This is a genomic window from Sphaerisporangium aureirubrum (assembly GCF_042658925.1).
In the GTDB taxonomy this organism is placed as follows: Bacteria; Actinomycetota; Actinomycetes; order Streptosporangiales; family Streptosporangiaceae; genus Sphaerisporangium; species Sphaerisporangium aureirubrum.
This window is the reverse complement of record NZ_JBHSRF010000002.1, coordinates 1-57,671: the sequence shown is the minus strand read 5'-3', so window position 1 is coordinate 57,671 and position 57,671 is coordinate 1. Positions and strand designations below refer to the sequence as shown.

48 protein-coding genes and 1 pseudogene (1 of these 49 running past the window's edge) are annotated in these 57,671 nt (G+C 72.1%); 32 read left to right on the top strand and 17 right to left on the bottom strand.

Features of this window, described 5'->3' with window-relative positions; translation table 11 throughout:
* The 7 genes from ACFP1K_RS01750 to ACFP1K_RS01720 form a co-directional block, all read right to left on the bottom strand.
* Positions 1 to 2,879, bottom strand: partial view of an RHS repeat-associated core domain-containing protein gene (locus ACFP1K_RS01750; protein ID WP_380746344.1) — the 5' portion only. It extends 6,283 nt beyond the left edge of the window; only the first 2,879 of its 9,162 coding nucleotides appear in the window; it begins with the start codon at positions 2,877 to 2,879; the stop codon falls past the left edge of the window.
* 58 nt (positions 2,880 to 2,937) lie between these two features.
* A complete protein-coding gene (locus tag ACFP1K_RS01745) occupies positions 2,938 to 5,556 on the bottom strand; it encodes a hypothetical protein (RefSeq protein WP_380746342.1) in 2,619 nt (872 codons plus the stop codon).
* A gap of 217 nt (positions 5,557 to 5,773) precedes the next feature.
* Positions 5,774 to 6,805: an ABC transporter ATP-binding protein gene (locus ACFP1K_RS01740; protein WP_380746722.1), complete on the bottom strand. Its 1,032-nt coding sequence runs from the start codon at positions 6,803 to 6,805 to the stop codon at positions 5,774 to 5,776.
* Positions 6,802 to 7,563 (bottom strand): ABC transporter permease, encoded by a 762-nt coding sequence (locus ACFP1K_RS01735; RefSeq protein WP_380746720.1) that lies wholly within the window; start codon positions 7,561 to 7,563, stop codon positions 6,802 to 6,804. The genes ACFP1K_RS01740 and ACFP1K_RS01735 overlap by 4 nt, the downstream gene beginning before the upstream one ends.
* A 101-nt stretch (positions 7,564 to 7,664) precedes the next feature.
* A complete protein-coding gene (modA, locus tag ACFP1K_RS01730) occupies positions 7,665 to 8,474 on the bottom strand; it encodes a molybdate ABC transporter substrate-binding protein (RefSeq protein ID WP_380746340.1) in 810 nt (269 codons plus the stop codon).
* A 10-nt stretch (positions 8,475 to 8,484) separates the two neighbouring features.
* Entirely contained in the window at positions 8,485 to 8,895 is a 411-nt protein-coding gene (locus ACFP1K_RS01725; RefSeq protein WP_380746338.1) for a TOBE domain-containing protein, read from the bottom strand.
* Positions 8,873 to 9,835, bottom strand: coding sequence for a DMT family transporter (locus ACFP1K_RS01720; RefSeq protein ID WP_380746336.1), 963 nt, complete (start codon positions 9,833 to 9,835; stop codon positions 8,873 to 8,875). The genes ACFP1K_RS01725 and ACFP1K_RS01720 overlap by 23 nt, the downstream gene beginning before the upstream one ends.
* Before the next feature lie 39 nt (positions 9,836 to 9,874).
* On the opposite strand from ACFP1K_RS01720, the gene ACFP1K_RS01715 reads away from it, so the two are divergent.
* The gene (locus ACFP1K_RS01715; protein WP_380746334.1) at positions 9,875 to 10,417 is read left to right on the top strand and encodes a MarR family winged helix-turn-helix transcriptional regulator; all 543 of its coding nucleotides are present in this window, start codon (positions 9,875 to 9,877) and stop codon (positions 10,415 to 10,417) included.
* Positions 10,418 to 10,458: 41 nt separating this feature from the next.
* On the opposite strand, the gene ACFP1K_RS01710 is transcribed toward ACFP1K_RS01715, so the two are convergent.
* The gene (locus ACFP1K_RS01710) at positions 10,459 to 10,791 is read right to left on the bottom strand and encodes a putative quinol monooxygenase (protein WP_380746718.1); all 333 of its coding nucleotides are present in this window, start codon (positions 10,789 to 10,791) and stop codon (positions 10,459 to 10,461) included.
* Between the two features lie 86 nt (positions 10,792 to 10,877).
* Positions 10,878 to 11,273: a VOC family protein gene (locus ACFP1K_RS01705; protein ID WP_380746332.1), complete on the bottom strand. Its 396-nt coding sequence runs from the start codon at positions 11,271 to 11,273 to the stop codon at positions 10,878 to 10,880.
* A gap of 92 nt (positions 11,274 to 11,365) precedes the next feature.
* Here ACFP1K_RS01705 and ACFP1K_RS01700 point away from each other — a divergent pair, with 92 nt between their 5' ends.
* Positions 11,366 to 11,869: a flavoprotein gene (locus ACFP1K_RS01700; protein WP_380746330.1), complete on the top strand. Its 504-nt coding sequence runs from the start codon at positions 11,366 to 11,368 to the stop codon at positions 11,867 to 11,869.
* A 66-nt stretch (positions 11,870 to 11,935) separates the two neighbouring features.
* The gene (locus tag ACFP1K_RS01695) at positions 11,936 to 12,427 is read left to right on the top strand and encodes an RbsD/FucU family protein (protein ID WP_380746328.1); all 492 of its coding nucleotides are present in this window, start codon (positions 11,936 to 11,938) and stop codon (positions 12,425 to 12,427) included.
* Positions 12,428 to 12,430: 3 nt separating this feature from the next.
* Here the strand turns inward: ACFP1K_RS01695 and ACFP1K_RS01690 are convergent, their stop codons facing one another.
* On the bottom strand, positions 12,431 to 12,817 hold the full coding sequence (locus tag ACFP1K_RS01690) for a hypothetical protein (protein ID WP_380746326.1): 387 nt from the start codon (positions 12,815 to 12,817) through the stop codon (positions 12,431 to 12,433).
* A gap of 205 nt (positions 12,818 to 13,022) precedes the next feature.
* Here ACFP1K_RS01690 and ACFP1K_RS01685 point away from each other — a divergent pair, with 205 nt between their 5' ends.
* On the top strand, positions 13,023 to 13,802 hold the full coding sequence (locus ACFP1K_RS01685; RefSeq protein ID WP_380746324.1) for an aminotransferase class IV family protein: 780 nt from the start codon (positions 13,023 to 13,025) through the stop codon (positions 13,800 to 13,802).
* Between the two features lie 23 nt (positions 13,803 to 13,825).
* Positions 13,826 to 14,785 (top strand): SUMF1/EgtB/PvdO family nonheme iron enzyme, encoded by a 960-nt coding sequence (locus tag ACFP1K_RS01680; protein ID WP_380746322.1) that lies wholly within the window; start codon positions 13,826 to 13,828, stop codon positions 14,783 to 14,785.
* Here ACFP1K_RS01680 and ACFP1K_RS01675 read toward each other — a convergent pair.
* Together ACFP1K_RS01675 and ACFP1K_RS01670 are read right to left on the bottom strand one after the other, a co-directional pair.
* Positions 14,782 to 15,231, bottom strand: coding sequence for a lamin tail domain-containing protein (locus tag ACFP1K_RS01675; protein ID WP_380746320.1), 450 nt, complete (start codon positions 15,229 to 15,231; stop codon positions 14,782 to 14,784). The two genes, ACFP1K_RS01680 and ACFP1K_RS01675, sit on opposite strands and share 4 nt — an antisense overlap.
* A 274-nt stretch (positions 15,232 to 15,505) precedes the next feature.
* The gene (locus tag ACFP1K_RS01670) at positions 15,506 to 16,129 is read right to left on the bottom strand and encodes a hypothetical protein (RefSeq protein ID WP_380746318.1); all 624 of its coding nucleotides are present in this window, start codon (positions 16,127 to 16,129) and stop codon (positions 15,506 to 15,508) included.
* A 204-nt stretch (positions 16,130 to 16,333) separates the two neighbouring features.
* Between ACFP1K_RS01670 and ACFP1K_RS01665 the strand changes: the two genes are divergently transcribed.
* Complete coding sequence (locus ACFP1K_RS01665; protein WP_380746316.1) at positions 16,334 to 17,224, top strand: pirin family protein; 891 nt, start codon at positions 16,334 to 16,336, stop codon at positions 17,222 to 17,224.
* 49 nt (positions 17,225 to 17,273) lie between these two features.
* Here the strand turns inward: ACFP1K_RS01665 and ACFP1K_RS01660 are convergent, their stop codons facing one another.
* Together ACFP1K_RS01660 and ACFP1K_RS01655 are read right to left on the bottom strand one after the other, a co-directional pair.
* The gene (locus ACFP1K_RS01660) at positions 17,274 to 17,924 is read right to left on the bottom strand and encodes a DsbA family oxidoreductase (RefSeq protein ID WP_380746315.1); all 651 of its coding nucleotides are present in this window, start codon (positions 17,922 to 17,924) and stop codon (positions 17,274 to 17,276) included.
* Between the two features lie 53 nt (positions 17,925 to 17,977).
* The gene (locus ACFP1K_RS01655) at positions 17,978 to 18,766 is read right to left on the bottom strand and encodes a hypothetical protein (protein WP_380746313.1); all 789 of its coding nucleotides are present in this window, start codon (positions 18,764 to 18,766) and stop codon (positions 17,978 to 17,980) included.
* Positions 18,767 to 18,927: 161 nt separating this feature from the next.
* Here ACFP1K_RS01655 and ACFP1K_RS01650 point away from each other — a divergent pair, with 161 nt between their 5' ends.
* The 3 genes from ACFP1K_RS01650 (at position 18,928) to ACFP1K_RS01640 (ending at position 22,557) form a co-directional block, all read left to right on the top strand.
* Positions 18,928 to 19,827: a hypothetical protein gene (locus tag ACFP1K_RS01650; protein ID WP_380746311.1), complete on the top strand. Its 900-nt coding sequence runs from the start codon at positions 18,928 to 18,930 to the stop codon at positions 19,825 to 19,827.
* Positions 19,828 to 19,880: 53 nt separating this feature from the next.
* A complete protein-coding gene (locus ACFP1K_RS01645; protein ID WP_380746309.1) occupies positions 19,881 to 20,870 on the top strand; it encodes a S66 peptidase family protein in 990 nt (329 codons plus the stop codon).
* 259 nt (positions 20,871 to 21,129) lie between these two features.
* The gene (locus ACFP1K_RS01640; RefSeq protein ID WP_380746307.1) at positions 21,130 to 22,557 is read left to right on the top strand and encodes an RICIN domain-containing protein; all 1,428 of its coding nucleotides are present in this window, start codon (positions 21,130 to 21,132) and stop codon (positions 22,555 to 22,557) included.
* 28 nt (positions 22,558 to 22,585) lie between these two features.
* Here the strand turns inward: ACFP1K_RS01640 and ACFP1K_RS01635 are convergent, their stop codons facing one another.
* On the bottom strand, positions 22,586 to 23,050 hold the full coding sequence (locus ACFP1K_RS01635) for a GNAT family N-acetyltransferase (protein WP_380746305.1): 465 nt from the start codon (positions 23,048 to 23,050) through the stop codon (positions 22,586 to 22,588).
* 107 nt (positions 23,051 to 23,157) lie between these two features.
* On the opposite strand from ACFP1K_RS01635, the gene ACFP1K_RS01630 reads away from it, so the two are divergent.
* A complete protein-coding gene (locus tag ACFP1K_RS01630) occupies positions 23,158 to 25,200 on the top strand; it encodes a WD40 repeat domain-containing protein (RefSeq protein ID WP_380746303.1) in 2,043 nt (680 codons plus the stop codon).
* A gap of 130 nt (positions 25,201 to 25,330) precedes the next feature.
* Positions 25,331 to 25,687 carry an SRPBCC family protein gene (locus tag ACFP1K_RS01625; protein ID WP_380746301.1) on the top strand — a complete coding sequence of 119 codons (357 nt, stop codon included), beginning with the start codon at positions 25,331 to 25,333 and terminating at the stop codon, positions 25,685 to 25,687.
* 3 nt (positions 25,688 to 25,690) lie between these two features.
* Here the strand turns inward: ACFP1K_RS01625 and ACFP1K_RS01620 are convergent, their stop codons facing one another.
* Positions 25,691 to 26,752, bottom strand: coding sequence for a GNAT family N-acetyltransferase (locus tag ACFP1K_RS01620; protein ID WP_380746299.1), 1,062 nt, complete (start codon positions 26,750 to 26,752; stop codon positions 25,691 to 25,693).
* Between the two features lie 289 nt (positions 26,753 to 27,041).
* On the opposite strand from ACFP1K_RS01620, the gene ACFP1K_RS01615 reads away from it, so the two are divergent.
* The 16 genes from ACFP1K_RS01615 to ACFP1K_RS01540 all read left to right on the top strand — a co-directional run bounded on the left by ACFP1K_RS01615 (position 27,042) and on the right by ACFP1K_RS01540 (position 51,494).
* Complete coding sequence (locus tag ACFP1K_RS01615) at positions 27,042 to 27,818, top strand: vWA domain-containing protein (protein ID WP_380746297.1); 777 nt, start codon at positions 27,042 to 27,044, stop codon at positions 27,816 to 27,818.
* An 11-nt stretch (positions 27,819 to 27,829) separates the two neighbouring features.
* A complete protein-coding gene (locus ACFP1K_RS01610; RefSeq protein ID WP_380746295.1) occupies positions 27,830 to 30,109 on the top strand; it encodes a protein phosphatase 2C domain-containing protein in 2,280 nt (759 codons plus the stop codon).
* Positions 30,106 to 31,290 (top strand): hypothetical protein, encoded by a 1,185-nt coding sequence (locus ACFP1K_RS01605; protein WP_380746293.1) that lies wholly within the window; start codon positions 30,106 to 30,108, stop codon positions 31,288 to 31,290. Before ACFP1K_RS01610 ends, ACFP1K_RS01605 begins: the two co-directional genes overlap by 4 nt.
* Complete coding sequence (locus ACFP1K_RS01600) at positions 31,287 to 32,471, top strand: serine/threonine-protein kinase (RefSeq protein WP_380746291.1); 1,185 nt, start codon at positions 31,287 to 31,289, stop codon at positions 32,469 to 32,471. The genes ACFP1K_RS01605 and ACFP1K_RS01600 overlap by 4 nt, the downstream gene beginning before the upstream one ends.
* A 33-nt stretch (positions 32,472 to 32,504) precedes the next feature.
* On the top strand, positions 32,505 to 33,926 hold the full coding sequence (locus tag ACFP1K_RS01595) for a CBM96 family carbohydrate-binding protein (protein WP_380746289.1): 1,422 nt from the start codon (positions 32,505 to 32,507) through the stop codon (positions 33,924 to 33,926).
* A gap of 19 nt (positions 33,927 to 33,945) precedes the next feature.
* A complete protein-coding gene (locus ACFP1K_RS01590; RefSeq protein WP_380746287.1) occupies positions 33,946 to 34,959 on the top strand; it encodes a TolB family protein in 1,014 nt (337 codons plus the stop codon).
* 162 nt (positions 34,960 to 35,121) lie between these two features.
* Complete coding sequence (locus ACFP1K_RS01585) at positions 35,122 to 36,375, top strand: extracellular catalytic domain type 1 short-chain-length polyhydroxyalkanoate depolymerase (RefSeq protein WP_380746285.1); 1,254 nt, start codon at positions 35,122 to 35,124, stop codon at positions 36,373 to 36,375.
* 79 nt (positions 36,376 to 36,454) lie between these two features.
* Positions 36,455 to 36,661 (top strand): acyl-CoA carboxylase subunit epsilon, encoded by a 207-nt coding sequence (locus ACFP1K_RS01580; protein ID WP_380746283.1) that lies wholly within the window; start codon positions 36,455 to 36,457, stop codon positions 36,659 to 36,661.
* A gap of 1,516 nt (positions 36,662 to 38,177) precedes the next feature.
* Entirely contained in the window at positions 38,178 to 39,164 is a 987-nt protein-coding gene (locus ACFP1K_RS01575) for a DUF1702 family protein (RefSeq protein ID WP_380746281.1), read from the top strand.
* Between the two features lie 207 nt (positions 39,165 to 39,371).
* Positions 39,372 to 40,349, top strand: a complete 978-nt coding sequence (locus tag ACFP1K_RS01570) for a DUF1702 family protein (protein WP_380746279.1) — start codon at positions 39,372 to 39,374, stop codon at positions 40,347 to 40,349.
* Positions 40,346 to 42,292: an FG-GAP repeat domain-containing protein gene (locus ACFP1K_RS01565; protein WP_380746277.1), complete on the top strand. Its 1,947-nt coding sequence runs from the start codon at positions 40,346 to 40,348 to the stop codon at positions 42,290 to 42,292. Before ACFP1K_RS01570 ends, ACFP1K_RS01565 begins: the two co-directional genes overlap by 4 nt.
* A gap of 5 nt (positions 42,293 to 42,297) precedes the next feature.
* On the top strand, positions 42,298 to 43,281 hold the full coding sequence (locus tag ACFP1K_RS01560; RefSeq protein WP_380746716.1) for an enediyne biosynthesis protein: 984 nt from the start codon (positions 42,298 to 42,300) through the stop codon (positions 43,279 to 43,281).
* Entirely contained in the window at positions 43,278 to 49,052 is a 5,775-nt protein-coding gene (locus ACFP1K_RS01555) for a type I polyketide synthase (protein WP_380746275.1), read from the top strand. The genes ACFP1K_RS01560 and ACFP1K_RS01555 overlap by 4 nt, the downstream gene beginning before the upstream one ends.
* Positions 49,053 to 49,055: 3 nt before the next feature.
* Entirely contained in the window at positions 49,056 to 49,496 is a 441-nt protein-coding gene (locus tag ACFP1K_RS01550) for an acyl-CoA thioesterase (RefSeq protein WP_380746273.1), read from the top strand.
* 31 nt (positions 49,497 to 49,527) lie between these two features.
* Complete coding sequence (locus tag ACFP1K_RS01545; RefSeq protein WP_380746271.1) at positions 49,528 to 50,067, top strand: flavin reductase family protein; 540 nt, start codon at positions 49,528 to 49,530, stop codon at positions 50,065 to 50,067.
* Positions 50,064 to 51,494, top strand: a complete 1,431-nt coding sequence (locus ACFP1K_RS01540; protein ID WP_380746269.1) for a cytochrome P450 — start codon at positions 50,064 to 50,066, stop codon at positions 51,492 to 51,494. Before ACFP1K_RS01545 ends, ACFP1K_RS01540 begins: the two co-directional genes overlap by 4 nt.
* 82 nt (positions 51,495 to 51,576) lie before the next feature.
* On the opposite strand, the gene ACFP1K_RS01535 is transcribed toward ACFP1K_RS01540, so the two are convergent.
* On the bottom strand, positions 51,577 to 52,344 hold the full coding sequence (locus ACFP1K_RS01535; protein WP_380746267.1) for a helix-turn-helix transcriptional regulator: 768 nt from the start codon (positions 52,342 to 52,344) through the stop codon (positions 51,577 to 51,579).
* Positions 52,345 to 52,716: 372 nt separating this feature from the next.
* Here ACFP1K_RS01535 and ACFP1K_RS01530 point away from each other — a divergent pair, with 372 nt between their 5' ends.
* The 5 genes and pseudogenes from ACFP1K_RS01530 to ACFP1K_RS01510 all read left to right on the top strand — a co-directional run.
* Positions 52,717 to 53,277, top strand: a complete 561-nt coding sequence (locus tag ACFP1K_RS01530) for a DUF5987 family protein (protein ID WP_380746265.1) — start codon at positions 52,717 to 52,719, stop codon at positions 53,275 to 53,277.
* A complete protein-coding gene (locus tag ACFP1K_RS01525; protein WP_380746263.1) occupies positions 53,274 to 54,929 on the top strand; it encodes a GMC family oxidoreductase N-terminal domain-containing protein in 1,656 nt (551 codons plus the stop codon). Before ACFP1K_RS01530 ends, ACFP1K_RS01525 begins: the two co-directional genes overlap by 4 nt.
* A gap of 9 nt (positions 54,930 to 54,938) precedes the next feature.
* Positions 54,939 to 56,006 carry a carboxymuconolactone decarboxylase family protein gene (locus tag ACFP1K_RS01520; RefSeq protein ID WP_380746261.1) on the top strand — a complete coding sequence of 356 codons (1,068 nt, stop codon included), beginning with the start codon at positions 54,939 to 54,941 and terminating at the stop codon, positions 56,004 to 56,006.
* A 223-nt stretch (positions 56,007 to 56,229) separates the two neighbouring features.
* Positions 56,230 to 57,036, top strand: coding sequence for a TIGR03084 family metal-binding protein (locus tag ACFP1K_RS01515; RefSeq protein ID WP_380746259.1), 807 nt, complete (start codon positions 56,230 to 56,232; stop codon positions 57,034 to 57,036).
* A 232-nt stretch (positions 57,037 to 57,268) separates the two neighbouring features.
* A pseudogene (locus ACFP1K_RS01510) lies at positions 57,269 to 57,671 on the top strand (3-deoxy-7-phosphoheptulonate synthase); the annotation flags it as partial.

Here is a 57,671-nt window from a genome sequence, read left to right as displayed (position 1 = left end):
TACTCGTAGGTGGTGCACTGCCCGGCCGGCGCGCACGCCTTGGTCAGCAGGTCGCCGTCGTAGGCGTAGGTCCACGTCGGCACCCTGCCCGCGATGGGGCCGGTGCCGACGCCGGTGACGTGGGCGCCGGACCAGGTGAAGGTCAGCGACCGCTCGCCGGGCCGGCTGGTGGCCGTGGCGAGTCTGCCGTCCGCCGCGTTGTAGGTGAGCACGACGGCGTGCCCGTTCGCATCGGTGATCTTGGCCAGGCGGCTGCCGGCGAACTCGTAGGTGGTGCCGGACTTGTCGGTCAGCTTCCCGCCGGCGGAGTCGAACCTGAACGTGGCGTACCTGCCGGGTGGCGGCGCGAACGTGCCGTCGGGGTTCTTCCCGTAGCGCACCTGCCGCCCGTCGGGGTAGCCGATCACCACGTTGCCCGAGCCGTCCTGGTCCTGGGTCAGGCGCATGTCGTAGACCGTCGACCATCCGGCGCCGAAGGCGCCGTCGCGCCGCGGGTCCAGGCTGTTGTACGTGCGGTCCACGTTCAGGGCGGGGCCGGCCGTAAACACCGCGGCGTCCAGGACGTGGGTGCCGACGTTGCCGCTCTGCGGGTCGAACTCGGGGCCGGTGTCCGCGCCGGCCAGGCGTGAGGTGATCTCCGGCTGCGGGACCGACGTCAGCAGGGTCAGGCGGGGGGAGGGCACCTCGCTGCCGGTGTCCTTGACGAAGACCCGCCACACGTAGGTCCTGCCCCACGACAGCCTGCCCGCGGGCACGGCCCAGGCGCGCGTGGCCACGTACCCGGAGTCGAAGCAGCCGGTGGTGCCGCCGGCCGGTGTGCTCTCGCAGACCTCGAACTTGTACGACAGCGCCGACCCCGCCGGGGGGTCCAGGTCGACGGCGGTGGCCCACAGCTGCGGGGTCAGCGCCGGGGCCTGATGGCCGTTGGGCGGATACAGCTCCTGCAGCACGGGCGGGATGTCGATCACTTTCAGGATGAGCCGTGCGGGTGGCACGTTCTCGTCGACGAACACCGGCCCGCCCCTGCGCGCCATGGTGAAGTCGATGGAGTAGGTGCCGGGCCGCAACGCCTTGATCGTCGCCTCCAGCGCGACCTTGGCGCCGCGGGCCACGTTCTGCGTGAGGTTCGCCGAACGCTGCTGGGTGACGAGCTTGCCCTTGCCGGTGTAGACCCGGTAGGCGAGGTAGTAGTCGCCGGGCGTCCAGGTCTGCGCGCCCGTGTTGGTCACCGTGATCTTGATCTTGCCGCTCTGCGCCTGCGTGACCGGCGGCTCGGGCACCGGCCTGGTGATGGCGTAGGAGGCGTTGTACGGGCTGTGCGTCACGATCAGGCGCGGCGGGTTGGCGGTGTCGTGGCCGGTGAACTTCTTGTACCCCTGGCCGTCGGCGGAGGCGTCCCGGACCGACAGGCCGTAGTTGGGCCGGCGGCCGTCCGCCCAGCGCTGGACCAGATCCCTGCCGCCCTTGCCGAGATTGAAGGTGACGGCCTTGGTGGGGCAGTTCGATCTGGTCGCGCCGAAGGCGATGTACCCGTGGGAGAAGGACGAGCGCGCCAGCGCCGGGCCGACGCCGGGCCCCGGATACGACAGCCCGCCGCGCCCGGCCCACTCCTCGGTGACCGGGTGCACGGTCACCGGGCGGGCCCGGCAGGTCGCGGAGTCGTAGTTGACCATCCACAGGTAGGCGGCGAACACCTGGTGGTTCCTGAGCCGGTCGTCGAGCTGCGGGAAGGCCAGGTAGGCGGCCGACCTGCGGCCGACAGTCAGCTCCTGCCCGCCGCCGGTGGAGCCGCCGTCCCCCGCCGACAGGCTGGTGCCCGCCGCGGATATCTCCACGCTCGGGTCCACCATCACGGGGAACACCCGGCCCGGCGCGGCCAGCCAGGCCGGGTCCGCGCTCACCCGCAGCACCGGCCGGCCGCCTTCGGCGCGCAGGCTGTAGGACACCTTGGCGGAGGTCGCGGGCCTGGCCGCCGAGTCGGCCATCGAACCGGCCGGCACCGCCGCCCGCCTGCGGCCCGCCTCGTCGGTGAACACCACCTGGCCGTCCACCGTCGCCGCGGTCAGACCTTTCAGCGCCAGCGGGAAGTCGAAGGAGGCCGGTGCGGACGGCGAGTGGAGCACGACGGTCTCCTTGACCCCGCCCGGCACCACGTCGACGCGCACGTCCGCGTCCCGCCACACCCGCGGGTAGGTGACGCCGCGCGCGCCCGCCTCGCCCGGCGCGGCCTCGCCGTCCCGTACGCCATAGGCCACCTCGTGGCCCGCGTCCAGTGCCAGGCGCACCATGCCCGCCGCCCCGGCCCGCGGCGCCAGGCGGACGTCCACCGCGTCGGCGGTGTTGCGCCATCCGCCGCCGTCCCGCCCGCGCACGGGCGCGAGGCGCGTGTCGATGGGCACCCAGCTCCCGTCGACGCGCCTGTAGTTGATGGGGCTCGCGGAGAACTCACTGGTCAGCGTGCCGTCGGCGTTGGCGGACGTCCGCGAGTACGCGTCCCGCTCCCCGGGCGGCTCCCGGCCGGCCGCGGCGCCGAATCCCGGCGTCGCGTTCCGCGCGGGCGGCGCCGGGACCACCGTCGCGGTGTTCGACGGCACCCGGGCCGTCCCGCCCGGCGCGGTCAGCGGGTAGCGCGCCCGCAGGGTGACCGGTTCCCGCGTGTTGCGTGTGGTCCCCTGTAGATGGGGCAGGCCCGCGGCCGACCCCCAGGCCTGCACGGGGGTCGCGATCGCCGCCGGCGGCGCGGTGCCCGTGACGATCCCGTCCACGCCGGTCACCAGCAGCAGCGCGGCGAGTAGGAACAGGACCGGCCGCGGAAACGCGGCGATCGAGCGGCCGGGCACCGGACGCCCGGAAAGCATTGATTCCTGCAGCGTGACCATGACCTCTCCAGCCTCCGGGGAGGCCGGGCGATCCCCGCCCGGCCCGTCTGACCTGCTGCTACCTGGGCGGCCTGGGGAGCGTGCCGCGGACGAACGTCACCGCGTCCCGGCCGTCTCCCGCGGACCGGGCGGCCGACGACGCCGCGACCTGGTAGACGCGGGTCCGGTTGTCGGCGTCGCGGAACAGGAACGCCCACGTCGGCCCGCCGGCGTTGGTGAAGGCGAAGGCGGTGGGGTCGGTGGCGCTCACGTCCGGATCGAAGGTCACCCGCACCCAGTCGCGCCAGGCGCCCGAACCCTGCACGGTCTCGCCGGTGCTGTAGATGGCGCCGTCCGCGCCGCGCGCGAGTATCTCGGTCTTGCCGCTGACCGGGCTGATCAGTGCCGAGGGCGCACCCGCGGCGGCCAGGCCGGGCACCCGCTCCCAGGCGTCGGGGAAGTCGCCCGCGGCGTCCTGCCGCTTGGTGAGGACCGTCCCGTCGCCGCCGCGGGCGAACAGCCGGATCCTGCTGCCCGGGTACACCACCGCCGACGGCGTCCCGGAGAACCCGGGCTCGCTCAGGCTCGTGCAGCCGGTGACGGCGCCGTTCGCGTACAGCATGGTCCGCAGGGTCCCGGCGGCGTCGGTGACGAACACCCTGATGCCGCCGCCCACCGTGACCACCGCGGGGGTGGCGCCGGCGAACCCGGCGACGCCGAGGCTGATCCACGAGGTGTACGGCCCGGCCGCCGACGTCTGGGGCAGCGCCCACAGCACCCCGCCGGTGTCCACCGCGAACGCGACCGGCCTGCCGTCCTCCAGCCGCCCGATCGCCGCGTGCGAGGTCATCGGGATCTCCACCGGCAGCCACGCCCCCCAGGCGGGCGGGTTCTTCGTGGCCTGCGTGACCGTCCAGACCGGGCCGGTGGCGTTGTGACCGGCGATCTGCAGCCGCCCGTCGGCCTGCTCGCCGAGCGCGGGCGGCCCGGTGTAGGCCTGCGTGCCGGAGATCACCGTCCACTGGACCGAGCCGAAGCTGTCGGGGTCGGTCTGATGGCCGTGCAGCAGCCTGCCGATGTTGTCGGTGTAGGCGTACTCCAGCGTGCCTGCCTGCGCCCCCGGCACCGGGGAGGCCTGCAGGGCGGCCGTGGGGGAGTACGACTCGACCGGTACGGCCGCCGAGGCCGCCGGGACCAGGCGCGACAGCGCCACGGCGGTGCCGGAGGCGGGCTGGCCGTTCGGTGACTCCCCGGCGGCGCCGATGACGGCCTCGGCCCTGCCGTCGCCGTTGAGGTCGCCGAGCGCGGCGGCCGAGCCGAAGTTGTCACCGGCCTCGTTGACGTCGCCCGCGTCGATCTGGGTGATGCGGCGGCCGGTGGCGATGCTGACCGTGGAGCCCGGGGGCCGCGGCCCGCCGCGGAACAGGTAGGCGACGCCGGCACCCGCCGCGCCGTACGCCTTGCCGGGGGCCCCGATCACCAGGTCGGCGTGGCCGTCGTGGTCCGCGTCGCCGGTCGCCAGGGTGCTGCCGAACTTGTCACCCGCGGCGAGCTGCTCGGCGGCCCCGCTCTCCTGGACCCAGAAGGCGGTGCCCAGCTTCGCCGACGCGCCGGGGAAGATGCCGACCGACCCGCTCCTCGGCTCCGAGCCCGGCGCCTCGCCTGGCGTGCCGGCGGCGATGTCGGCGTACCCGTCGTGGTCGAAGTCGCCGAGGGCGAGCGCCGCGCCGAAGTTGTCGTCGGCCTCGTTGCCGCCGCCGTTGCCCTCCTGGGTCACCCCGAAGCCGGCGGCCTTGCCCGAGGCGGCGCCGGGGATGACGTAGACGACGCCGCTGCCCGCCGGGTCCGACCCCGGAGCCTCCGCCGGCGCGCCCACCACGAGGTCGGCATGCGAACTGCCGGTGACGTTGCCGAGCGCGAGCGCCGCGCCGAAGCGGTCGCCGGCCTCGGTGGCGCCGCCCGCGTCCTCCTGCTTGGTGTTCCAGCCGGTGACGACGCCGCCGGAGGACCCCTTGTAGACGTAGACCGCGCCGCCCCGCGTCGTCTCCCCGGGCGGCATCTCGCCCGGCACCCCGATCGCCAGGTCGGCGTAGCCGTCGCCGTTCATGTCACCGGCCGCCAGCGCCGTGCCGAAGGCGTCGCCCGCCTCGTCCCCGCCGCCGCCGGTCGACTGCGTGTACCACTTGCCGCCGGAGAGCCCGCCCGAGCCACCGGTGAAGACGGCGATCGAACCGGCGCCGGCCGCCGACCCGACCACCTCACCCGGCGAGCCGACAGCGAGGTCGGCGTACCCGTCCTTGTTGAAGTCACCCGCCGCCAGCGCGGCGCCGAACCGGTCCCCGGCCTCGACGCCCGCCCCGGCGCCGGCCTGGGTCAGCCGGGCGCCCGGCATGACCAGCCCGTTCGCCGACCCCCTGAACACGGTCACGCTGCCGCCCGCCGCCCCTCCCGTGGTGTCCCCGGGCGCACCCACGGCGACGTCGGCGAACCCGTCCTTGTTGAAGTCGCCGCTCACGGAGGCCGCACCGAACCTGGCCCCGGAGACGGGACCCGCGGGGGTGACCACCCGCCGTGCGTACAGATCGGCGGCGGCACAGGGCGTCGCCGCGCGCGCGGCGGCGGGCACCAGCCCCGTGACCGTCCCCGACGCGACCATCGTGAGGACGCACAACCAACCGGCAGCGCGACAACGGGTCATGAATCCGACCTCCGCCTCGAACGGGACAGGAACCCGAATCGGCACCTGATTCCGGCGAAGGTAGCGAGATCGCGTCGGTCAAGGCGTCAGCCCTACGGTGGAAACCCGCTCCACCGATCCGGGTAGCCGCCGGCCGCCGTGTCAACCAGCGCGGTACACGACCACGCGACGGAGACGGCCGGGTGTGCCTCGGCACCGGTGTGAGCTCACCGGGGGTTCACGCCGGGTACGCGTGGGTCTCGGTGGCCTTGACCGACGCCCACACGTGCTGGCCGGGGGTCAGGTCGAGGTCGGCGACCGCGGCGGGGGTGATGTCGGCGAAGGCGGTGAGCGGGCCGTCGAGGTGGACGCGGACGTTGTCGCCGTGGCGCTCGATGCCCTCGATGCCTGCCTGCCAGACGTTGCGCGGGCTGCCGTCGGGGCGGGAGCGGTAGAGCGCGACGGCCGCAGGTGGGAAGGCCACGAACACCGGGCCCGTCAGGTGTTCCGACGTGTTGAACAGGAGCTTGCCGACCTTGACCTGGGCGCCGTCGGCCTGGCCGCGGTACAGGTTGAGGCCGACCAGGCGGGCGACGTAGTCGGTGCGCGGGCGGCGGGCCACCTCGCCCGGGGTGCCCTCCTGCACGACGGTGCCGTTCTCGATGACGATCAGCCGGTCGGCCAGCACCATCGCGTCCAGCGGGTCGTGGGTGACCAGGACGGTGGCGCCGTCGAAGTCACCGAGGTGGCGGCGCAGCTGGGAGCGGATCTCCAGCCGGGTGTGCGCGTCGAGGGCGGCCAGCGGCTCGTCCATCAGCAGCAGGCGCGGCCGGACGGCCAGCGCCCTGGCCAGCGCGACCCGTTGCGCCTGGCCGCCGGACAACCGCCGGGGCTTGGCGGCGGCGTGACCGGCCAGGCCGACGCGCTCCAGCAGGGCGGCGGCGGCGCGGCGGGCCTCGGCCTTGGAGACGCCCTGGCAGCGCGGCCCGAAGGCGATGTTGTCCAGCGCGGACAGGTGCGGGAAGAGCAGGTAGTCCTGGAACACCATGCCGATCGGGCGCCGCTCGGCGGCCAGGGTGTGCATCGGCAGGCCGTCCAGGGTGATCTGCCCGCCGGTCATGGCCGTCAGCCCGGCCAGGGCCCGCAGCGCGGTGGTCTTGCCCGCGCCGTTCGGGCCGAGCAGCGCGACCACCTCGCCGGGGGCCACCTCCAGGGTGAGGTCCAGCTCGAAGCCGGGCCGGGTGACCAGCAGGCGGGCCCGCAGCGTCATGGCGCGCTCACCCACCGATCCCGCAGGCTGGCCAGGATGACCACCGAGACGGCCAGCAGGACCAGGCTGAGCACGATGGCGGCCTCCGGTTCGGTCTCCAGCGCCAGGTAGACCGCCAGCGGCATCGTCCGCGTGGTGCCCGGGAAGTTGCCCGCGAACGTGATGGTGGCGCCGAACTCGCCCAGCGCCCGCGCCCAGCACAGCACCGCGCCGGCCACCACACCCGGCATGATCAGCGGCAGGGTGACGCGGCGGAAGACGGTCAGGCGCGAGGCGCCGAGCGTCGCGGCGGCCTCCTCGAAGCGCTGGTCGGCGCCGCGCAGCGCGCCCTCGACGCTGATGACCAGGAACGGCATCGCCACGAACGCCTCGGCGACGATCACACCGGCCGTGGTGAAGGGCAGGGTGATCCCGAAGGTCGTGTCCAGCCACTGGCCGGCCAGCCCGCGCCGTCCGAGCACCAGCAGCAGCGCCACACCGCCGACCACCGGGGGGAGCACCAGCGGGACGGTCACCAGGGCCCGCACCACCCGCCGCCCCGGGAAGTCCACCCGCGCGAGCAGCCAGGCGAGCGGCACCCCGAGCACCAGGCACACCGCGGTGGCGACGGTCGCGCACATCAGTGACAGCCGCAGCGCCTCCAGCACGTGCTGCTCGGTCAGCCGCTCCAGCAGCGTCGCCCACGGGGCGCGGACCAGCAGCCCGGCCAGGGGCAGCACAAGGAACGCCAGCCCGAGCAGCGCGGGCAGCACCAGCATCCAGGGCAGGCGGCCGGAGACCTGCCCGGACGACGCCGGACGGCCGGTGAACCCGCTGTGCGGGTCCACCGGTCCGGCGCGCTCGGAAGTGGCCATACGGGTCAGGGCGCCTCGAAGCCGGCCTGGGTCAGCACGTCCTTGCCCTGCTGCGACAGCACCAGGTCCACGAACTGCTTGGCCAGGTCACCGGCCGGGGCCTGGGACAGGGTGGCGATCGGGTAGTCGTTGATCGCCTTGTCGGCCTCGGGGAACTCGATGCCCTTGACCTTGCCCGCCGAGGCGATCACGTCGGTCCTGTAGACCAGGGCCGCGTCCACCTCCCCGAGCTCGACCTTGGTGAGGGTCGCCTTGACGTCTTGCTCCAGCGTGACCGCGGTGACCTTCAGCCCGGCGGCGTCCAGCGCCTTGATCGCGGCGGCCCCGCACGGCACCTGCTCGGCGCACAGCGCCACCTTGACCTTGGGGTCGGCCAGGTCGGAAAGGTCCTCCACCTTGGCGGGATTGTCGGCGGGCACGGCGATCTGCAGCTTGTTGCGCACGAACGTGGCCGGGGCGCCCGCCAGCGAGGCGTCGGTCACCGTCTTCATCGTGGCCGGGCTGGCGGCGGCGAACACGTCGGCCGGCGCGCCCTGGGTGATCTGCTGGGCGAGCGTGGCGCTGGAGCCGAAGTTGAACCTCACCGTGGTGCCCGGGTGCGCGGCCTCGAAGGTCTTGCCGAGCTCGGTGAACGTGCCGGTCAGCGACGCGGCGGCGAAGACCGTCAGTTCCTTGGCCACGGCGCTCGCGGACGCCGGGGCGGACTCCGGAGGGGAGGCGGAGGCGACCGGGTCGCCGGAGCCGCACCCCGACAGCCCGAGGACGAGCGCGACGGGCAGGGCGACGGCCCACCGGGACAAACGGCTGAACACCAAGGGAGGCTCCTCACTGGCTACTGGCCACGCGTTCGTGGCCGGGGATCTCCACGACGACGTTGGTGGACTTGATCACGGCGACCGCCACCACCCCCGCCGCCAGGCCGAGTTCGTCGGCGGCCTGACGGCTCATCAGCGAAACCACCCGGAACGGCCCGGCGGCGATCTCGACCTGCGCCATCACCGCGTCCCGGATCACCTCGGTCACGATCCCGCGGAAGCGATTGCGCGCCGAGGAACGGCCGCCGTCGACCGTCTCGACCTGAGCCCGGGCGAAGGCGGCCAGCTCGGCACCGTCGACCTGCCGGTGCCCGTGCTCGTCCCGTTCGGCGGCCAGCCGCCCGGCGTCCACCCAACGGCGGACGGTGTCGGAGCTGACCCCGAGCAACGCGGCGGCCTCACTGATCCGGAACGTCGTCACAAGCCATCACCCTATCTTTCGCATATTCCAGCCTGAATACCCGACTATCCCGGCAAGAGCGGAGTATCAGCCGCATATGCCCTTGCATCCACAAGCTTGCGCGTGGCTGTCCGAGGAGGATTCCCAGGAAGACCAGTGTCAGGCCTGCGATCTGCTGGGGGGCCAAGGGCTCGTGGGCGAGGGTGGTGCCGAGGAGGACACCGGTTATCGGGTTGAGCAGGCCGATCAAGCCCACGGTGCCGGTGGGGAGGTGTTTGAGGCCGGTGAACCAGGCGGCGAAGGCCAGGGCGGTCGCGATGATCGTGATGTAGGTGAAGCCGAGCAGGGCGGGGAGGGACAGGGCGGGGGGTGGGCCCTCCAGTGCCACCGCCAGGGGGATCAGGGTGGCTCCGCCGGCGATCAGTTGCCAGGAGGTCAGGGAGAAGAGGTCGATGTCCGTGCCCCATTTCTTGGCCAGTACGTAGCCGAGGGAGGACATGGCCATGGCGGCGACGGAGGCGAGCACGCCGGTGGGGTTCACGGCGCTCGTGCCGTCCAGGAGCAGGAGGCAGACGCCGGCGATGCCGATGACGGCTCCGGCCATGTGGGCGGTCTGCGGGCGGGTGGACAGGGCCGCCCAGGCCAGGAGCATCATGACGATCGGGGAGGTGGCCATGATCGTGGACGCGATGCTCGTGGGGAGTGTCTGGGCCGCCAGGTAGACCAGGGCGAAGAACGCGCCCATGTTGAGGGTGCCGAGGACCAGGGATTTCCACCACCAGGAGCCGTGGGGGCGCTTTCTGCTGACCAGGAGGAGCAGGAGGCCCGCGGGCAGGGCGCGGATCGCGGCGCCGTACAGGGGATGGTCGGGGGGCAGGTACCGATGGGTGATGAAGTAGGTGGTGCCCCAGGCCACGGGGGCGACCGCGGTGACGGCGGCCCAGCGGAAACTAGCTTCCATGGAAGATATAATACCTTCCGTGGAAGCTATAATGGCGGGGTGAGTGAGCATCTCGACCGGGTGGCCCGGATTCAGCAGGCGTGGGCCCGTGAGCGGCCCGACGTGGATGTCGCGCCGCAAGGGGTGATCGGCCGGCTTCACCGCGTCGCCGATCACCTGACCGAGCAGCTCTGTGTGGTGTATCGGCGCTACGGCCTGGGGGAGGGCGAGTTCGATGTGCTCGCCACGCTGCGCAGGGCCGGGGAGCCGTTCGAGCGGGCGCCGGGGGAGCTCGCCGCGCACACCATGGTCACCACGGGAGCCATGACCAAGCGCGTCGACCGGCTGGAGCGTGCGGGGCTGGTCACGCGCCGGCCCGGTGCGAGCGACGGGCGGGCGCGTGTCGTCGCGCTCACCGACGCCGGGAGGGAGCTGATCGACGAGGCGTTCACCGAGCACATGCGCAACGAACGACGGCTCCTCGACCTCCTGACACCGGACGAGGCCGCGCGGCTGGAATCGCTTCTCGCCACCTGGCTCGCCTGCTTCGAGGCGCCGCACCAGGGGGAGGACCGGGCGGCGCGGCCGTCCGGCGAGCGGTGATCACCTGAGGGACCGGCGCCAGGCCACCGCGGGGGCCGGCTTTATTCGGGTACGGCCATCTCGCCGAGGAGGGACCAGTCGTCCTGCGGGAGCGTCGCGTTCACGATGCGGGGCGTCTCGGCGAGGTGGGGCGGGATGGTCTGCTGGGCCTTCCTGAAGTGGTCCGACTGGACGTGGGCCGCGCCCGCGTCGCCGTCGCGGAAGGCCTCCACCAGGACGTACTCGGCCGGGTCGTCGATGCTGCGGGACCAGTCGAACCACAGGCAGCCGGGTTCGGCGCGGGTCGCCCGGGTGAACTCGGCGGTGATCTCGGGCCACTGGTCGGCGGACTGCGGGAGGACGCGGAACTTCGCGGTAATGAAGATCACTGGCATCTCTTTCAAGGGCGGGAACGATCAGAGGCTTCATACGATGCCATGGCCGGTTCGCGCCCGGTGACGTCCGCCTGCCGGAACGGCGGTCAGGCGAGGTTCAGCTGCCAGGAGACGCCGAAGCGGTCGTTGGTCCAGCCGAAGCGCTTGCTGAAGCCGTAGGAGCCCAGGGGCATCAGCGGGCGGCCGCCCTCGGAGAGGGCCGCGTACAGGCGGTCGATCTCTTCCTCGGTGTCGCATTCGACGAACAGGGAGATCGACGGGGTAAAGGTGAAGGCGTGCGAGACGTCGCTGTCGATGGCCATGTAGCGCTGACCCGCCAGGGTGAAGACGGCGTGCTGGACGGTTCCCTCCGCGCCGGGGTCGTCGGGGCCGTGGCGGACGAGGCTGACGATCTCGGCGTCGTCGAACAGGGAGGTGTAGAACGTCAGCGCCTCCTCGGCGGCGCCTTCGAACATCAGGAATGTGGTGATCTTTTGGGACATGGGTGGACTCCCGTCCGGGGATCGGTGCCGCATATTATGGCCCGCGCATTCGAACAGGTTGCGAACACGGCAAATCTATCGGAGACCAGCGCGTGAGCAAGGTTCTGTACGTCATCGTCTGCGCGGCCGGGGCCGCGGCGGAGGTCGGCGAGCTCGTCGCGCCGGCCCAGGAGGCGGGGTGGGTCGTCCAGATCGTCGCCACGCCGTCCGCGCTCGGCTTCATCGACGTCCCCGCCCTGGAGGAGCTGACGGGGCGGCCCGTCCGCAGCCGTTACCGCAGGCCGACGGAGCCGAAACCGCCCAGGCCGGACGCCATCATCGTGGCCCCCGCCACCTTCAACACCATCAACAAGTTCGCCCAGGGCATCGCCGACACCTACGCACTCGGGCTGCTCGCCGAGGCCCCGGGGCTCGGCATACCCGTCGTCGTGCTGCCCTTCGTGAACAGCGCCCTCGCCGGCCGGATCCCCTTCCGCCGCAGCGTCGACGTGCTGCGTGCCGAGGGTGTCCACGTCCTGCTCGAACCCCACGCCCCGGGCTCCGGACCCGGCGGCCACCCCTGGCGTCTCGCCCTGGCCACCCTCGGCGCGCCCTAGGCCTGAGCGGGGCCCGGCGGTATTCTCCCGGCGGTCACGAAGATCCATGAAGCGAAGGAAACCGTCATGCTCAAAGGTGTCGACCCCGTTCTGACGCCCGAAATGCTGTACGCGTTGAGCTCGATGGGCCACGGGGACGAGGTCGTCGTGGCCGACGCCCACTTCCCGGCCGAGAAGATCGCGCGGCGGACCACGCACGGCAAGCTGCTCCGCGCCGAGGGCGGCGGCAGCCCCCGGGTGGTCCGGGCGATCCTGTCCGTGCTGGAGCTCGACGCCTACATCGAGCACCCGGCCGAGCGGATGATGGTCGACGGCGAACCCGACACCCTGCCGCAGGTGCAGCGCGAGGCCGCGGACGAGCTGAGCCGGGCCACCGGCAGGACCTTCACCCCGGTCGCGCGGGGCGAGTTCTACGAGCGCGCGAAGGACGCCTTCTGCGTCGTCGTCACCGCCGAGACGCGCGGCTGGGGCTGCTTCATCCTCACGAAGGGCGTGCTCGTCACCCCGGACGAGCCGGCGTCCGCGGGAGGTTCGACCGTCGGCGAGTGGACGCCGTAGGGATCAGGCGCCCGGCTGGCCGTCGGACGGCACCGGGAGCCGCTCGTCCCCGGGTGGCACGACACTCGCCAGGATGTGCGCCGCGACGGCTTCCGCGTCCTTGACCTGGGCCGGGAGAGCGGGGACGGCGCTCGGGCGGGTGACGGTGAAGCCGAGTTTCCCGCTCTTCCTGACGAATACGGATACTGTGGCGAGCAGGCCGACCTTGCCGTGAACCTCCATATAGGGAGGCAGGTGTACGCGGGGGCCGAACTTCCGCGGCAGGACCAGCCGGACGCGTTCCACGATGAGGCAGCGGAGCCTGGCGCCGGTCAGGGTGCGCTGGAGGACGGTCAGGGCTTCCAGATGGGCTCGGGCACGGCGGTCGCCGATGTCCTCGAACGAGATCATGGCATGGCCTCCCGGCCCCCGCGGGCGAGCGATCGCGAGGGTTTCGCGGGGTAAACCCTTTCGGGGGAAATGTGCTGGAGTCCGCGCATGTACCAAGGATTTCCAACCCGGTGGGACCTTTACATGTCCTGACCCTGTCCCAGCGCTGAATTATCACTGAACCGCGGTGCGTCCCACGCTCCGGCCATGTGCGAGACTTACAGGTATGGCGGAACTCAACGGCTCGCCGGTCGCCCCTGAGGCTTTGCAGGCGCTAGGGCTGCTCAACTACGGTCACTTCACCTCGATTAGGGTCGACGACCAAGCCGTACGCGGACTATCTCATCATTTAGACAGGCTCGTCCATGACTGCCGGATATTGTTTGACGTAGAGCTGGACAGGGACATGGTCCGGCATTTCATCCGAAATGCCGTCAAAGGCGAGCAAGGGTCCTTCGTCGTGCGGGTGACCCTGTTCGACCCCTCGATGGAACTGGGCCAGCCGAGCGCGTCCCGCACCCCGAGCGTGCTGGTGACGATCAGGCCGGCCGGGCGCCTGCCCGCCACCCCGATGCGGGTGCGGACGGCGAGTTACAGTCGTGACCTGCCCGAGGTCAAGCACGTCGGCCTGTTCGGCGCGGTGCTGGACCGCAGGAACGCGCAGCTCAGCGGTTTCGACGACGCGCTGTTCGTGGACGACGCCTGCTTCGTCTCCGAGGGGACGACGTGGAATGTCGGGTTCTTCGACGGGGAGCGGGTCGTATGGCCGAGCGCGCCGGTATTGGCGGGCGTGACCATGAGGCTGCTCAAACAGGTTCACGAGCAGACAGTCACGATACCGGTCAACATGAAGGATGTTCCATATATGCAGGCCGCTTTCGCCACCAATACCACCATAGGCGTGCGGCCCATCACGGCCATCAATGACCTGGAGCTTCCCGACGATCACCCGATCTTCTGCACCCTGCAGAAGGAATACGAGGAGATTCCCGCCGAGCGACTCTAGCCTGATCGAGGAATTCGAACGCAATGTCTCCCACCATCCAGATCTGGTCCGGGCGGGAAGTCCGCGCGCTTCGCGAGGCGAAGCGGATGAGCATCAGGGCGTTCGCCGCGCACCTCGGCGTGAGCGAACGCATGGTGTCGAAGTGGGAGGCCGCCGGGTCCGGCATCCATCCCCGCCCGGTGAACCAGGCGGCGCTGGACTCATCCCTGGCCACGTCGAGTTCCGACGAGCACGTGAGGTTCGCCGGGCTGGTCGCCCCGGCGGCGCCGGACGGGGACGCCCACGCGGCGCCCGGCGGCCCGCAGCCCCTGGCCGGCGGGCATCACCAGGTGCGGCATCCGATCGACGGCAAGCTGATGACGCTCGTTGACGCCGGGGTCTTCCTGTGCGGCCCCCACGACGACCCGGTCTATCTCCCCGGCTTCTACATCGACATCTTCCCGACGACCAACGCCGACTACGCCAGATTCGTCGCCGCCACCGGGCACCGACGGCCGGGCCACTGGAACCAGGACTCCGGCCCGCCCGGCCAGCTGTCCGACCACCCGGTCGTCTTCGTCACCTGGCACGACGCGGCGGCCTACGCCGAGTGGGCCGCCAAGGCGTTACCCACAGACCGGCAGTGGGAGAAGGCCGCGCGGGGCGTGCGCGGCGACGTCTACCCCTGGGGCAACCAGCTGACCCCCGCCAAGTGCAACGTCCGCGAGAGCGGCCCCGGGACCACGACCCCGGTCGACCGCTACCACAGCGGCGTGAGCCCCTACGGCGTCTACGACATGTGCGGGAACACCTGGGAGTGGCTGGGCACCCTGTCCCAGCCCTCCCGTCACGAGCTCAAGGGCAGCGCCTTCACCAGTCCGTTCATCCGCGCCACCCCGTCCACCTTCAACGACGCCTCCGTCGCCATGCTCGACGACGACACCGGCTTCCGCTGCGTCACACCGGCCGAGACCCTGCGCGCCCTGCTGAAGATGACCGGCTAGCAGTCGACGTAGCCGGACCGCGTGGCCCGGTACGCGCACGAGTCGACCGGCCTGCCGTCCGCCCGGCGCAGGTAGGCGGTGTCGGCGTCGTTGTTCCAGACGTACGCCCGGCGGCCCCAGAAGAGAGTGGAGGTGCCGCTGTCGCCCTGGCCGGTGCGGACGGTGATGGTCTTCCCCGGCTTGATGGCCAGCACGCCGAAGAGGTACTTGTAGCCGGTCTTGTCGTGCAGAACCCACTCCTCCAGGTTGATCGCCTTACGCGTGGTGTTCTTGATCCGCACGTACTCCGCGTTGAGACTCGCGTTCCCGCGCCGGTCGACACCGGGAGAGTCGTACCAGACCCGGGTGATCTGTACGGCGGGCGCAGCGGCGGCCTGCGCGGACGGAGCGACGGCGACCAGGCTGCCGGCCAGGACGACGACGGCACCAAGAGAGCGAACACGCACGGATGACTCCTTATGCGGCAATGGGACGCCATAAGGGACGGGGCGCACGGCCGGCCGGTTGTCGCCACCGTCGATCTGGAACTCCAGGAAGACGGCCATCTGTGGGGGGACACAATGGTTCATTCGCGACGAGAGGAGGACCGTCGGCCGTGAGGGGCGGATGAGTTTCCATGTGCGCGACGGCCTGCCGTCGGATGCCGAAGAGATCCTCCGGGTCAAGAACGACGGGTTCGCCGAGCCGGAGGTCCACTACCGGATCGTGTTGTGAGCGAGCTCACAGGACGTGGCCGCCGCGGGCGGCGAGGGCGTATTCGCGGAGTGGGGGGGTGAGGCGGCGGTGGGTGCGGAGGAAGTCGTCGATGGTGGTCTCTACCTGGTCGGGGTAGTTGTGGTGCCAGTGGCCGAGGCCGTGGAGGCCGCTTTCGACGCAGGCGATGTTCTTGCCGGCCAGGTTGTCGCGCATGACGGCGAGCAGGGCGGAGTCGATGCGGCGGTGGTAGGGCTCCTCCGGCCTTCCCCAGCTCGGGAAGTTGTCCCACCACATGTAGCAGATGCTGTTGAGTGGCTCCTCCGGTGGTGTCTCCACCCCGTTGCTCATGATCCGCCGGCAGTGCGGGGCGAAAAGGTTCTCGTACATCGCGCGGATCGCTTCGACGCACCCGAGCCGCAGGGCCACGTCGACCTGCTCGTCGTAGAGGGTGTAGAGGAGATCGCAGCGGGGGCTGCTCAGAAACCACAGGCCGTCGTTTATCTGCTGGGTCGAGTAATTCTCGACGAGCCGTCCGGCGGTGGTGAAGAAGTCGGTGAGCCCGCGGATGATCTCGTGCGGGGGGTCGTCGTGATCGATGTCGTCCTGAACGATGAGCAGGCGGTGCGCCCACTGGTCTGAATCCACCATCACCTCGTGTGGGTCTGATCTTCATGGTGTGGGACGTTCCAACGGGGTGACGGGTTGCCGGTTCTGTCCGCATCCGGCCAGGAAGTGACAGCTGGAATACCCGGAATGTCCGGCCGGTTTGTGCGAAAGCCGGACCGACTACCTCGGGACGGTACGAGTACGGCGGATCGCATCCGGTCCGTGTCCCTCAGCGAAGGATCAGCCGTGACCACTCAGGCGACGAGCGTCACCCGCACCGTCGATCGTGTCGAAGCGAAGACCGCGCTTGGGCCTGACGCCCAGGTGGACGACAAGGCGATCATCATCGCGCCGAACAACCCCGCCCGGACGGACCCCTTCCTGGTGCTGGCGGAGGACTGGTTCTCCTCGCCCGGGTTCGAGTGGCACCCGCACCGGGGCATGGAGACCGTGACCACAGTGGTGGACGGCGTGCTGGAGCACGGCGACAACGCGGGGCACGTGGGGGCGCTGGAGAGCGGCGACGTGCAGTGGATGACGGCCGGCCGGGGGATCATCCACCGCGAGCTGGCGTACCGGAACGAGCACGCGCACACGTTGCAGCTGTGGCTGAACCTGCCCGCGCGGTCGAAGATGGTCGACACGCGGTACCAGGACCTGCTCGGCAAGGCGCGGCCGGTGGTCACGACGACGCCGGGGGTCCGGGTGGACGTGGTCTCGGGGGCCGCGGCGGGGGTGCAGGGGCCCGCGCTCAACCACTGGCCGATCACGGCGGTGATCGTGACGCTTGAGCCCGGGACGTCCCTGGAGCATGTGATCCCGGCGGCGCACCGGGCGTTCGCGTACGTGCTGCAGGGGGAGGCCGCGATCGCGGGCCGGCGTGCCGTGGCGGGGGAGATCGCCTGGTCGGACCCGGTGTCCCGGGACGGCGGGGACAGCGTCCTGCGGATCGATGCGCGGGACCGGGAGCGGGTCACCAAGCTGATGGTCTACAGCGGGCAGCCCATCAGGGAGCCGATCGCCATGGGCGGGCCGTTCGTGATGAACAGCAGGGTGGAGATCACCAAGGCGTTCGAGGACTTCCACGGCGGCAAGTTCGGCGACGTCCCGCGCTTCGCGCGCCTCAAGTACCGCTAGACGGGACGGCGGCCCGCCACCTGGAGGACGGGGTGGCGGGCCGTGAGCGTCAGCGGCCCGCTCTGGCCGCGTGCTCGTGGGCCGTGCGCAGGGCGGACGTGAAGGTGGAGACGGGCTGGGCGCCGGAGACGCCGTAGGTGCGGTCCAGGACGAAGAACGGGACGCCGGTGGCGCCGAAGGCGTGGGCCTGGGCGATGTCGGCGGCGACGTCCTCGGCGTGGTCGTCGCCGGCCAGGACGCGGCGGGCCTCGCCGGCGGGGACGCCCACCTCGGCGGCCAGGCGCACCAGGGTGTCGTGGTCGTCGAGGATCTCGCCCTCGACCAGGTTGGCGCGCATGAAGCGCTCGTGCGTCTCGGCGCCGAGGCCGAGGGTCTTGGCCAGGTGGGTGAGCCGGTGCGCGTCGAAGCTGTTGGCCACGAACGCCCGGTCGAAGTCGTACTCCAGGCCCTCCCGCGCCGCGAGCCCCTTCACGTGGTCGGTCATCTCACGGACCTGCGCGGGGGAGCGGCCGGTCTTCTTGGCGAGGCTCTCGTACACCGGCTCCCGCACGCCCTTGGGCTGGCCGGGGTCGAGCTGGAAGCTGCGCCACTCGACCACCACCCCGGCGGCGTGCTCGAACCCGGCCAGCGCCTGCTCAAGCCGCCGCTTGCCGATGTAGCACCACGGGCACATGATGTCGGACCACACTTCTACCCGCATCGACCTCTCCTCGCTCACAACCAGCAGCTCTCGCCCCCCCGCTCGTGTCCGGGTCAGATGTCGGCGACCTCCAGCGTCCACTCGCAGGGCGAGACGACGCTCAGGTGGAAGGTACCGGCCCGGTACTGCGGCGCGGTGTCCCGGCCGTTCGGGCCGGCGGCGGTGACCGGGATGTCCACGGGACCGTCGCGCCCCATGAGGGAGACGATGATGTTGCCGTGGCCGCCGGGGAACTCCGCGCAGTCGTAGGTGTAACGAATCTCCCATGTCGCGTCCACGGTGAACTGCCGGGTGTTCTTCGCGCCCGTGCCCGCCTCGGTGGCCAGCACGGTGCCGCCACCGGCCTGCGTGCGCCGCGTCGGCTGGGTGACGGGACCACCGGGCGGCTGGGTGACCGGGCCGTCCGACGGCTGGGTGACGGGACCGCCGGGAGGTTGCGTGACCGGGCCGTTCGACGGCTGGGTGACCGGGCCGCCGGAAGGCTGGGTGACCGCGCCGCCGGGCGGCTGGGTGGTGGCCGCCGGTGCGGGGGTGAACGGCTGGATGGGGGACGCGGGCTGTTCGGCGATGGTGGGCAGCGGTGCCGGGGCCGGTTGGCGGGGGGCCGGGTCGAGCAGGGGGGTGCCGACGGTGATCAGGGCCGCGGTGCAGCTGGCCAGTACGACCAGTGGCAGGCCGGCCGCGAACAGCCAGAACAGCGGGCTCCGGCCGTGCGGCGGAGGTGGGGGAGGGGGCGGCGGGGGGTCGTACCCCGGTGGCGGGTGGCCGTACCCAGGAGGCGGGTAGCCGTAGCCAGGAGGCGGCCCGTAGTACGGGGACGGTGGGCCCTGCTGGTACGCCATGGCGAGCACTCCGGCGGGAGGGAAGGGGACGGGACGAACCGGAGGACGCGTGCGCCCGGCCCGGGGGTTACCAGGTGAGTCAGATCGTTATGGCCCCCAAACCATCCCGAATCCGTCGCAAACACAACCATAGCCGCGGATGGGCATTAAGCTCATGCGCCGTGATTCAGCAATATTCGGTAGAACAAAACTCTATTAATACGGCACCCGAAACCGAGGCCGAGCCCGAAAAGGAAAGCGGCAGCGTCGTAGAGCTGCTCGAACGCATCGGCTCGGTCGTGCTGCCGGTCGGCGTCGCGCTGTACGCCGTCCTCTACATAGGCGTGGAAGAGATCTACGGCGTCTTCGGCGTCAGCCCGCAGCAGGCGGGCATCGACCAGGCCGTCCTGTTCGGACGGTTGTCAGGCGCCCTGGTGCTCCTGCTCATGGTCGGCATCCCGGCCCTCGGCCTCATCGTCGGGCTGCTGTGGCTGCTCAACAAGATCACCGCCGGTGCGGTCGCGTGGGTGGCGCGGGCCGTGCGCCGGCGCCCGTGGGTGGCCGCGCTGGTGGCGGCGTTGTGGTCCGGCGCCACGTACTGGGGATTCGTCAGCGTCTTCGCCGAGCTCGACCTCGTCGTCATGGTGATCATCGCCGTCGGGCTGGGCGTGCTGACCTTCCTGATCCCGTTCCGGCTGCTGCGCCGCAAGCCGGTCGGCCGGGCCGGGATGAAGCTGCTGGTGGGCGCTTTGACCGGTCTCGGGCTGGGCTTCCTGCTCATCATCCAGCTGCTGACCTCGGCGGTGGACGCCCACCAGACCGGGCGGTCGAACCTGCTGCTGGACGCGGTGGGCTTCCAGAACCAGTGGACCGTCCTCAACAACCCCGAGGACGGCAAGCCTCTCTACGACGGACGCCGGATGATGCTGCTCGGTGAGAGCGAGGGCACCTACGTCCTGTACGACTGCGACAAGGGCGAGACCATCCGCCGGCCGATCGAGGCCACCGGACTCGGCGCGCTGGAGCTCGACCCCGAGCAGCCGGAGGGCTACGCCTGCGGCTCCCTCGCCGAGGAGGAGTAGCCGCGCGGGAAAACGGGAGGTCATGGCCCGGCCGGGCCCGTTACGCTCGGCCGATGGACACGATCTACCCACCCAAGCTGAGATCAGGTGACATCGTCCGGGTGGTGGCCCCGGCCGGCTCCCGGGCGATGATCATGGAGCACGACCACAGCGCGATCATCGATCGCAGGTTCGCCGAGCTCGGCCTGACGCTGACCTACGGCCGCCACGTCGACGAGCGGGACGCCTTCGACTCCTCCAGCGTGGCCTCCCGGGTGGCCGACCTGCACGACGCGTTCGCGGACCCGTCGGTGTCGGCGATCCTGACGGTGATCGGCGGCTACAACTGCAACGAGCTGCTGCCGCACCTGGACTGGGACCTGATCCGCGCCAACCCCAAGATCCTCTGCGGCTACTCCGACATCACGGCGCTGCAGAACGCCGTCCTCGCCCGGACCGGCCTGGTCACCTACTCGGGGCCGCACTGGTCGACGTTCGGGATGCGCGACCACTTCGACCAGATCCTGCACTGGTTCACCGCGGTCCTGACCGGCACCGATCCGGTGGAGCTGACCCCGGCGGAGACCTGGACCGACGACCTGTGGTTCCTGGACCAGGACAAACGCGACCCGATCCCGGGTGAGGGATGGTGGCCGATCCGGCCGGGCGCCGCCGAGGGGCGGATCGTCGGCGGCAACCTCTGCACTCTCAACCTGTTGCAGGGCACGCCGTACATGCCGTCCCTGGACGGGGCGCTGCTGATCCTCGAGGACGACTTCGAGTCGCACCCGGCGACCTTCGCCAGGGACCTGACCTCGCTGCTCCAGCTGCCGGACGCCGCGGGGGTCCGGGGGCTGGCGATCGGGCGGTTCCAGCGGGCCAGCGGCATGACCCGCGCCCTGCTGACCCAGATCGCCGAGAACCAGCCGACGCTGGCCGGGCTGCCGGTGCTCGCCAACGTCGACGTCGGCCACACCTCCCCGCAGGCGACGTTCCCGATCGGCGGCGAGGCCGCGCTCACTGTCGACGGCGCCCGATCGAGCCTGGTGCTGCTGCGGCACTGAACACCGCGAAAGGTTCAAAATCGCGCGTGAGAGAACGGCCCCGCCGGGCGGCCCGTATCCCCAGGCAGGGCTCACCGCGCGCCGGACCGGGAAGTGCGGGCCGCCGGGCCCCGGCGTGATCTTTCCTTGACGGTCCGCCGGGAGCCGATCTAGCGTCCGCCGCGAACCGCGAGCGCACGGGCCGCCCAGCGACGCCGCACCGGACGCGACGCCCCGAGCCGCGGGAACAGCGGTCCAGCGTACGTGAAGGAGCGAGCCGATGGCCCGGCGCATTCTCCTGGTATTCGGCGCGATCGTCCTGGCGCTCGGCCTGACGCCCGTGGGCCCGGCCGGCGCGGCCGCGGTCACCGTCCCCGTGGGAGTCACGTTCACCGACACGACGGGCGCCGCGCTGCACGCCCACGGCGGGGGCATGCTCAAGGTCGGCTCCTACTACTACTGGTTCGGCGAGAACCGCAACGCCGACTCGACGTTCCGCTACGTGTCGGTCTACCGCTCCACCGACCTGCGTACCTGGGAGTTCCGCAGGAACGTGCTCACCCAGAACAGCCACTCCGAGCTGCGGACGGCCAACATCGAACGGCCCAAGGTGATCTACAACGCGAGCACGGGCCAGTACGTGATGTGGATGCACAAGGAGAACGGCCGGGACTACGGCGAGGCCAGGGCGGCGGTGGCGGTCTCCTCGACGGTGGACGGCGACTACACCTACCTGCGCAGCTTCCGGCCGCTCAACCACATGTCCCGCGACATCACGACGTTCGTGGACAGCAACGGCACCGCGTACATGATCTCCGCGGCGAACGAGAACGCCGACCTGCACGTCTACCGGCTCACCGCGAACTACACCGACATCGCCGCGCTGGTGCACACGCTGTGGCGGGGCTCGTACCGCGAGGCGCCCGCGATGTTCAAACGCGGCTCGGTGTACTTCCTGCTCACCTCGGGCGCGACCGGCTGGGCCCCCAACCAGCAGAAGTACGCCACCGCGTCCAGCGTCGAGGGCACCTGGAGCGCACTGCAGAACATCGGCGACGGGACGGCGTACAGCTCGCAGACCGCGTACGTCCTCACGATCCAGGGCAGCGCCACCACGTCGTACCTCTACCTCGGCGACCGCTGGGCCGGCGCCTGGGGCGGTCCCGTCAACGACTCGCGGTACGTCTGGCTGCCGCTGCAGTTCCCGTCCGCCACGACGATGAGCATGGCCAACGCCACCTCGGTGACCGTCGACACGGAAACCGGCTCGCTCTCCGCGACCGGCCTGTCGTTCGAGCGCCTGAACGTCCGGCACTCCGGCAAGTGCGTGGACGTCCGCGACGGCTCCACCGCCGACAACGGCGTGATCATCCAGTGGACCTGCAACGGTGGCACCAACCAGCAGTGGAACATCCGCGACGCCGGCGGCGGCTACGTGCAGATCGTGGCGAGGCACTCGGGCAAGTGCCTGGACGTGACCAGCGCCGGCACCGCCGACGGCGCCGGGGTGATTCAGTACACCTGCGGCACCGGCACCAACCAGCAGTGGCGCGTGCAGACGACGAGCGACGGCTACGTCACCTTCGCCGCCCGCCACTCGGGCAAGTGCCTGGACCTTCCCGGCAGCGGCACCGCCGACAACATCCAGTTCAAGCAGTATCCCTGCACCAACGCCACCAACCAGCAATTCCGCCGCACCGCGCTCTGACCGCGGCACGTCGCGTGCGCCGGGCGGGTCACCCCTGCTCGGCGCCGAGGACGAGGAGGAGATGTTCCTCGCCGTCGTGGTGCACGGGGCCCACGGGCCGGAAGCCGCTCTTGAGCAGGAGGCGCACCGAGGCGGTGTTGGTGCTCGCCGGGTCGGCGTACAGGGGCCGGGTCCTCTCCTTGGCGAGGAACAGGGCGAGGGCCCGGGTGCCGATGCCCTGCGCCCAGTAGCGGCGGTCGAGCCAGTAGCCGATGTAGCGCTTGTCCTCCTCCCACCAGGCGACCAGGTGGCCGGCGGGGAGGTCGTCGACGGTGATGGCCTGGACGTGACCGGTGGGGTTGGCGAGGATGCGCGTGGTCCAGTGAGTCATGAAACGGGTGCGTTCGCGCGAGGGGAACCTGGCGCGGCGGGACGCCTCGGGGTCCTGTTCCTGCTCGTAGAACACCTCCAGGTCTGATTCCCTGACGTCTCTCAGCTGCACCTCGTGGCTCATGGGGAGAGTCTGCCGGGCGGGACCGACAAATCCGGGGCAGCGGACGCGGGGCGCGGTGCGCGAGGATGGCGCCTGTTCGCGGCTGTTCACGGACGGATGGGATCTCGGTGCGGGTCGGCGGGGTACGCAGGGCGGCGCTGGTCACGGTGTGCCTGGTGGCGGCGGGCGGCGTGCTGCGCGGGTCGGTGGGACCGCCGGTGTGGCCGGCGGAGTCGGCGGTCTGCGCGGAACGGCCTGCGACACCGGTTCCCCGGGCGTTCGGCGGGCCGGTGGTCCTCGGGGAGGACGGGCACACGAACGTCAGGGCCGTGGCGTTCGGGCGGCTCGGCGGGCGGCCGGTCGCCGTCAGCGCCGGGCAGGAGGGGACGCTGCGGACGTGGGCGCTGCCGGGCCTGACACCGGTCGGGGAGCCCGTGGAGGCCGGTGGGCCGGTCCGGCGCATCGCCTCCGGGTCGGTGGCCCCGGGGGTGCGGCTGGCGGTGACCGGCGGGCCGGACGACCGTACGCCTGCCGGAGGCGGGCCGGGCGACGGTGCGGCGGACGGGGACGGCGCGGGAAACGGGGCGGGGAACGGGGCGGGGGACGGCGGGGTGTTCGCGATGGCGGGTGGGATGGAGGCCTGGGCCGAGCCGGAGAACGCGCGGGACGCGCGGCTGGACGGGCGGGACGTGCGGGTGGTCGCGGGGGACGAGCTGCGGGTGGTGGACGCGGCGTCGGGGCGGGACGTCAGGCCGCCGGTGCCCCTCGGGGAGGACAACGGGGTCAACGCGCTGGAACTGATCACCCTCAATGGGCGGCTCACGGCCGTGGTCAACGCCGACGGCGGGGACGAGAACGAGCCGGGGCCGGATCCGCTGCGCTTCTGGGACCTGGAGAGCGGCAGGGAGGCCGGCCGGATCGACGGGGATTTCGCCATCGTGCGCCAGGCGCGCGCCGGCGGTAGGACGGTCCTGCTGACGGTGAATCGCGGCACGGACTACTACGACCTCGCCGACCCCCCGCCGCTCGGCTCCGTCTCGGTCTGGGATCCCCTCACGCGAAAGCAGATCGCGCTGATGCCGGGCAACCCCCCGGCGCCGGGCGCGCAGGGCGGTGAGGACGTGGGGTTCTTCCGCGAGGCCGTCACCGCCGTCTCCCTGGCCGTGGGCGAGGTGGACGGCCGGTCGGTGGCGCTGACCGGCGGCGGCGACAACACCGTCCGGCTCTGGGACGTCGCCACGGCCACACAGCTCGCGGCCACCGTCCCGCCGGGGCACACCGACGAGATCTCCGGTGTCGCGGTCACCGAGCGGGCGGGCAGGCCCGTGGTGGTCACCGGCGGGTGGGACGGCCGGGTCATCCTCTGGGACCCCGTCACCCGGCGCCGGATCGGCGACCCGCCGCCCGCCCGGGACGGCCCCGTGTGGACCGTCACGACCGGTCGCGTGGGCGGCAGGCCGGCCGTGGGGACCGCCGGGGCGCGCGTCGTGAGCGTCCAGGACCTGGCCACCGGCACCACCGTCCGGCAGATCGCCGCGGGGGACGGCGGCTCGCGGACCGCCATGCTGGGCGACCGCCTGGTGCTGCTCGACGTCGCCGCCGGGCGGGCCCGGCTGTGGGACCCCGCCACCGGCGAGCGGATCGGCGTGGACGTGCCGGTCGGCGATCGGGTGCCCGCCGGGCTGCTGACCCCGGCCGAGCTGGACGGCAGGCCGGTCGTCGTCGTCAACCTCAGGCGGCGGGCCGAGATCTGGGACGTGCGCGCCGGCCGCCTGCTCGGCACGGTGAGCGGTGTGAGCGCCAGTGAGGGTGTGGCCGCGGTGGGCCGGATGCGCTGCACCACCGCGGCGATCACGGCCCGCGGCCGGACCGTGTACGTCTGGGACCTGCGGACCGGGAAACGGCTCACCCGCCCCCTGCGCGGGCACACCGGCACCGTCGTCGGGATCCTCTTCGGCAGGCTCGGCGACCTGCCCGTCGCGGTGACCGCCGCCGTCGGCGGCGACATCCGGGTGTGGAACCTGCTGGACGGGAAACAGATCGGGGACCCGCTGCCGGCCGGGAACCGCCTTCCCCGTGTCGCGCTCGGCCCCGCGCTCGGCCACACCGTCCTCGTCGCCGGGGGACGGGACGAGCGGGTCCGCATGTGGGACCTGAGCGTGCCGGGGTGACGCACTCCGCCGCGGGTGGACGGCGGCGCCGTCCGCGGTGTGCACTTGTGTCAGGGCCTTTAAGGGCGTGCCTGACCCGCGCCGGGCGTGAGCTGTCCCTGCCTGCCGGAACGCGGGAACGTGGTGCATCGTGATCGAGCTGGGGGCGCGGGAGCGCAAGCAGGCTCCGCCGCCGCGAGTGGTGTGGGAGTGCCTGACCGAGCCCAGGCGGCCGGGGGTACGGTCGTGGCTGGAACTGCGGGAAGGGGAGATCGAGCCGCGGATCATCGAGGCGGTGTGCCCCACGCTGGTGGTGTGGTCGTCGCTGTGGCCGGCCAGGCCGAGGGACGTGATCCGGTTCGATCTCAGGGACGCCGGGGACGGCTGCGCCCTGCGCTGGACCCTGCTGTCCCCCGACGAGGCGCCCGGTGACGCGCTGCTCGGGCACCTGCGTCACCGCCTCAACTACCTGATCAACGCCAGGCTGCGGTACTCGTTCGGGCAGTGACCCTCACGGCATCCAGTCGTAGACCACGTCGGGCTCGCCCGGGTCGTCCTCGTACCCGGAGACGGCGAAGCCGTGACGCTCGTACAGCCGGCGGGCACGGGAGTTCACGAGGTACGTGCGCAGGGTCAGACCCTCCGGGCGGGCCCGCTGGGCGTGCCGCAGCAGATCGCCCCCGATCCCCTGGCCCTGGTGCTCGGGGGCGACGTACAGGTGCCCGACCTGGTCGATCGCGTAAGCGATGAACCCGGCGACCCGGCCGTGCCGCTCCGCCACCCACACCTGGTGGGCGTACCCGCAGCCGAGGAACCCGCCGATCCACTCGGGCGTCCCCACGTCCGGCTCGCTGACCCGCAGGTACGGCAGCGTGGCCGTGGCCGCCAGGAAGACCCACCGCACCTCCACCGAGTCCCCGACCCAGCCCCGCCGCACCAGCGGCACGGCGTCCCCGATCACCAGATCCGCCAGGTACGCCAGCCGCCCGGCGTACGCGTCACCACCGGACCGCCGCGCGTCCGGACCACGGTTCCCCGCGCCCGGATCGCCGTCGGCCCGCCGCAGCCGGGCGGCGCGGCGGCGCAGGTCCGCCCACCGCTCGGGGGGCACCCGCCCGCCGGACCGCAGGTAGCCCCGGACGATGTCCGCCACCACCCCCGCGTCCCCCTCCTCGGGTGGCGGCGTGGTCCCGCCGACCATCGCGGCCCACCGCGTCCGCACGGTGCGGTACACCGCCTCGTGCGCGTCCGGCCCGTGCCATCGGGGTCCGCCGCGGTGCCGGGCCTCGTCGGCGCGCAGCCCGTGTCCCTGCCGCTTCTGCGCCCGCCGCCGCCCCGAGAACGCCGCCAGCTCGCCCAGCCACGCCGCCCTGCCACGCTCCAGCACCCCGAGCCCCCGCAGCAGTGCCCCCTCGTCGCGGTCGACCGGCCCGGCGGCCTCCGTCAGGTACTCCCAGGTCGCGGCGAACCCGAGCGGCATGTACGCCCCGGCCGCCCGCCGCAGCGCCGCGTACCGGTGGGAGTGGAGCAATGTGCGGTCCCTGACCTGGCGCGCGTGCGTCCCGAAGCTCATGCGAGTCCCCAACTTCCAGCGAGAAGAACCTACATGGGTCACATAGTAGGAAATTTCCCCTCTAAATGGGGTGAGTGCTACTAAGTCCTAGATAACTAATTTGGTCGATCTAGAAGAGCGTGCCGGACGGCCGGGGGTGGATGCGGCGTTTTCGGATTTGTCGCGCGTATTCTGGTTGATAGGTAAACCATACGACGAAGCTACGCATCACATTGTGGGGTCGCTGTAATGCGTCGGGGGCATCCAGTGGTCTTCTCCTCATGCCGCCTCATTACGCAAAGGTCGTGCCGTGTCGCAGCACTTCGAGCCCCGTCATCAGGCAACGAGCCCCTACCCCGCGTACGTCGAACCCGTCAACGGGTTGCGGCCGAGGGCATTTCCGTTCTACATCGTCTGCGATGTGTCCCAGTCCATGTGGGCGCCGCGGCCGGACGGCAAACCTGCGCCTTTTGACTACCTTGCACCATGTGTCCGAGAAATGCTTTTCGAGCTCGAGGCCGACGATCCCGAGGTGAGCGAGGCCGCGCACGTTTCCATCATCGCGTTCCACGACCGGGCCGAGCTCGTGCTGCCGCTGACCCGGCCCTGCAACGCGAACGAGGTGCCCGCGCTGCCCAAGGGCGGCCAGACGAACTACGCCCATGTCTTCGAGACGCTCCGCCCGCTCATCGACGCCGACTGCGCCAGGCTGGAGCGCGACCACCGGCGCAAGACCCCCGTCGTCTTCTTCGTGACCGACGGCAACCCGTACGTCGGTCAGGCGCCGCAACCCCTGGACGTCTGGCTGCCGCCGCGTGACCGGCTGGTCGACCGGTCCGCGCCGTACCCGGCCCATGTGGTGGCGATGGGCTTCGGCGAGGTCATGGAACAGACCCTGTGCCAGGTCGCCACCGAGTTCAGGGGACACAAGCTCGCCTACGTGGCGGTCGACGGCCACGAGGCGGCGAAGCTGGTGGCCGACATCGTCGAGTCGATCTGCATCAGCATCACGGCCTCGGTCACCGGCCCCGACTTCGCGATCTACGTGCCCGGCAGCATGCGGCAGGTCCGCTGCGAGTCGCTGTGAGGACCCCACGGGTGGTCACGGCCGGTGTCCTGGTGCTGGCCGTCGTGGCCGGGCTGTCCGGCTGCTCGGCCGGATCCGGCATCGGCGGGTCCACGCCGGATCCCGTGCGCGAGACGGTCACCGTCGTGTCGTCGCAGGAGCGCGCGGAGAGATTCGCCGCCGAGGTGGTCGCCGCCGCGCTGCGGCGCGCCGGCCACGAGGCCCGGACGAAGACCGCCGGGGACGTGGCCGAGGCACTGCGGCAGCCCGGTCCGGTGGTGAGCCTGGTCTTCGACGTCGACCTGCTCGAACACCGGAAACCCGGCGGCTACACGGGCGTCACTGCCGGGGACCTGGAAGCCGAGGTGCGCAGTGCGCTGCCCGCGCCGTACAACGCCATGGAATTCATGCGGCTCACCGGGCGCGACGTGCTGGTCTACCGCGACGGGAAGGTGAAGCGCGAGACCATCGAGCGTCGCCTGGCGGAGCCGTCGACGGCCAAGCCAAGTCCCGCCCCCACCCGGCCCGGCCCTCCCGTGCGAGGCGGACCGGTGAGGGCCCTGGACCCGGGCGGCGACACCACGGTGGTCGTGCGGGACACCCTGGGGACCGGGCTGCGGGGGGCGCTGGAGCGCGCCTACCCGTGGATGAACCTCAGTCTCCAGCCGGTGGGGGGCATGAGCGAGGGTCTGCGCAAGGGCACGATCCCTGTCGCGATCGTCCCGGACACGGTCAAACTCGGAGACGGGTACCGGCGCTCGGAGATCCCCGGCGAGGTGCTTCCAGGACGCACACTGCTCGCCCTGGGCAGTAAGGACCTCGGAGAGCCGGCGTTGCGCGTGGTGCGGGACATCGCCCAGTGGCTCAGCCCGGAAGAGATCCGGGCTGCCGTGTCGTCGGGCGCCGACCTCCCGCAGGCCGCGGGTCGGTCGATCAGTCAGTACGGCGTGCTCCCGGCCGTCGAGCCCTCGCGGTCGTGCACGGGGACCTGCGAGCGGCAACTGGGATTCACGGCGTTCCTGTTCGTGCTGCTCGGCGTGATGATCGGCGTGGCACTGATGGTGCTGGCGGGCGTCGCGCGGAGAAAGGCCACCGCCGGGGCACGAGGGCGGCACGGTCGCGGCGACGAGGAGACGAGCATGTTCCCTGTGCCGGCGGGCTGGTACGGCACCCCACCACGGCAGGAGGCCGGTGGCGTACCGGGACGGGACTGGCGGCCCGCCAAAATCGCCAGGCGGTCCACCGGGCCACCCGGGGGCACGTCACCCGCGCCTCCGATCGTTGCTTCCCCCACGCCGGAGACGCCGCGGGCCACCGTCGGGCAGGACGGCGAGGCGGACCTCACCGCGCCGCTGGTCGTCGGCAAACCGCCCAATCCGGCACGGGTGAGGCTGCCGGATGAGACGACCTCCGCGCGGGCGGGCATCGCGGTGGACGGAGGGATGCTCGGCGAGACGACGGTGCGGGCGGCCACCGTCCGCGGGCGCTCGCACGCTCACCGGGGCGACTTCCGGCAGGACGCCTACGGCATGCGCCTGAGCACGGACGGCAACTGGGTGATCGTGGCGGTGGCGGACGGGCTGGGCAGCGCGGCGAACTCCGACACGGCCGCGAACGTCGCGGTGCGCGCCGCCCTGGCCGAGATCGACCACGCCCTGACCGCCGCGGAGGCCGAGCTCGCGACGGGCCCCGGCGGCGGCACGATGGTCCGGGACGGGGATCCGCCGCCCCGGGGCGAGAGCCCGGTCGCGGTGGCCGGTGGCGGCGCCGTGGTGCGGGACTGGCCCGCGGTCATGGGCCGGATCGCCTCGGCCGTACGGGAGGGGACGGCCGGCCTGCCGAAGGCGGCGTCCGGCGGATCCCGCGGGCGGGGGCCGGTCGGCAGGCCGGCCACCACCCTGACCGTCGCGGTGGTCCCCGCGGCCGGGCCGGGGCGGGCCGTGTGCGCCGCGGTGGGCGACTCGCCGGCCGTGCGCCTGTCCGGCGGCGACTGGCACGTCCTGGTGGGCACGCCCGCCAAGGACGCGATGTACGAGAACGTCACACCGTCCCTGCCGGGCGGCTCGAAGACGCTCCAGGTCAAGGAGTTCGACTGGGTGACGGGGGAGCTGTTGATCCTCACCAGCGACGGCTTTCACGACGGGCTGGCCGACGGGCGCGACGGGTTCGCGCGTGACGTCGCCGGCAGATGGCGGCGGCCACCCGGGATGCTCGCCTTCCTGCGGGACGTCGATTACCGGGCGTCCGGCTACAACGACGACCGCACGGTCCTGGCGGTCTGGGGCGGCATGTACGACGGCGGTGTGCCGTGAGGGGGGACGACGACCGCTGGATCGTCCCGTCCGAGGAGCTGAGGTTCGTCGGCGGCGCGGAGACGATGCGGTTCCACACCGGCGGGCAGAGCGACCGGCCGATGCTGGTGCACGGCGGTGAAGGGGGGAGATACCTCCTCAAGCCGTACAACCGGGATACCCGCCGGGATCTGTACGAGCCGGCGCTGCGGGACATGGTCCTGTGGCGGCGCGGGCTGCCGCCCGAGGAACGTGCCGAGCTCGACCGCCGGTGCGCCTGGCCGATATTCGCGGTCGGCGCACCCGGCGAGGTCGAGGGCATCCTGATCAACCTCGCGCCGCTCGCCATGTTCGAGCGGCGCGTCCGGGAGGGCGGGGAGATCAGCGAGGTGCCCCGGCGGCTGGCCGAGCTGACCCGGGGGCCGCACCGGGGAGCGGAGCGGGCCCGGCGGCTCGGGCTCGACCGGGGATACTACGAGCCGCCGCGCAAACTGGCCGTGCTCGGCGAGCTGTTCGGCACGGTGAACTGGCTGCACGAACGCGGATACGCGGTCGGCGACCTGCATCTCGGCAACGCCGTCTTCACCGTCGACCCGAAGCACCAGGTGTTCCTGCTCGACTGCGACTCCTGCGTCCCCCTCGGCGGGCGCGGCGTCATGCGGCAGGCCGACCCCGAGCAGTTCAAGCTGCCCGGGGAACGGCGGGACGACCCGTTCGGCAGGGACTCCGACCACTACAAGTTCGCGTGGATGGTGATCCGCTGCGTCCAGGAGAAGGCCGAGTGCTGGGAGCCCGACCCGGAGATCCTGTGCCGCGTGATGGGCGCCGAACTGGCCCGGCGGCTCGTCCGGTGCGCGCGCGGCGTGGAGTCCCCCGGGCTGGACGAATGGCTGCGCGCGGAGACGGCCGCCTGGCCCGGCCTCGTGATCGGCGACCGCATGTTCGTCAGCACCGATCGCACCACCCGCGAGATCTGGCCGCCGGGCGTGTCCGCGGCCGAGGTGCCCGCCCTCACTCCCGCGCCGGCTCCGTCGCCCGCCACGGTGGCCGTACCGGCACGCGTCACCACCCCGGTGCCGCTTCGGCCGCGGCCGGTGCGCCCGGTGCGGCCTGTACGTCCGGTGCGCGCCGCGTTGGTGGCCGCCGGGGTCATAGCCTTTCTCCTGATCGTGTCCCTCCTTTTGATCTTTGGAGGGCGATGAACATGCCAGTCGAGCCGCTGCGCGCCGGTGATCCCACGCGCATCGGGCCGTACCGCCTGCTGGGCAGGATCGGATGCGGCGGCCAGGGATGCGTGTACCTCGGCAAGGCACCCGGGGGGCGAGAGGTGGCGGTCAAGGCGCTGCACGTCGGCGGGGCCGACGACGGCGCCGCGCGGCGGCGCTTCGCCCGGGGGCTGCGTGCGGCCAGGGCCGTCCCCGCCGAGCACACGGCCGTGGTGTACGAGGCCGACCTGGACGGCGACCTGCCGTACATGGTCATCGAGTACATCGACGGCCCGTCGTTGCAGCAGGCGGTCGAAGGCCGGGGGCCGATCGCCGGCACGCCGCTGCGCCGCCTGGCGACGCAGATGGCCACCGCCATGGTGGCCATCCACGAGGCCGGGGTGGTGCATCGCGACCTCAAGCCCGCCAACGTCCTGCTCGGCCCGGACGGCGCGCGCGTGGTCGACTTCGGCATCGCCCAGGCGGCGGAGGCCACCGCGTTGCAGTCCAGCGTCGTGATGGGAACGTTCGCCTACATGGCGCCGGAGCAGTTCGGCGGGGAACCGGCGGGTCCGGCGGCGGACGTCTTCGCCTGGGCGGCGACCGTGGTGTTCGCCGCGACCGGCCGCCCGCCGTACGGCGAGGGCGGGAACGTGGCGGCCGTCATCCACCGCATCATCCACGACCAGCCCGACCTCGGTGCGCTCGCCGGCCCGCTGCGGTCCATCGTGCTGCGCTGCCTGGCCAAGCGCCCGGCGGAACGGCCCACGGCGTGGTGGGTGCTCCAGGCCATGCTGGCGCGCGGCGCCGTCCCGGCGGCGGCGCCTCCCGCGGCCGGCAAGGGTGGCACGGGCGGAGACGTGGGTGCGGCCGGTGTGCCGCCGCTGCGCGTCACCGTCGGCCGGGCGGTGCACGTCCTGGACGGTACGCGGCCGTACACTGTCGGCGGCCACGGCTGCACGATCGAGGTCGCCCGCCTCTCCGGGGAGCTGCTGTACCTGCGGTACCGCGGCGCATGGATGGTCCGGGTGCGGATACCGGACGCCGACATCCGCGTGGAAGGAGGCCGGCGGCACCGGGACACCTTTACACTGGCCGAGCCCGGCGCGCGCGGCACGATCAGCGCGTACGTCGGGGAGTACAGGGTCACCTGCAAGCTCGATCTGGAGACCTGCTGACCCATGGGAACCTGACGTGGGAGGGCTTCGGAGATGTCCAAGGGCGGCGTCGCCGTCGCGGCGGCGGTCATCGTCGCCGCTGCCGTCGTCGCCGTCGCCGTGCTGGTCTCGGGGCGCGGCGAGGGGCGCGGTGACGCCTCGCCCGGCCCGGCGACGGTCACCTTCACCCCTGTCGCCGACACCTACGTGGACAAGCGCACCCCCGCCACCAACTACGGGACCAGCCCGCTTCTCGGCGCGGACGGCTCGCCGGTCAAGCGCATGTTCCTGCGGTTCGGTGTCTCGGGGCTGACCGGCACGGTGAGCTCGGCCAGGCTGCGGGTGCACACCGGCGACGTGCCCGGGTCCGGGAGCGACGACGGCGGGACGTTCCGGTCGACGAGCGACCACACGTGGTCCGAGACCGGGGTGACCTGGAGGAACCAGCCGGCCCTCGACGGCGCCGCGCTCGGCTCGATCGGCGCGGTGAGGCGCGGCGAGTGGTACGAGATCGACGTCACCTCCTACGTGCGGGGCGACGGCGCCTTCGGCTTCGGCGTGACCTCGGCGAGCGGGAACGGCGTGGACTACGACTCCCGGGAGAGCGGGGCCACCGCGCCGCAGCTGGTGGTCACGACCGGCGGCCCCTCCGGCACGCCCGCCCCCACGCCGTCCACGGACGACCCGGTGCTGGTCGGCGCGGGTGACATCGCGACCTCGGGCAGCGGCGACGGCGCCACCGCGAAGCTGCTGGACGACATCCCCGGCACGGTGTTCACCACCGGCGACGACGCCTACCCGGACGGCTCGGCGGACGACTTCGCCGACTTCTACGCCCCCACGTGGGGCCGTCACAAGGCGCGCACCCGGCCGGTGCCCGGCAACCACGAGTACCGGACCACCGGCGCCGCGGGCTACTTCGGATACTTCGGCCCGGCCGCGGGCGAACCCGGCAAGGGCTACTACTCGTACGACCTCGGCGACTGGCACGTGGTGGCGCTGAACTCCAACTGCTCGGAGGTGGGCGGCTGCGACGCGGGCTCGCCCCAGGAGCAGTGGCTGCGCTCGGACCTCGCGGCCTCCGCCAAGCCGTGCACCATCGCGTACTGGCACCACCCCCGGTTCACCTCCGGCGCCAACCACGCGCCGGACCGATCGGTCGGGCCGTTGGTGCGGGCGCTTTACGACAACGACGCCGAGGTGGTCGTCACCGGCCACAACCACCAGTACGAGCGGTTCGCCCCGATGAACCCCAGAGGCGGGCTGGACGAGGCGCGCGGCATCCGGCACTTCGTGGTCGGCACGGGCGGGGCCACGTTCTACGGCTTCGGCACCATCCAGCCCAACAGCGAGGTGCGCGACAGCGACACCTTCGGCGTGCTGAAACTCACCCTGCACCCCGGCTCCTACACCTGGGAGTTCGTCCCGCAGGCGGGCAAGACGTTCACCGACGACGGGACGACGTCCTGTCACTGAGAGCCGGACGGGGGGCGGCGTGACGAACGGGCCGAGCCTCCGCGCACGGGTGGCGATCGTCGTGTGCGCGGCCGTGCTGCTCGCCGCGGCGGCCACCGGTTACGTCCTGCGGGCCGGATCCCGGGGGCCGGGGCCGGTCGCGGCGGCGGGCGACGCCGGGGCCGGGCCGTCCTGGACCGGGGACGGCCGGGTGTGGGTGCTCAGCAACGGGGTGCTCTCCAGCGTGGCGGCGCGCGACCCGGCGGGGCCGCGCGTGATCAGCGGGCGGCGGTGCGACCGGGCGCACGCCGCGCACGGCACCGTGGCGTGCCTGCTGCCGGTGGACGCGCTGCGCCGTACCCGGCTGGACGTGCTGAGCCGGGGCCCGCGGGGGCGGCGGTCGGTGCCGCTGACCGGGTTCCCCAACCGGCTGCGCGTGTCGGACAGCGGCCGGATGGTCGCCTGGACCCTGTTCGTCGGCGGCCACTCCTACGCGGCCGGCGGGTTCTCCACCAGCGCCGGGATCCTGGACACGCGCACGGGGGAGACGGTGAGGTCGCTGGAGGAGTTCGCGGTCACCCTCGGCGGGCGGCCGTACCGGTCGGCGGACGTCAACGTGTGGGGGGTCACCTTCACCCGGGACGACAATCGCTTCTACGCCACCCTGTCCACCGGCGGGCGGCGTTACCTGGTCGAGGGCGACTTCTCGGCGCGGACGCTGCGCACCGTCGCGGACGGGGTGGAGTGCCCCTCGCTGTCCCCGGACGGCACCCGGGTCGCGTTCAAGGCCGCGGCCGGGGGTGACCCGGCGCGGGGCTGGCGGCTGTCGGTGCTCGACCTCGCGACGCGCGAGGTGGTCGCGTCCGCCGAGGCCCGCAGCGTCGACGACCAGGCGATATGGCTGGACGACCGCACCCTCGCCTACGGCCTGCAGCGCAGCGACGGCGTCAACGACGTGTGGACCGTCCCCGCCGACGGCACCGGCCGGCCCCGCGTGCTGGTCCCGCAGGCGAATTCCCCGGCCCTCGACGCCGAGGCCGGCCCGCCTGGGTGAGAACCGTCGGTCGACGCCGCGCGGGAGGTGGGGCCGGGGGCGTGGGGGGACGGGCCATGGGGGGCGGAGGAAGAGTGTGGGCCGGGAATATGTCGGGGGTGTTAACGGCGACCTACGGTGATCGGAACGGGATGGTGAGCCAGGTCACAAAAGGAGCATGCCATGGCTGTCCTTCGTCCTCGTCCCCTCCGCCCCCCGAGTGCCCTCCACCTCCGGCCCCCGCGTGCCCTCCATCTGCCGCTCGCCGTCGCGCTGCTGCTGGCGTCGCTGGTCGCGATCCTGCCGGGCGGCGCCGCGCGGGCGGCGTCGCTGACCCAGGTGGCCTCGTTCGGGACCAACCCGGGGAACCTCACGATGTACGCCTACCGGCCGGACGGGCTCGGCTCGGGGCGGCCACTGGTCGTGCTGCTGCACGGCTGCACCCAGAACGCCACCGGGTACTTCACCAACTCCGGCTGGCGCAAGTACGCCGACCAGTGGAACTTCGCCCTGGTGCTGGCGCAGACCAGTAGCGCCAACAACTCCTCCAGCTGCTTCAACTGGTTCCAGACGGGCGACACCGCGCGCGGGCAGGGGGAGGCGGCCTCGGTGCGGTCGATGGTGGCCCACGCCGTCGCGAACTTCGGCACCGACCCGGCACGGGTGTACGTGAGCGGCCTGTCGGCGGGCGGCGCGATGTCCGCGGTGATGCTCGCCACCTACCCCGACGTGTTCGCGGCGGGTTCCGTCGGCGCCGGGCTGGCGTACCGGTGCGCGACAAGCCTCACCCAGGCGTCCTCGTGCCAGTACGGCGCGACGAACAAGACCCCGCAGCAGTGGGGCGACCTGGTGCGCGGCGCGTATCCCGGCTATTCGGGCCCGTACCCCAGGGTCGCCCTGTGGCAGGGCTCGGCCGACTACACCGTCACCCCGGTCAACGCCACTCAGCTACGCGACCAGTGGACCAACGTGCGCGGCGTGTCCCAGACGGCCACCTCGACCCAGACGCTGACCGGCGGGACGACCCTGCGGAAGTACGGCAACGACGACGTGCGCCTCTACGAGATCAGCGGCATGGGCCACGGCCTGCCGGTGGACCCCGGGAGCGCCGCCGACCAGTGCGGCAGCACGGCCGCCTACTTCCTGGACACCATCTGCTCCGCCTACCACGACGCCCGCTTCTTTGGCCTGGACGGCGGCACCCCTCCGCCCACCACGACCCCCACTCCCACTCCCACCGTCTCCCCGACCGTCCCCCCGGTCTGCGCCACGTCGAGCAACTACGCCCACACCACCGCCGGCCGCGCCTACCAGTCCGGCGGCTACACCTACGCCCTGGGCTCCGGCGACGCCATGGGCCTCTGGAACACCTTCACCACCCACACCCTGAAGCGAACCGCCCCCGACCACTGGGTCCTGGCCGACGGCCAGTGCTGATCCCGCACACCTGAAGTTGTCCCGCGTCCCCGCCACAAGTGACGCTCGTGAGAAGTGGCCGGGACGCGGGAGGCGCACCATGAGCCAGGCTCCGTTCGTAAAAGTCGTACACGGCAACCCCACCCCCGAGGAACTGGCCGCCCTGGTAGCCGTCCTCACCATGCTCGACACCCCACCCGACCCCGACCCGCACCCCCCCACCTCCACCTGGTCGGACCCCACCCACTCCACCCGCCGCCCCCTACCTTCCCCCGGCACCTGGCGCTCCAGCGGCTGGACGAGCTGACCCCAAGCCACCCGGCCCAGACGTGTTCCCATGCTTCGGTCGTGATGTGTTTCCGCCGTTCCGGTCGTGATGTGTTCCCGCGTCTCGGTCGTGGCGTGTTCCCGTGCCCTGGTCGTGACGTGTTCCCGCGCTTCGGTCGTGATGTGTTCCCGCGTCTCGGTCGTGGCGTGTTCCCGTGCCCTGGTCGTGACGTGTTCCCGCGTTCCGATCGTGATGTGTTCCCGCGTTCCGGTCGTGGCGTGTTCCCGTGCCCTGGTCGAGACGTGTTCCCGCACCGTTCATGGGCCACTTTTCCGGCGCCGACACGGTCGGATCCATGTACGGCGGTACCGGCGCCGCCTTACGGCGGGAAACCCGCGGTGGGTGCGGCGCCGGGGAAATGGTCCTCGCGAAGGACGCGCTTCGCTCGGAAGGGCGCAAGGGCTGTTCTTATGCGGGGGACACCCCCGCACCCCCGGGCCTGCCGGGCTCGTCGTTCTCGCCGCACCCCCGCGTCCCGGTCGCGACGTGTTCCCGCGCTCCGATCGCGACGTGTTCCGCGTCCCAGCCCAGAGGTGTTCCCGCGTCCCGACCTAAATGTGTCGCCGCGTCCCGGTCGAGAAGTCTCCCCGCGTTCCGGTGTTCCGCGCCGCCCATGGGTCGCTTCTCCGGCTCCCACACGGCCGGATCCATTTACGCCGATACGGGCGCCGCTTTGCGGCGGGAACCTCGCGGTGTGTGCGGCGCCGGGGAATGGTCCTCGCGGAGGGCGCGCTTCGCGCCGAAGGGCGCAAGGACTGTTCATGCGGGGACACCCCGCACCCCGGCCCTGCCGGGCTCGTCGTTCCCCGGCGCACCCCTGTTCCCCGGCCCAGACGTGTTCCCGTGCCATCCCTCGGTCGCTTCTCCGGCGCGGTGGGGGAGCCGTGGAGCCGGGGCGGGGTACGGGCCGGAGCGTGTCGTGATGGAGCAGGGTGAGCCCGGCAGGCTCCGGGGGTGCGGGGGTGTCCCCCGCATGAGAACAGCCCTTGCGCCTTCCGCGCGAAGCGCGTCCTTCGCGAGGACCATTTCACCGACGCCGCGCACACTGCGGGTTGCCCGCCGTATGACGGCGCCGGGTTCGCCGTACAACGACCCGCCGTCGCGGCGCCGGGGAGGACGGACCCCTCGGAACGGACGCGGGTGGGTGTCGCGCGTCGTGGGACGTGGGTGGGTGTCCGTGTTGTGGGACGTGGGTGGGTGTCCGTGTTGTGGGACGTGGGTGGGTGTCCGTGTTGTGGGACGTGGGTGGGTGTCCGTGTTGTGGGACGTGGATGGGTGTCCGTGGCGTGGGACGTGGATGGGTGTCCGTGGCGTGGGATGCGGTGGGTGTCGGTGGCGTGGGATGCGGTGGGTGTTCGTGGCGGGGGTGGGTAATCCGGCATAGCACCGCAATACGGGAGATGTGGGTTAACGATTCGGCATATGACCATGAAATGGTCCAGCTGGTGCCGTCGGGCCGGACTTCGGGCCGCCGTGATGCTGAGGAGGCCCTATTATGCCGACCCTGATCGGATCTTTGCGCAGGCTGTTGCTCACTCCGTCTTTGGCCGATGTGACTTTTGAGGTGCGGGGTTTTCCGGTCACTCCCTCGGATGCCACGCGGGGGCTTGAGGCGATTCCGCAGGCGGTCATCTGCGGGTTCGAATGGGGGATCGACGCGCGCAGCCAGTGGGAGGTCGAGCGGCGGCTGGAGCTGGTGGCTCCGGAGCACCGCGGGTTCGCCTACGAGGGCGCCACGATGGCGTTCACGGTCGTGGACGCCATGGGGGGTGGCCGCGGGCACCGTACCAAGGACCTGTTGCTCGGGCCGGGGCGTCCGCACATCTTCCTCACCTATATCGGCGTCGGTTTCGCGATGGCCCGCCTGCCCCGGCCGCTGTGGAAGAAGGTCATGCCGGACCTGACGGGGTCGGACTACTACCCGGTGATGACCTGGCTGGCCGTGGACGGGTTCGGGTTCGACCGCGCCTACTTCGACACCCGGCGCTACGTGGACGAGCAGCGGGTCCACGCGCCGTACCCGTGGGAGGGCTCGCCGGACTACTTCGCCCGTGCGGCCGACCAGGGTGTCGGGCGGGCGCTGTGGTTCATCCACGGCGGGAACGCCCCGGCCGTCGCCGCGGCGGTGCGGCGCTTCGCGAGTGACCGGCACGCCGACCTGTGGAGCGGCGCGGGACTGGCCGCGACGTTCGCGGGCGGCTCCACGCCGGACGGGCTGCAGGTGCTGCGCGAGGAGGCCGGTGAGTACCGGGCCGAGCTCGCCCAGGGGTCGGTGTTCGCCGCCAAGGCCCGTGACTACGCGGGCTACGTGCCCCGGCACACCGAGGCCGCGACCGCCGTCCTGACCGGCCTGACCGTCGCCGACGCGGTGGCGCTCGCCGACGCGACCGCGGTGGCGCCGCGGGACGCCGGCCGGGTGCCGGCGTACGAGCTGTGGCGCGGGAACATCCGCGGCCATTTCGCCACCGCCGCCGTCTCCTGATCCCGCGCGGCCGCCCGCGGGCGGCCCGATGATTTCGCGCGGCTGAAATCAATTGGGGACACGAGTTGATTTCCGCATGCCTGGAAACGCTCGTTCATTTATCTAGTGCGCACGTTCAAAGTGGCCCCAGAACGGGGTTCACGAGTAAATCTATATAAAGAAATCACCCCATAGGCAAGGGGCGAACCCCCGGGGGAGGAGAGGTACTTGACCAGCGTTCTGCGTTCATTGAGACGCCGTTTACTGACCCCAAACGTCTCGGAGACGAAGCTCGCGACCCGCGGTTTCCACGTGAAGAACGACGCGTCCCGAGAATTGCTGGAGACCGTCGGCGAGAGCTTTCTCACAGGTTTCGCGTACGCCGTGGAGGCCCGGACGCCCGTGGAGGCGGAGGAGCGGCTGGAGCAGGTCCCCCTGCAGTTCCGCGGGTTCGCCTACGAGGGCGCGGGCATGGGCTTCGGCATCCTCGACGCGATGCCCTTCGGCGGGCGCAAGGTCGCGGACTTCCTCGCCGGGCGGGGCGACGACCACATCTACATGGTGTACGTCGGGGTGGGCTGGGCGATGGCCCGCCTGCCCCGTTTCCTGTGGTCCAGGATGTACGCCCCCGACCCGTTGCTGAAGTGGCTCGCCCTGGACGGCTACGGCTTCCACCAGGCGTACTTCCGCACCGACCAGTACGTGCACGGGCAGTACCAGGAGTCCCGTTTCCCCTGGCCCGCCGAGGGACCCGCGTGGTACGCGAACCGGGCCCTGGACCAGGGGATCGGGCGGGCCATGTGGTTCGTCGGCGGCACCGACCCCGACCTGGTCGCCTCGATGATCGAGAAGTTCCCCGAGCCCCGGCGCGCCGATCTGTACGCCGGTGCGGGGCTGGCCGCCAGCTACGCGTGCGGCGCCGAGGAGGAGGAACTGCACCGGCTGCTCGAGCACGCCGGGCCGTACCGCTCCCAGCTGTTCCAGGGCTCGGTGTTCGCGGCCGAGGCCCGGCTGCGCGCCGGGCTCGTGGTGCCTCACACGCACGTCGCCACCCGCGTGTTCTGCGGCACGACGCCGGAGCAGGCGTCCCGGATCAGTCTCGACAACCGTCCCGACCAGCCGATCCAGGGTGATGTGCCTGCCTACGAGGTGTGGCGCCGGCGCATCGCCGACCAATTCGTCTCTCTTGGAGGTGTGAGCCAGTGACCGCGACAGTTGGCTGGCTGCGCAGGCAATTGCCGGGAATCGTCGCTCTCGTATTGATCACGAGCGTCTTCCTGATCGCCCGCCTGCCCACGTACTCGGCCGCGCAGACGGCGGGCGTCGCGAGCAAGTACGCGTTCTCGCCCATGTCCATCGCGCTGCCCAGCGGATACACGCAGAAGACGGTTCGCGAGGTCAACAAGGACTACACGCACATCGACGCGTGGATCTCCTCGGTCGGCGCGGCCATCGCGATGAACGACCTGGACGGCGACGGTCTCTCCAACGACCTGTGTCTCGTCGACACCAGGATCGACCAGGTCGTGATCACCCCGACCCCGGGCGCGGGCTCGAGCCGTTACGCGCCGTTCGCGCTGAACCCGGGCGCGCTGCCGATGAACTCGGTCATGGCGCCGATGGGCTGCGTCCCCGGCGACTTCAACGAGGACGGCCACCGCGACGTGCTGGTCTACCTGTGGGGCCGCACGCCGATCCTCTACCTGGCGAACCCGCTGGCGACCAAGCTGGACGCCTCCGCGTTCCAGGCGCGTGAGCTGGTGCCCGGCGCCAACTCCTCCGGCGCCACGTACATCGGCGCGCAGTGGAACACCAACGCCGCCACGGTCGCCGACTTCGACGGCGACGGCCACGACGACATCTTCATCGGCAACTACTTCGAGGACGGCCCCGTGCTGGACCCGAACGTCGCCGGCGGCGTGCACATGAACCACTCGATGTCGGACGCCAGCAACGGCGGCGAGGACTACTTCTTCCGCTGGACCGGCGCGACCTCGGGCTCGGTGACCTACCAGAAGCTCGACCACGTCCTGCCGAGGTACGCCTCCAAGGGCTGGGAGCTCGGCGCGGCGTCCAACGACCTCGACGGCGACCTGCTGCCCGAGCTGTACCTGGCCAACGACTTCGGCCCGGACCGCATGTTCTACAACCGCTCCACCCCCGGGACCATCAAGTTCTCCCCGGTGTACGGCGTGCGCACCCCGCTGATCCCCAAGTCCAAGTCGGTCGGCCACGACTCCTTCAAGGGCATGGGCCTGGACTTCGGCGACCTCAACGGCGACGGCGTCTACGACATGTTCGTCAGCAACATCACCACCTCGTTCGGCATCCAGGAGAGCAACCTCCAGTTCGAGTCCTCGGTGAAGACCCTCCCCGAGTTGCGCGCCCGGCTGCGCGCCGGCGAGGCGCCGTGGGAGGACAAGAGCGCTCCCGCGGGCACCGCGTGGTCCGGCTGGGGCTGGGATGTCAAGATCGAGGACTTCAACAACAGCGGCACCCCGGCCATCGCGCAGGCGACCGGCTTCGTCAAGGGCCAGACCGACCGGTGGCCGCAGCTCCAGGAGCTGGCCACGGCCAACGACCAGATGCTGCAGAACCCGTTCTGGTGGCCCAACGTCCGCGAGGGCGACGACATCGGCGGCAGCCAGACCCTGCACCTGTTCGCCAAGGGCCCCTCGGGCCGGTACGTCGACCTGGCGCCGAGCCTCGGCCTCGCCGTGCCGGTGCCGACCCGCGGCATCGCCACCGGTGACGCCGACGGCGACGGCCGCATCGACATGGCGGTGGCCCGTCAGTGGGACGCCCCGGTCTTCTACCAGAACACCAGCCCAGGCGCGGGTTCCTTCCTCGGCCTGAAGCTGACCAAGGCCAACGCCGCCGCCAAGGGCGCGGGCACGCCGGCCACCGGCGCGCAGGTCAAGGTGACGACCCCGGACGGGCGCGTCCACATCGGCCGCGTCGACGGCAGCAGCGGCCACTCCGGCCGGCGCAGCAGCGACGTGCACATCGGCCTCGGCGGCAACGTCACCGGCGCGGTGAAGGCCGAGATCTGCTGGCGCGACGCCACCGGCAAGGTCCACGCACAGGTTCTCCAGCTCACCCCGGGCTGGCATTCGCTCGAGCTCGGCCAGCAGGCCAAGGAGAAGTGATCGAGATGACGGACAAGAAGCCGAGCGCGCCGCCACGGCACGACCCGAAGGTCGTCATCGCGCTGCGCAACTTCGCGATCTCCATCAGCGTCTTCAACACCATCGGCTACATCTTCCTCGGGTTCGAGCAGCCCTGGCTGTGGCCGTTCATCGCCCTGGCCACCGGTTACTCCACCGAGATCGGTCTTGAGTGGATCGGCGCCCGGGTCGAGGGCCGCGCCCCGCGCTACTCGGGCAACGGCGTACGCGGGCTCATGGAGTTCCTCTACCCGGCGCACATCACCAGCCTCGCGATGAACATGCTGATCTACGTCAACGACCAGGTGCTCGTGATGATGTTCGGCGTGGTCGTGGCGGTCGGCGCCAAGTGGGTGCTGCGCGCCCCGGTGAAGGGCCGGATGCGGCACTTCATGAACCCGTCCAACTTCGGCATCGCCATCATCCTGCTCATCCTCCCGTGGGCGAGCATCGCGCCGCCGTATCACTTCACCGAGCACCCCGACGGCTGGGTGGACTGGCTGATCCCCGGCCTGATCATCGTCGGCGGCACCATGCTGAACGGCAAGCTGACAGGACGCATGCCACTGATCATGGGCTGGGTCGGCGTCTTCGCCCTCCAGTCGATCGTCCGTGGCATCCTGTTCGACACCTCGATCTCCGGCGCCCTCGCCACCATGACCGGCGTCGCGTTCGTGCTGTTCAGCAACTACATGGTCACCGACCCGGGCACCAGCCCGTCACGGCCGGCGAACCAGGTGCTGTTCGGCGGCGGCATCGCCGCGATGTACGGCTTGCTGATGGCGGTGCACATCCCCTACGGCCTGTTCTTCGCCACCGCCGGCGTCTGCGCCATCCGCGGTTGCTGGTTCTGGGGGCTCCACCTCGCCAACAAGGCCCGCGAGCAGCGTGAGGCCCAGGCCCTGCGCGCCGCCCAGGTCACCGTCGACCAGGCCCCCGCGGTCGCCGGGAAAGAGGTCGCGGCGGTATGACCAGGATCGCGATCGTCGGCATGGCGTGCCGCTACCCGGACGCGGCCTCGCCGAAAGAGCTGTGGGAGAACGCTCTCGCAGGCCGGCGCGCCTTCCGACGGCTGCCCGACGTGCGCATGCGGTCGGAAGACTACTGGGATCCCGATCCGGGGGCCCCGGACCGCTTCTACGCGCGCACCGCGGCCGTCATCGAAGGCTACGAGTTCGACCGGATCGGCTACAAGATCGCCGGCAGCACCTACCGCTCGACCGACCTCACCCACTGGCTCGCCCTCGACATGGCGGGGCGGGCCCTTGAGGACGCGGGCTTTCCCGGGGCGGAGGGCATGCCCCGGGAACGCACCGGAGTCGTGGTCGGCAACACGCTCACCGGGGAGTTCACCCGGGCGAACGTGATGCGCCTGCGCTGGCCGTACGTGCGGCGCACGGTCGGCGCGGCGCTCAAGGAGCAGGGCTGGGACGACGACCGGCTGTCCACGTTCCTCGCCGACCTGGAGGCGGGCTACAAGGCCCCCTTCCCGGCCATCGACGAGGACACCCTGGCCGGCGGCCTGTCCAACACCATCGCCGGCCGGATCTGCAACCACTTCGACCTCAACGGCGGCGGCTACACCGTCGACGGCGCGTGCTCCTCGTCGCTGCTGTCGGTCACCACCGCCTGCAAGGCGCTGATCGACGGCGACCTCGACGTGGCCATCGCGGGCGGGGTGGACCTGTCCATCGACCCGTTCGAGATCGTCGGCTTCGCCAAGACCGGCGCCCTGGCCAGGAGCGAGATGCGGCTGTACGACCGCAACTCCAACGGCTTCTGGCCGAGCGAAGGCTGCGGCATGGTCGTGCTGATGCGGGAGCCCGACGCCGTGGAGTCGCGGCGCCGGATCTACGCCAGCGTCGCCGGGTACGGCATCTCCTCCGACGGCAAGGGCGGCATCACCCGCCCCGAGGTCAGCGGTTACCAGCTCGCCCTCCGGCGCGCCTACGAGCGCGCCGGATTCGGCATGGACACCGTCGAGCTGTTCGAGGGGCACGGCACCGGCACCGCGGTCGGCGACCTCACCGAGCTGACCGCGCTGTCCCGCAGCCGCGCCGCGGCCGGCCCGGCCGACCGTCCGGCCGTGGTCACCTCCATCAAGGGAATGATCGGCCACGCCAAGGCGGCGGCCGGGGTGGCGGGGCTGATCAAGGCCGCCATGGCGGTGCACGAGCAGGTGCTGCCGCCCGCCATCGGGTGCGTCGAGCCGCACAAGGTGCTCACCGAGGACGGCGCGGCGCTGCGCGTGCTGCGCAACGCCGAGCCCTGGCCGTCCGGCGCGCCGGTGCGGGCGGGCATCACCGCGATGGGCTTCGGCGGCATCAACACCCACGTGGTCCTGGAGAAGAGCGGCGCGCGCCGCCGCACGCTGTCCACCCGCACCAGGCAGCTGGTGCGGGCGGTCCAGGACACCGAGCTGCTGGTCGCCGACGCGGCGTCCCCGCAGGCGCTGCGCGAACGGCTCACCGAGCTGGCCGCGTTCGCCGCCACCGTGTCCTACGCCCAGCTCGCCGACCTCGCGGCCACGCTGCAGTCCGAGCTGCGCGACCTGCCGTACCGGGCCGCCGTCGTGGTGTCCTCCCCGCAGGACGCCGAGCAGCAGCTCGCCAAGGTGCTCGCGGCGCTGGAGGCGGGCGAGACCCGCCTGTTCACGCCGGGCGGCCGCGCGTTCCTCGGCCACGCCGACGAGCCCGGCCGGGTCGGGTACCTGTTCCCCGGCCAGGGGTCGGGACGCGGCACCAGCGGCGGCGCGCTGCGCAGGCGCTTCGCCGAGGTCGAGGAGATCTACCAGGAGGCGGCGCTGCCGTCCACCGGAGACATGGTGGCGACCGCGGTGGCGCAGCCCCGCATCGTCACCGGGTCCATGGCGGGACTGCGGGCGCTGTCCGTCCTCGGGGTCGACGCGGACGTCGCGCTCGGCCACAGCCTCGGCGAGCTGTCGGCCCTGCAGTGGGCCGGAGCCATGGACGAGGCCACGCTGCTGCGGGTCGCCGCGCTGCGCGGCCGGGCCATGACCGAGCACAGCGACTCGGGCACCATGGCCGGGGTCCGGGCGGCGCCCGAGGTGGTCGCCGACCTGCTGATCGGCCTGCCCGTCGTGATCGCCGGGTACAACGGCCCGGACCAGACCGTGATCGCCGGGCCGGTGGACGCGGTCGAGGCCGCGGGACGCCGGGCCGCCGAGGCCGGGCTCACCTGCACGGCCCTGGCCGTGTCGCACGCCTTCCACTCGCCGCTGGTCGCCCCGGCGGCCGAGGAGTTCGGGCAGGCGCTGCTCGAGGAGGAGTTCGACCCGGTCGACCGGCGGGTCGTCTCCACCGTCACCGGGCAGGTGCTGACCCCCGGCACCGACATCCCGGCGCTGCTGCGGCGCCAGATCACCGACCCGGTGCTGTTCAGCCAGGCGGTGCAGCTCGCGGCCAAGGACATCGACCTGTTCGTCGAGGTCGGGCCCGGCCGGGTGCTGAGCGGGCTGGCCGCCTCGGTGTCCGACGTGCCCGCCGTGGCGCTGGACACCGACGACGAGTCGCTGGCCGGCCTGCTGCGGGTCGCGGCGGCGGCGTACGTCACCGGCGTCCCCGTGGAGCTGGAGGAGCTGTTCCACGGCAGGCTGATCCGGCCGCTGAAGGTGGGGACCGAGTTCTCGTTCTTCGCCAGCCCGGTCGAGCAGGCCCCGAAGGTGAAGATCGCCGCCGGTGCCCGCTCCGCTCCGGAGGCCGTCAGCCCCGTCTCCGTCCCGGCCGCGCCGTCCGGCGAGGAACCGGTGGGGGAGTCGAGCGTCGACCTGCTGCGCCGCCTCGCGGCGGAGCGGGCCGAACTCCCGCTGGAGATGGTGCGCGAGGACAGCAGGCCGCTGGACGAGCTGCACCTCAGCTCGGTCACCGTCATGCACATCATCGACCAGGCCACCCAGCGCCTCGGCGTGCCCGCCGCGCAGGCGCCGACCAACCTGGCCACCGCCAGCCTGCGCGAGCTCGGCGAGGCCCTGGACGAGCTGGCCAAGGGCGCCCAGTCGGGCGCGTCGGCGAGCACGACGGTGGCGGGCGCCGCTCCCTGGGCCCGGCCGTTCACCGTCGACCTGGACGAGGTGCGGCTCCCGGCGCGGACCTCGCCCCGCGAGGAGGGCCGCTGGCAGCTGTACGCGGCGGACTCCCCGTACGCCGAGGCGCTGCGTGAGGCGCTGGAGCGGGAGAACCTCGGCTCCGGCGTGCTGGTGTGCCTGCCGCCGGACTGCGCCGAGGAGCACCTGGCGCAGGCGCTGCTCGGCGCGCAGAAGGCGATCGGCGGTGCCCCGGGCACGAGGTTCGTGCTGGTCCAGCACGGGCACGGCGCGGCGGGGCTGGCCAAGACGCTGTCGCTGGAGGCGCCGTACCTGCGCGTCACCATCGTCCACCTGCCCGGCGCCGCCGACGCGGTGACGCGCGTGGTGGCCGAGGTCGCCGCGACCACCGGGTACGCCGAGGTGCACTACGACGCCGAGGGTGTGCGCCGGGTGCCGACCATGCGCGCCATGCCGGTCCGGGCGCCCGAGGTCGTGCAGCCGCTCGGCGGCGGGGACGTGCTGCTGGTCACCGGCGGCGGCAAGGGCATCACCGCCGAGTGCGCGCTGGCCGTGGCCGCCGACACCGGCGCCGCCCTGGCCGTGCTCGGGCGCTCCGACCCCGCGGGCGACCCGGAACTGTCGGGCAACCTGCGGCGGATGGCCGACGCGGGCGTCGCCGTGCACTACGCGCGGGCCGACGTCACCGACGCCGCCGCGGTGCGCCGCGCGGTCGCCGAGGTGGAGGCCGCCCTCGGGCCGGTCACCGCCGTGCTGCACGGCGCCGGGCGCAACGAGCCCGCCGGGCTCACCAGCCTGGACATGGCCGCGTTCCGGCGCACCTTCGCCCCCAAGGTCGACGGCCTGCGCAACGTGCTCGGCGCGGTCGACCAGAGTGCGCTGCGCCTGCTGGTCACGTTCGGCAGCATCATCGGCCGGGCCGGGCTGCACGGCGAGGCGCACTACGCCACCGCCAACGAATGGCTCGCCCACCTCACCGCCGAGACCGGCGAGCGCAATCCCGGCTGCCGCGTCATCTGCATGGAGTGGTCGGTCTGGTCGGACGTCGGCATGGGCGAACGGCTGTCGGTGGTCGACGGGCTCGCCCGCAAGGGCGTCACCCCGATCTCGCCCGAGCAGGGCGTCGCCATCATGCGGCGGCTGGTCGCCGACCCGGCGACCCCGCCGGTCGTGGTGATCAGCGGGCGCACCGAGGGCATCGACACCGTCCGCTACGACCTGCCCCCGCTGCCGCTGCGGCGGTTCGTGGACAGGCCGCTGATCCGCTACCACGGCGTGGAGCTCGTCACCGAGGTCGAGATGAACGCCGGGACCGACCTCTACCTGGCCGACCACCTGCTGGACGGCAACCTGCTGTTCCCCGCGGTGTTCGGCATGGAGGCCATGGCCCAGGCGGCCACCGCGGTCACCGGCCGGGACGTCGTGCCGGTCATCGAGGGCGCCGAGTTCCTGCGGCCGATCATCGTGCCCCCGGCGGGCAGCACCACCATCCGCGTCGCGGCCACCGTGACCGACGACGACACGGTGGCGGTCGCCATCCGCAGCGCGGAGACCGGGTACGACGTCGACCACTTCCGGGCCACGCTCACGCTCACCGGGGAGGGCGCGCCCGACGGCCCGCCCGACCAGGCGGGGGACGGGCTGCCGGCGGTGCCGATGGACCCGGCCACCGAGCTGTACGGCGACGTGCTGTTCCAGGGCGGGCGGTTCCACCGCCTGCGCCGCTACCACCGCGGCGCCGCCCGCCACGTCGACGCCGACGTGGCCGCGCTGGACGCCACGGACTGGTTCGCCGGGTACCTGCCCGGTGAGCTGCTGCTCGGCGACCCCGGCATGCGGGACGCGCTGATGCACGGCAACCAGGTCTGCGTGCCGGACGCCACGCTCCTCCCGGTCGGGATCGAGCGGGTGCACCCCGGCGGCGCGGCCCTGGCGGCGGCGGGCGAGCTGCGGTACTGCGCCACCGAGCGCAGCCGCGAGGGCGACACCTACTTCTACGACATCGCGGTGCGCACCCACGCGGGCGAGGTCGTGGAGCGGTGGGAGGGCCTGCGGCTCCAGGCGGTGCGCAAGAAGGACGGTCGCGGCCCCTGGCTCGCCCCGCTCCTCGGGTCGTACCTGGAGCGCACGCTGGAGGACCTCACCGGCACCCGGGTCGCGATCGCCGTGGAACCGCACGCCGGCGAGGGCTCCGGCGAGGGCCGCACGGCCGTCGCCGCGGGCCGCGCGCTCGGCGGACCGGCCGACATCCGGTTCGCGCCGGACGGACGGCCGTCGCTCGACGGCGGGCGGGCGGTGTCGGCGTCGCACGGCGCGGGCGTCACCCTGTGCGCCGTGGCGGCGGACGACGGCCCCGTGGGCTGCGACGTCACACCCGTGACGGCGCGGACCCCGGACGAGTGGGCCGGGCTGCTCGGGGAGCGCGCCGCGCTCGCGGAGCAGGTCGCCGCGCAGGCCGGCGAGGGGCCGGACACCGCGGGCGCCCGCGTGCTGGCCGCCGTCCGGTGCCTTTCGGCCGCGGGCCTCGACGAGGCGGTCCCGCTCACCCTCACCCCGGCCCGGCGGGACGCGTGGACGGTCCTCGCCGCGGGCGGCACCCGGATCGCGACGCTCGTCACGACCCTGCGGGACGCCCCGCACCCGGTGGTCTTCGCACTCCTCACCGAAGGGCGGTCCTAGTTCATGGCCGGCGGCACGAGCAACTACTTCGAGTACCAGCACACCGTGGGATTCGAAGAGACCAACATCGTGGGCAACGTCTACTACGTCAACTACCTGCGCTGGCAGGGACGTTGCCGCGAGATGTTCCTCAAGGAACGCGCCCCGCAGGTGCTCGACGAGCTTCAGGACGACCTGAAGCTGTTCACCCTGAAGGTCGACTGCGAGTTCTTCGCCGAGATCACGGCGTTCGACGAGCTGTCCATCAGGATGCGCCTGCTCGACCTGGCACAGACCCAGGTCGAGTTCAGCTTCGACTACGTGCGGCTGGACCCGGGCGACGGGGAGACCCTCGTCGCCCGCGGGCGTCAGCGCGTGGCCTGCATGCGCGGCCCCAACACCCGTACGGTCCCCGCCAGGGTTCCCGAGTCCCTGGTCACGGCCTTGGAACCGTACGCCGCGTAGGCGCGGATCCGGCGAAGCCCAGGAGGTAAGTGTGAAACTCAGCGACACCGTGCCCTTCCGCGAGGTGACGGACGTCAAGACCCTGCGGCGGGCGTTCGGGACGTTCGCCACCGGCGTCACCGTGGTGACCACCGGCGGCCCCAACCCGCACGCCATGACCGCCAACTCGTTCACCTCGGTCTCGCTGGATCCGCCGCTCGTGCTGATCTGCGTGGACCGGGGCGCGGTCATGCACCAGTGCCTGACCGCGGCCGGTTCGTTCGGGGTGTCGGTGCTCGCCGCGCACCAGGAACCGGTGGCCATGCACTTCGCCAACCGCTGGCGCACCCTCGGCGCGGCGCAGTTCGACGCCGTCGACTGGCTGCCCGGCGGCGCGACCGGCGTGCCGCTGCTGACCGGCACGCTGGCCAGCTTCGAGTGCGAGCTGTGGCGGACCTACGACGGCGGCGACCACACCATCTTCATCGGCAAGGTGCTGTCGCTGCACCAGCAGACCGACCAGGAGGCGCTGCTGGTGTTCAAGGGCCGGTTCCGGCAGGTCGGGCCGGACTGGAGCGAGGTGATCCCATGACGATCACCGGACAGCCGCCGGCCGCCGCGCCCGCGAAGGCCCGGCGCAAGGTGCCCCCCGGGCCGCCCCTGTGGGCCGGGCCCGCCCTGTTCCGCAAACTGGCGGGGGACCGGCTCGGGCTGATGTCGGTGGCCGCGTCGTACGGCGACGCGGCCCGGCTCACCATCGGGCCGAAGAAGCTGTACTTCTTCAACCACCCCGACCACGCCAAGCACGTGCTCGCCGACAACGCCGCCAACTACCACAAGGGCGTCGGCCTGGTGCAGGCCCGGCGCGCCATCGGTGACGGGCTGCTGACCAGCGAGGGCGAGCTGTGGCGCAAGCAGCGCCGCATGATCCAGCCGGTGTTCCAGAGCAAGCGGATCTCCCAGCAGGCCGGGGTCATCGCCGCCGAGGCCGCCAAGCTGGTGGACCGGCTGCGCGCCCACCAGGGCGGCGGGCCCGTCGACGTGGTCAACGAGATGACCGGGCTCAGCCTCGGCGTGCTCGGCCGCACCCTGCTGGACGCCGACCTCGGCGAGTTCGGCGCCATCGGGCACTCGTTCGAGGCCGTGCAGGACCAGGCGATGTTCGAGCTGGTGACGCTCAGCATGGTGCCGATGTGGGTGCCGCTGCCCAAGCAGCTGCGCTTCCGCCGGGCCCGCGCCGAGCTGCAGCGCGTCGTCGACCACCTGACGGCCGACCGGCTGGAGCGCACCGGTGTCGAGGGCGACGACGTGGTGTCCCGGCTCATCGTCTCCACCCGCGCGGAGGCCGACCAGCGCGTCGGACGCCTGCGGATGCGCGACGAGCTGGTCACGCTGCTGCTCGCCGGGCACGAGACGACGGCCAGCACGCTGTCGTGGACGTTCTCGCTGCTGGACCGGCACCCCGAGGTGCGCGAGCGGCTGCACGCGGAGGCGGTGGAGGTGCTCGGCGACCGGTTACCGGTCTACGAGGACCTGCACCGGCTGCGGTACACCGCGATGGTGGTCGAGGAGGTCATGCGCCTCTACCCGCCGGTGTGGATGCTGCCGCGCGAGGCCCAGGGCGACGACGAGATCGGCGGATACCACGTGCCGGCCGGGTCGGACGTCCTGATCAGCCCCTACACCCTGCACCGGCACCCGGCCTTCTGGGACGCGCCCGACGAGTTCGACCCCGACAGGTTCGACCCGGACCGGCCCGCGAACCGTCCCCGGTACGCGCACATCCCGTTCGGCGCGGGGCCGCGCTTCTGCGTCGGCAACCACCTCGGGATGATGGAGGCCACGTTCGTGATCGCCATGGTCGCCCGCGACCTGCGGCTGGCCAAGGTGCCCGGCTACAAGGTGGTCCCCGAGCCCATGTTGTCGCTGCGCATCCGCGGCGGGCTCCCGATGACCGTCCACCCCGCCGAGGGCGCCTCGTCCACGCGCGGGCGGCGGGTCGCGGGGCTGGCGGGCTGACCCCGGAACGACGCCACCGGGTCGCGGATATCCGCGACCCGGTTCAGGCGTGTCCGTAGTCCCGCGATCGCCCGGCCCCTTGTCAGCCCGCCGGCTGGACCGCGACGGTCAGCATGTCGCGCAGCGCCAGCAGCACCGGGGGATCGAACGGTCGCATCGGGCGCAGCTGGACGTTCGCCGGGCGGGTCACCGTGCCGGGGCGGATCGTGATCGGCCCGTGCCGGCCGACGCACAGGGCTTCGTCGCCGCCCGGCGCGTGGTTCATCGCGTCCTCCCGTCCCGCGGCCACCGACTGCGCGATCAGATGCCATTCCCCCTGCGGCACGTCCTCCAGAACATAGGGGCCCGGCCGGTGCAGGATCGTGTAGCGCACCGGGCGGCCCTCCAGGATGCGGTCGGGGAACAGTCCGGCGAACACCGGCTGGTCGGGCAGCGGCGAGCTGATGTCGCCGTGGACCGTCGAGGTGAAGCCGTTCCACCCCCCGTTCCGCGCGCCGTTCAGCGTCAGCTGCGGCATGACCCCTTCCAGCTGGCGGTACTTGGTCGGCGAGACGCCGACGCTGCTGGTGAACCGCGAGCTGAACGTGCCGACGCTCGAATAGCCCACTCTGTGGCTGATGTCGGTGACCGTGAGGGAGGTGGAGGCGAGAAGCCGTTTGGCCTCCTGGAGCCGCACCGCCGACAGGAAGCGGCCGGGCGAAAGCCCCGTGACACGCTGGAACACCCGCGAGAAGTGGAACTTGCTGAACATCGCCGTTCGTGCCATGTCGTTGATGGTGAGCTGTTCGCTGAGGTTCTCATGCATGCTTTTGACGACGCGCATGACGGCCTGTTCGAGTTCCTTCTCCATCGCTCCTCCCGCGCATCGGAGGTGAAACACGCCCGCTGGATCAACGGGGGGAAATGAATGAAATCCCGCCCGTCTTTGGTGTGAGATCCGGGGAAACACTCCCGACACGCCACATCAACAGCACGGGGCCGATGCCATCAGAATTGGCCGCCCCGCCCGTCATGGACAACCCCTATCCGCCCCCTGCCTGCTGATATGCGGCGCATCGCGCCTGAATGGGGGCTTGGTCATTACGGGAATCGACACCCGGATAGGCGAGTACCGGTTACCCCAGTGAAGGCCCGGAGGGCAACGCGGAAGATGCACCGGCATGACCGCGACCCGAGGATGAACGGGACACCAGCGGAGCTTCACGCGTGAGGAATACGGCCTATGCGGACCTCTGATGTAGAGCTGCGGACGATGACGCTAGAGGCGTTCGCGGACACGATCGTCCCCGGCGAGAAGCGTTCCCCGGACGACCGGGCCGTCGCGGGCGCGTCCACCGGCGGCGGGGCCGTCCAGGCGGGCGCCATCGAGTTGCTGGAGTGGGACGCGACCGGCCTCACCGAGGCCCTCGGCGACCTAGCCGCCGCGCTGGACGCCCACGCGCGGGCCCACGCCGCCGAGCGCGGCCTCCCCCTGGACGAGACGGTGCCGTCGTTCGTCGCCCTGGACTTCACGCAGCGCACCGACCTTGTGCGAAGGCTGACCACCCCCGGGCATCCCGAGAAGGAGCTTTGGGTAAGCCTCGCGCTGTTCAGCAACATGGCGTACGACTCGGCGGCGCACATGCACACCGCCGACGCGCTCGCCGCCGGGCATCCCGGCCTGCTGGCCATGGGCTTCGAGAAGCCCGGGGCGGACGGCCTGTGGCGCTTCCCGGAGTTCTCCTACGGCCGGGCACTCGCCGACCTGCATCCGGACACGACCCCCTCAGGGAGCCCCAAATGACCGGCATCGAACGCACCGACGTCCTCGTGGTCGGCAGCGGCTTCGGCGGTGCCATCGCGGCCTACCACCTCGCGGCCGGCGGCGCCAAGGTCGTCGTGCTGGAGCGCGGTCCCTGGCTGACCGGCGAGGACTTCGACCAGGACTTCAAGCTCGGCTCGTCCTACACCCGGGCGTTCGACTTCACCGTCGGCGACGGCATGAGCATCCTCGGCGGCAACTGCGTGGGCGGCGGCAGCGTCGTCTACTTCGCCGCGATGCCCCGCGCGCCGCGCTTCGTGTTCGAGCGCCACGGCAGCATCGGGCGGCGCATGTGGCCGTCCGCGATCAGCCGCGACACCCTGGACCCGTGGTACGACCGGGTGGCCGAGTCCATCCCGATCACCCAGCAGACCTGGAGCGACGTCCCCTACGCGGGCGGGCTGTGGGCCGCCGCGTGCCGCCACGCCGGCCGCACCGCCAACCCGGTCCCCGCGGCCATCGACACCTCCCAGTGCGTCAACTGCAACTGGATGATGGCCGGGTGCCGCTTCGACGCCAAGAAGTCGCTGCTGTTCACCTACCTGCCGGCCGCGCTGGCGCACGGCGCGCAGATCCGGCCCATGCACGAGGTGCAGTACATCGCGCGCAACGATGACGGCTCCTACCGCGTGCACTACGACATCATCGACGACGAGGACTACCGGATCAGGTCCGAGGGCGGCGCCATCGACGCCAAGATCATCGTGCTGGCGGCCGGCGCCGGCGCCACGCCCGTCATCCTGCAGCGCAGCGAGCCCGCGCTCGGCACCATGCCGCACGCCGTCGGCCGCTACTTCTCCGGCAACGGCGAGCGCCTCAACACCGCCATCCTCAACGAGGACAAGGTGCGCGAGGTGCTCGGCCTGGACCGCGGGAACGGGATGGCGTACGAGGCCAACCAGATCGGCAAGGGCCCCGTCGTGGCCAACTGGGACCGGCTGGACGGGTCGCTGCCGGAGTACGAGCGCTTCTCGCTGGAGCAGCTCTACTTCCCGCCGGGCCTCGGCACCATCCTCGCCCAGGTGCCCGGCGCGACCGAGCCGAGCTGGTTCGGGGTGGACAAGAAGGAGATGCTCGCCCGCTGGCGGTCCTGGCTGATCATCTTCCAGATGACCGAGGACGACAACGAGGGCGTCTTCGGGCCGCCGCCCGCGACCGGCAACGCCGACCGGCTCTCCCAGCAGATGCTCGGCGTCGGCCGCCTGCGGTACGACCCGACCCCGAACACCCTGCGAGGCTGGGCACTGGCCGACGCCGAGTGCAAGGACATCCTGGAGCGCGACGGGCTCGCCGAGGTCGCCGCGTGGACCAACGACGTGGTCGGCGCGTACACCGTGCACCCCCTGGCGTCCTGCCGCATCGGCGACGACCCGCACACCTCCGCGCTGGACGACCGGCACGAGGTGCGCGGCCACCCCGGCATCTTCGTCACCGACGGCTCCGCCGTGCCCGGCGCGCTCACCGTCAACCCCGCGATGACCATCTCCGCGCTCGCCGAGCGGGCCATCCCCGGCATCGTCCGGGCCGCCCAGGAACGCGGCGTGAACGTCACCTACGGGGCCCCGGCTCCGGACGGCTCCACCAGCGGCCGCCGCGGCGTGGCCGACCTGCTGCCCGTCCTGACGCGGAAGTAGGGGGCGGTCATGGGCGAGATGCTCACCAGGCTCACCCTGCCCGGGACCATGTCCCAGGTGCGGTACGTCACGCCGGTACGGCCGCGCGGCGCGCCCGAGCTCGTCACGCGGGTCTACGCGCAGGTCGCCGAGGACTTCGGCATGCTGGCCCCGCCCATGCTCCTGCACTCGCCCGCACCTGAGGCGCTCGCGGCGGCCTGGTGCGTGCTGCGCGAGTCGCTGCTCGCGCGCGGCCGCGCCGGGCGCGCGGCCAAGGAGGTCGTGGCCACCGCGGTCTCCGCGGGTAACACCTGCCCGTACTGCGTCGACGTCCACCAGGCCACCCTGTCCGGCCTGCTCGGCCCGGCCCGCGCGGTCGAGCTGGCCGACGACCCCGCGCTCCTCGGCGTCGACGAGTGGGCCTGGTCCCTCGGCACGCGGGACTCCGCCGCGCCCCTCGACCCGCCGGTCCCGGCGGAGCAGGCCGCGGAACTGGCCGGAGTGGCGGTCACCTTCCACTACCTGAACCGCATGGTGAACGTCTTCCTCGGCGACTCCCTGCTGCCGCCCCAGGTGCCCGCACGGGCTCGCGGCGGGCTCCTGCGGATGTTCGGGCTGGTCATGCGCCCGATGGCCCGCCGGGGCGCCGTGCCGGGCCGCTCGCTCGAGCTACTCCCGGCCGCGCCGCCCGCTGCGGACCTGGCTTTCGCGGACGGCGCGCCGCACGTCGCGGGCGCCTTCGCCAGGGCCGCGCACGCCATCGACGAGATCGGCCGCCGCTCGGTGCCGTCCCCGGTCCGCGCACTGGTGGCCGCCGAGCTGGCCGCCTGGGACGGCAGACCGCCGGGCCTCGGCCGGGGCTGGGCCGACGGCCCCGTGTCCGGCCTGCCGCCCGAGCACCGGGCGGCCGGGCGGCTGGCGCTGCTCACCGCGATGGCGTCCTACCAGGTGGACGCGGCCGTCGTCGACGCCTTCCGCGCCGGCGCGCCGCAGGACCGGGCACTGGTGGAGCTGACGTCGTGGGCGGCCATGGCGGCGGCCCGCGAGGTCGGCTCGTGGACGCGCGCCGTCGCGGCACGGGAGCCGCATTCCGCCTGACGCCTTTTCGTGAATGTTTTCCCTTTTCCGCGGCCAAACCCGTACAGCACACACGAAGTAGCCTCCGGGATTTGCCGCGATGCATTCTGGATGGGACCGCATTCATGGTGTCCATACCGAATCAGGTCCGTGGCCGGCTTTCCGGTTCGTCGCGGGTCGCGCCACACGACACTGGGCGCCCGACACCTCGTACCGACCGAATTCCCAGTGAGAGGACAGACGCGTGACCGACCTGGACGTAGTGCTCAGGGACCTGACCGCGGACGGCGAGCAGCTGGACCGCCTGGTGTCCGGGCTGACCCCCGAGCAGTGGCGCCTGCCCACCCCCGCGCCCGGCTGGACGATCCACGACCAGATCGCCCACCTGGCCTTCATCTACCGGCTCGCGCGCCTCGCGGCGGCCGAGCCCGAGACGTTCACCGCGCTGGCCAAGAGCGCCGAGAAGAACTTCAACGGCGCCGTCAACGCCGCGCTGGCGGACTACGCCTCCGACTCGCCCGAGACGCTGCTTGAGCGCTGGCGCGCCGAGCGGCGCGACGTGGTCACCGCGCTCGCCGCGGTGCCGGAGGGCCAGACCGTGCCGTGGCTGGTCAACCCGCTGCCGCCCATCATCCTGGCCTGCGCCGGCATCATGGAGCAGTTCGCGCACGGGCAGGACATCGCCGACGCCCTCGGCGTCGAGCTGGAGCGCGGCGACAGCCTCGCCCACCTCGTGATCTTCGCCGTGCTCACCAAGGACTTCGGCTACCTCTCGCGCGGCGAGACCCCGCCCGCCGGCGAGTTCCGCTTCGAGATCACCGGGCCGGCCGGCGAGCTGTGGGCGTACGGCCCCGAGAACGCCGACCAGCGGATCATCGGGCCCGCCACCGACTTCTGCCTGCTCGCCACCCGCCGCCGCCACCGCGACGACCTCGCGGTCACCGCCGTCGGCGCCGACGCCGACCACTGGCTCGACATCGCCCAGTGCTACCGCGGCCCCGCCGGCGCCGGCCGGGTGCCCGGCCAGTTCACCCCGGCGGCGGCCGCGTAGCCTGCGCCGGTGCAATTCCCTCTCTGCGGCCGGATCGTCGTTGGACGGCGATCCGGCCGTACGCCGTCCAGGGCGGTTTTCCCGCGACTTTCCACCCGGCCGCTGGCAGGAAACGGTAACGGGTCGGCATTTTGCTGCCCCCGTAATTCCTCGTCCCGCGGCCTCGGGCCGTGCACAGTTGGTGGTAGGAAACCGCTCGCACCCCGATCAGCCGAGAAAAGGTGAAAAGAATATGGTAATCGTGATGGCTCCGGACGCCACGCCGGCGGACATCCAGGCGGTCGTGTCCATGGTGGAGCTGGCGGGCGGTGAGGCGTTCGTCAGCCGTGGGGTCAGCCGGATCGTCATCGGGCTCGTCGGTGACATCGACCTGTTCGCCACGCTGAACCTCGGCGCGATGCGCGGGGTGGGCAGCGTCACCCGCATCTCCGCCAAGTACAAACTCGTCAGCCGCGAACACCACCCGGATCGTTCCGTCGTCGAGGTGGGCGGGGTGCCGATCGGCCCGCGCACCGTCACCTTGATCGCGGGTCCGTGTGCGGTGGAGACGCCGGACCAGACACTGGCGGCGGCGTTGATGGCCAAGGCCGCCGGCGCGACGCTGCTGCGCGGCGGGGCGTTCAAGCCCCGGACCT

Bases quoted from the DNA above. Each gene is read 5' to 3' on its own strand.
- ACFP1K_RS01660 (WP_380746315.1), bottom strand. From the start codon at position 17,924: ATGCGGGTAGAAGTGTGGTCCGACATCATGTGCCCGTGGTGCTACATC.
- ACFP1K_RS01740 (WP_380746722.1), bottom strand. From the start codon at position 6,805: ATGACGCTGCGGGCCCGCCTGCTGGTCACCCGGCCCGGCTTCGAGCTG.
- ACFP1K_RS01735 (WP_380746720.1), bottom strand. From the start codon at position 7,563: ATGCTGGTGCTGCCCGCGCTGCTCGGGCTGGCGTTCCTTGTGCTGCCC.
- ACFP1K_RS01575 (WP_380746281.1), top strand. From the start codon at position 38,178: ATGCCGACCCTGATCGGATCTTTGCGCAGGCTGTTGCTCACTCCGTCT.
- ACFP1K_RS01705 (WP_380746332.1), bottom strand. From the start codon at position 11,273: ATGTCCCAAAAGATCACCACATTCCTGATGTTCGAAGGCGCCGCCGAG.
- ACFP1K_RS01640 (WP_380746307.1), top strand. From the start codon at position 21,130: ATGGCCCGGCGCATTCTCCTGGTATTCGGCGCGATCGTCCTGGCGCTC.
- ACFP1K_RS01560 (WP_380746716.1), top strand. From the start codon at position 42,298: ATGACGGACAAGAAGCCGAGCGCGCCGCCACGGCACGACCCGAAGGTC.
- ACFP1K_RS01710 (WP_380746718.1), bottom strand. From the start codon at position 10,791: ATGCCAGTGATCTTCATTACCGCGAAGTTCCGCGTCCTCCCGCAGTCC.
- ACFP1K_RS01580 (WP_380746283.1), top strand. From the start codon at position 36,455: ATGAGCCAGGCTCCGTTCGTAAAAGTCGTACACGGCAACCCCACCCCC.
- ACFP1K_RS01655 (WP_380746313.1), bottom strand. From the start codon at position 18,766: ATGGCGTACCAGCAGGGCCCACCGTCCCCGTACTACGGGCCGCCTCCT.
- ACFP1K_RS01530 (WP_380746265.1), top strand. From the start codon at position 52,717: ATGCGGACCTCTGATGTAGAGCTGCGGACGATGACGCTAGAGGCGTTC.
- ACFP1K_RS01550 (WP_380746273.1), top strand. From the start codon at position 49,056: ATGGCCGGCGGCACGAGCAACTACTTCGAGTACCAGCACACCGTGGGA.
- ACFP1K_RS01645 (WP_380746309.1), top strand. From the start codon at position 19,881: ATGGACACGATCTACCCACCCAAGCTGAGATCAGGTGACATCGTCCGG.
- ACFP1K_RS01695 (WP_380746328.1), top strand. From the start codon at position 11,936: ATGCTCAAAGGTGTCGACCCCGTTCTGACGCCCGAAATGCTGTACGCG.
- ACFP1K_RS01525 (WP_380746263.1), top strand. From the start codon at position 53,274: ATGACCGGCATCGAACGCACCGACGTCCTCGTGGTCGGCAGCGGCTTC.
- ACFP1K_RS01555 (WP_380746275.1), top strand. From the start codon at position 43,278: ATGACCAGGATCGCGATCGTCGGCATGGCGTGCCGCTACCCGGACGCG.
- ACFP1K_RS01670 (WP_380746318.1), bottom strand. From the start codon at position 16,129: ATGGTGGATTCAGACCAGTGGGCGCACCGCCTGCTCATCGTTCAGGAC.
- ACFP1K_RS01520 (WP_380746261.1), top strand. From the start codon at position 54,939: ATGGGCGAGATGCTCACCAGGCTCACCCTGCCCGGGACCATGTCCCAG.
- ACFP1K_RS01745 (WP_380746342.1), bottom strand. From the start codon at position 5,556: ATGACCCGTTGTCGCGCTGCCGGTTGGTTGTGCGTCCTCACGATGGTC.
- ACFP1K_RS01620 (WP_380746299.1), bottom strand. From the start codon at position 26,752: ATGAGCTTCGGGACGCACGCGCGCCAGGTCAGGGACCGCACATTGCTC.
- ACFP1K_RS01585 (WP_380746285.1), top strand. From the start codon at position 35,122: ATGGCTGTCCTTCGTCCTCGTCCCCTCCGCCCCCCGAGTGCCCTCCAC.
- ACFP1K_RS01635 (WP_380746305.1), bottom strand. From the start codon at position 23,050: ATGAGCCACGAGGTGCAGCTGAGAGACGTCAGGGAATCAGACCTGGAG.
- ACFP1K_RS01600 (WP_380746291.1), top strand. From the start codon at position 31,287: ATGAACATGCCAGTCGAGCCGCTGCGCGCCGGTGATCCCACGCGCATC.
- ACFP1K_RS01685 (WP_380746324.1), top strand. From the start codon at position 13,023: ATGGCGGAACTCAACGGCTCGCCGGTCGCCCCTGAGGCTTTGCAGGCG.
- ACFP1K_RS01680 (WP_380746322.1), top strand. From the start codon at position 13,826: ATGTCTCCCACCATCCAGATCTGGTCCGGGCGGGAAGTCCGCGCGCTT.
- ACFP1K_RS01690 (WP_380746326.1), bottom strand. From the start codon at position 12,817: ATGATCTCGTTCGAGGACATCGGCGACCGCCGTGCCCGAGCCCATCTG.
- ACFP1K_RS01595 (WP_380746289.1), top strand. From the start codon at position 32,505: ATGTCCAAGGGCGGCGTCGCCGTCGCGGCGGCGGTCATCGTCGCCGCT.
- ACFP1K_RS01720 (WP_380746336.1), bottom strand. From the start codon at position 9,835: ATGGAAGCTAGTTTCCGCTGGGCCGCCGTCACCGCGGTCGCCCCCGTG.
- ACFP1K_RS01540 (WP_380746269.1), top strand. From the start codon at position 50,064: ATGACGATCACCGGACAGCCGCCGGCCGCCGCGCCCGCGAAGGCCCGG.
- ACFP1K_RS01535 (WP_380746267.1), bottom strand. From the start codon at position 52,344: ATGGAGAAGGAACTCGAACAGGCCGTCATGCGCGTCGTCAAAAGCATG.